This is a genomic window from Pseudomonas sp. TE12234, assembly GCF_054061835.1.
The window spans coordinates 112,783-169,274 of sequence record NZ_JBSSEP010000005.1 but is presented as its reverse complement, the minus strand read 5'-3'; the positions used below and the strand labels follow the sequence as shown (position 1 = coordinate 169,274).

The window sequence follows — 56,492 nt, the reverse complement described above, 5'->3', positions numbered from 1 at the left end:
AGCAGGGCGCGGGTCGGCGACAGCGGGCCGTCGGTCTGGCCCAGGTGCACGCCCACGTTCAGGCGTGCGGCCAGTTCAGCGTCGTCATTGATGATCAACTGCGTCTTGTAGCGATCGCACAAATTGCGCAGGGTTTCGGCCTCGCGCAGGCGGCGGGCCTCATCGCTGCTCTTGTCGCGGTACTGCAAAAGGGCGACGCCGCCTTCCAGCGCCGCCTCCACGTACGAGAGAAATTTACCGGCCAGCAACTGGCTGTCGGTAATGGCGTACAGGCCACGTAGTTTCATCGGACAGGCCTCATGGCGTTACGAACAGAAGTCCAGTGGCAGGCGGCGTGGCACGAACTGCCCTTTGCCCAGCTGCTCCGCGTCACGCAGGGTGCGCCACGTATAGTTAAGTGCAGTCTGTACGGCGCTGGCGAGGTTTTCACCCTGGGCCAGACGGCCGGCGAGGGCGCTGGCCAGGGTGCAGCCGGAACCGTGATAACTGCCGGGCAGGCGCTGACAGGTAAAGGTGTCGCGATGACCGTCGCGGCTGTAGAGGCGATTGTGGATTTCGGTTTCGTCGCCATGGCCACCGGTGATCAGCAGGTGTTTGACGAACGGCAGGAGTTTTTCAGCGCACTCGTCCGCGGTGCCTTCTGGCAGTTCGGCGAGGATGCGGGCTTCGGGAAGGTTGGGGGTGGCGATGATCGACAGGGGAAGCAGGCGTTCGCGCATGGCGTAGCCGACTTCGTCCTTGCCCAGGCGTCCGCCGCCGCCGGCGCGCAGCACCGGGTCGCAGACCACCGGCAAATCCGGGTGCGCCGAAAGCAGTTCGACCACGGTGTCGACCATTTCCAGTGAACCGAGCATGCCCAGTTTGACGGCAGCGACCTCGGAATCGTTGAGCACGGCATTGGCCTGGGCCAACACCCACTCACGGTCGAGGACGCGGAAGTCAGTGACATTGACCGTGTCTTGCACGGTCAGGGCGGTGACGGCCGGAGCCGCATGGCAACCCTGAGCGAGCAGGGCTTCGATATCTGCCTGCAAGCCGGCGCCACCACTTGGGTCGTGGCCGGAGAGACAGAGGACAACGGGGCGAGAGCTATAGATATTCATGGTGCGCGAGCTTACCACCAAACATCTTTTTTCGGGTGCGGCGACATGCTTGTGGCGAGGGCGCTTGCTCCCGCTCGAATGCGAAGCAGTCGTAAAGTCCAATGGCCCGGCGCAACGGACAAACTGTTAGGGCCGCTTCGCTGCCCGGCGGGAGCAAGCGCCCTCGCCACAAGCACGTTGCCCGGCGATTTTTGCTGCCTGATCAGTCAAACAGCTCTATCTCAGTAATCTTCGCTGGAACACCCGTGCTAGAGCCTTTGTAGGAAAAATTTCAGTAGTGCTCAATGGCCATCAACGGCTATGCTAGAGTGGATCCAAATCAATAACAGGTAACACCGGTTTTACGTCTACTCAAAAGGAATGGGGGGCTTCCTGACAGGACCGGACAGGCCACGCTGGGGCACCAATGCGCTATTTGCTGATGTTGATCTTGTGTTTGCCCCTTTTGGCGAACGCCATCGAATTCGATGAGTCCACTCAAAGCCTTCCCCTGGGCCGATCCCTGCAGGTGTTTGAAGACGCAGGGGGGCAGGCAACCATTGCCGATGTGCGCGCCCAGGCAGCGGCCGGCAACTTCAAGCCTCACGATAAAGACACCCTCAATGCCGGATACTCGCGTTCGGTGTTCTGGCTGAAAATCGATCTGCGCTACCGCCCGACCGACCCGACGGTGCAACGAACCTGGCTGCTGGAACTGGCTTATCCACCCCTCGATCACCTTGACCTCTACTTGCCTGATGCAGCCGGTAACTATCAATTGGTTCGCCGGACGGGCGATGCCTTGCCGTTCGCCAGTCGCGAGATCCGTCAGAACAACTACCTGTTCAATCTGAATTTCACCGCCGACCAGACGCAAACCCTGTACCTGCGTCTGCAAAGCGAAGGCTCGATCCAGGCACCGGTGACATTGTGGTCGAGCACCGCATATCTCGAAGAGCAGCCGGTGCGCCTCTATGTGCTGGGGCTGATCTACGGCGTCCTGTTGGGCATGGTGGTCTACAACCTGTTCATCTACCTCAGTGTGCGCGACACCAGTTACCTCTACTACATCGTCTACATTGCCTCGTTCGGCCTCTACCAGCTCTCGGTGAACGGCGCCGCCGTGCAGTATTTCTGGCCGGACAATCCCTGGTGGGCCAACGCCGCGACGCCATTTTTCATCGGTTGCGCGGGACTGTTCGGCAGCCAGTTCGCTCGCAGTTTCTTGCAGACAGCCAACCACAGTCGTTGGCTCGATCGCTTGTTGCTGGCATTGGTGGCGTTCAGCGCGCTGGTGGTCGGGTTGTCCTTGATGACCAGCTACGCCCTGGCCCTGCGCCTGGCCACGGCGCTGGCACTGAGCTTCACCGTGGTGATTTTTTCTGCGGGGATTTTCGCCTGGCTGCGGGGCCTGCGGGTGGCGCGGTATTTCATCATTGCCTGGTCGGCTTTTTTGCTGGGCGGCATCATCAACACACTGATGGTGCTGGGTTACCTGCCGAACGTATTCCTGACCATGTACTCCAGCCAGATCGGTTCGGCCATTGAAGTGGCGCTGCTATCTCTGGCCCTGGCCGACCGCATCAACGCCATGCGCGAGCAGCAGGCGCAGACGTTGCTCGACGCCGGGCAAAAACTGGAAGTGCTCAACCAGCAACTGGCCCGCAGTAACAAGCTCAAGGACGAATTCCTCGCCACCCTGACCCATGAACTGCGCACGCCCATGAACGGGGTGATCGGTTCGCTGGAGCTGATGCAGACCGTCGAGATGGACCCCGAGCTGGAGCAATACCAGCAAACAGCCGCGGGATCGGCGCGGGAAATGATGCGCATGGTCAACGGCATTCTGACCCTGACCGAGTTGCAGGCCGGCAAACTCAAGGTCTACCCCGAGACCTTCAGTTTGCGCGGTGTGATCGAGGCATTGCGTGTGCAATTCGACGGCAATGCGTCGGGCAAGTCGCTGGACTTCAAGGTCGACGTGGCACCCGGCGTGCCGGATCGACTGCATGGCGATAGCACCAAGTTGGCGCAATGCCTTGAATGCCTGCTGGATAACGCGATCAAGTTCACCAAAGTGGGCGGGCTGGCGTTGCGGGTGACGGGGAAGGCTGTGGAGCCTGACCGGTTGGCGCTGTCTTTCGCAGTGATCGACACCGGCATCGGCTTTACCGATCTGGGGGAGGCGACCATGTATCAGCGCTTCTTCCAGCTTGACGGTTCGATGACCCGTGAATACGGCGGTTTGGGCGTGGGGCTGGCCATTTGCCGGCAGTTGGTGGAATTGCTCGGTGGACGCCTGACTCATCGCTCGGAGCCTGGACGTGGGAGTCGCTTCCAGCTCGATGTCGAGTTCGAAGTGCCGGCACTGGAGCGATCGACAGCGCCCTCCATGGCTCGGGATTTCCCGCGCCTGCGCCTGCCGCAGGATTGCTCGGTGCTGCTGGTGGACGAAAACAGTATCAATCAGCTGGTGATGCGCGGCATGTTGCTCAAGCTCGGTTTCCGGGTCCGCACCGCTGACAGCGGCCTCACTGCACTGGAGTTGTTGCAGCGTGAAACCTTCGACGCCGTTTTGCTCGATTGTCAGTTGCCAGCGCTGGACGATGTGTCGGTCTGCTGCCAGATCCGCGCCTTGCCGGGCTGCGCCGACGTGCCGATATTCATGATCGCACTGGGTGTTGACCGGGAGCGCTGCCCGACTGGCGCAATGATCGACTACCTGAGCAAGCCGGTGAAATTCGAAGATTTGCAGGTTGCGCTCTATCGTCGGGTGCTCTGCGCGAAACAGGGTGAAAGCGCCGGAAGTTAGGCGGATATGACACTTTGTTCGGCCGAGGTGCGGTGCTTAACTGGTCTCCTTGGCTAACCAAAGGAGCCCCGTCATGAACCTGCACCAGTTCGCCGAAACCCACGAAGTCACCAATCAGCCGCCGTCCCTCGATGGCGTCAACCTGTATCGCATCGACTTGCCGTTGCAGGAGTGGTCGCGGCGTTTCGGGGCCGGTTGGGCTGAGTCGCGGATCGATGCTTACGGTGCACTGGCCGGGGGGCCGCTGATGGAGGCGGGATTCCTGGCCAATGAGAACAAGCCGGTGTTCAGCAGTCACGACCGCTATGGGCATCGCATCGACCTGGTGGAATTTCATCCGGCCTACCACCAACTGATGCGCACGGCGATCGAACATGGCCTGACCTCGTTGCCCTGGGCGCACCCGCAGGACGGCGCCCATGTCGCCCGGGCTTCCATGACCTACTTGCACAGCCAGGCCGAAGCCGGCAGCGGCTGCCCGCTGACCATGACCTTCGCCAGCGTGCCGGCCCTGCGCCTGCAGCCGGATCTGGCCAGACAATGGCTGCCGAAAGTGCTCGCCACCGAATATGACCCGCGCAACGTCGGCATGGCCCACAAGGCCGGGGTCACCCTCGGCATGGCCATGACCGAGAAACAGGGTGGCACCGACGTTCGCGCGAACACCACCAAGGCTTATCCGGTCGGTGCCAGCGGTCCTGGCCAGGCTTATGAACTGGTGGGGCACAAGTGGTTCTGTTCGGCGCCGATGTGCGATGCCTTCCTGACCCTGGCGCAGACGGACAAAGGCCTGACCTGTTTCCTGCTGCCGCGCCATCGCCCGGATGACACGCGCAATCAGTTCTACATCCAGCGCCTGAAAAACAAACTCGGCAATTGCTCCAACGCTTCCAGCGAAGTGGAGTTTCGTGGCGCCCTGGCCTGGATGGTCGGCGAGGAGGGGCGGGGTGTACCGACCATCATCGAGATGGTGGCCATGACCCGCTTCGATTGCATGGTCGGCTCCAGTTCGCTGATGCGTCAGGCGCTGACCCAGGCCAGCCATCACTGTGCACACCGCTCGGTCGGCGGCAAATTACTGAGCGAACAGCCCTTGATGCAAAACGTGCTGGCGGACCTGGCACTGGAAAGCGAAGCGGCCCTGGCCTTGAGTTTGCGCATGGGCCGGGCGCTGGATCATCTGGGTGACGAACAGGAAGCAAAATTCGCGCGGTTGGTGACGGCGGTGGGCAAGTATTGGATCTGCAAGCGCGCGCCGGCCATGATCAACGAAGCCGCCGAGTGCATGGGCGGGGCCGGTTATGTCGAAGACAGCATCCTGCCGCGGCTGTACCGCGAGGCGCCGGTCAACTCGACGTGGGAAGGCTCCGGCAACGTGCAATGCCTCGACGTGCTGCGAGCGCTGTCGAAAGAGCCGGGCGCCCTCGATGCCTTGTTCACGGAGTTGGGTGATGGCCATGGCGACAAGCGCCTGGCTGCGCATATCAGTCAGTTGCAAAAGGCCTTCAAGGACACCGGCGACATTCAGTACCGTGCCCGGCAATTGACCGAAGACATCGCCCTGGGACTGCAAGCCAAACTGCTGCTGGAGGCGGGCAATGCGGCGGTGAGCGATGCCTTCATTGCCAGCCGCCTCGGCTCCGCAGGACGCGTATATGGCGCGTTGCCACGGGGGCTGGATGTTGAAGCCATCGTCGCCCGATCGACTCCGCAGGGTTTTTGATCACGAACAATAAAAACACTGCACAACCTGTGGGAGCGGGCTTGCCCGCGATTGCGGTATCTCAGTCAACAGATAGGTCGATTGATAGGCCCTCATCGCGGGCAAGCCCACAGGGTTTTCGGTGTGTGCAATATTTTTGTATCAGCATGCCACTGTTCCCGTGAAGCGACGATGCAGGCAAGATGAAGGCCTGCAAGTCAGAACACAGGATGCTGATCGTGACCGAAGCTTTTATTGTCGTTCAAACCGCCGAGCAAGCCGTTGACCGGCTTGCGCTCTTGCACAATCGTGCAACCACCGCATTGAGCCAGGCGCTCAAGCGCTACCTCAAGGATCGCGTCGAGCCCGATGCCGAGCAGCGGGCATTGTTCCGTTATCCCGAATTGCGTCTGACCTACCATTGCCAGGGCGAAGTACCGCAGACCACCCGCGCTTACGCCAAGGTTCAGTTACCGGGCACCTACAGCGTCACCGTGACCCACCCGTCGGCGTTCCGTAAATACCTGCTGGAACAGCTCGTACCTCTGATGCACGACTTCACCGTGACCGTAGAGGTCGGTGTCAGTCAGCAAAACATTCCTTATCCGTACGTAGTCGAGCAGGGCGATGAGCTGGCTGGCTCGGGCGTCACCGCGGCCGTGCTGGCACGGGTGTTCCCGAGTACCGACCTGTCGGCGGCGACCGACGGCATTGCCGATGGCTTGTACGATTGGGAAAACACCGACCCGCTGCCGCTGGCGCTGTTCGATGCCGCGCGGGTGGATTTCTCCCTGCGCCGGCTGGTGCATTACACCGGTAGTGACTGGCGTCATGTGCAGCCGTGGATCCTGCTGACCAACTACCACCGTTACGTTGACCAGTTCATCGTCCACGGCCTGGAACAATTGCGCAAAGACCCGCGTTTCATCCGCATGGTGCTGCCGGGCAACGTGATCATCGAAAAGAGCATGGACCACGGTGAAGCCTCGGCGATTGCCGCCGGCGTGGTCTGGCATCGCTACCAGATGCCGGCCTATCACCTGATCGCCAGCGACGGTCACGGCGTGACCCTGGTGAACATCGGCGTCGGCCCGTCCAACGCCAAGAACATCACCGATCACCTGGCGGTGCTGCGTCCGCACTGCTGGCTGATGATTGGTCACTGCGGCGGCTTGCGTCAGTCGCAGACCATTGGCGACTACGTGCTGGCGCACGCCTACATGCGCCGCGACGGGATTCTCGACCGGGTGGTACCGCCGAACATTCCGATCCCGGCCCTGGCCGAAGTGCAGATGGCCTTGCAACAAGCGGCGGCCAACATCACCGGCGAGCAGGGCGACCAACTGAAAAAGCGTCTGCGCACCGGCACCGTGCTGACCTACGACGACCGCAACTGGGAATTGCGCTGGGCCCAGGAGCGTCCGCTGATCAACTTGTCTCGCGCCGTCGCGGTAGACATGGAAAGCGGCACCATCGCCGCCCAGGGCTATCGCCTGCGTGTGCCTTACGGCACGTTGCTCTGTGTGTCGGACAAGCCGCTGCACAGTGAAATCAAGCTGCCGGGTTCGGCCAACGCTTTCTATGAGCGCGCGGTCAGCCAGCACTTGAAGATCGGCATCGAGGCGGTGGACTTGCTGCGCACCGAACTCAACTCGCTGCACTCGCGCAAACTGCGCAGCTTCGACGAACCGCCGTTCCGCTAAGGGTTAGTCATGGTCATTTAGCGGTCAGCGCACTAGCATTAGCAGCCCTGACCGTTAGATGTCTCTTTTGCCATGTCCCGTCCTCAACGTCCCGTTTCCCGCCGTCCTGGCGCGAAGCCATCCCCTTCGGCCCCGCGCCGTGTCGCCAAGGCACCACCGGCCGAGCCAAAACTGATCCTGTTCAACAAACCGTTCGATGTGCTGACGCAATTCAGCGATGGCGAAGGTCGGGCGACGCTCAAGGACTTTATCGAGATTCCGGGGATTTACCCCGCCGGACGGTTGGACCGTGACAGCGAAGGCTTGCTGCTGCTGACCAACGACGGTCAGCTACAGGCGCGGATCGCCGACCCGAAACACAAACTGGCCAAGACTTATTGGGTGCAAGTGGAAGGCGAGCCGAGCGCCGAGCAGTTGCAGCGTTTGCGTGATGGCGTGGAGTTGAACGACGGCATGACCTTGCCTGCCGAGGCGCGGCAACTCGACGAGCCCGAGTTGTGGCCGCGCAATCCGCCCGTGCGTTTTCGCAAGAGTGTGCCGACCAGTTGGCTGGAGCTGGTGATTCGCGAGGGACGTAACCGTCAGGTAAGGCGCATGACGGCGGCGGTCGGACTGCCGACGTTGCGCCTGGTGCGGGTCAGAATCGGCGACTGGACTCTCGAAGGGCTCGATCAAGGCCAGTGGAAGGAAGTGCCGGCGCGCTTATAAAGTGCCGGACTCGATCAGTCCGATCACCACGCTCTTGATGACGAATGCCGCTACGCCAAGGCCCAGTACGAAGAACAGAATGAACGAGCCGAAACGCCCGGCCTTGGACTTCTTCGCCAGATCCCAGACGATGAAACCCATGAAAATGATCAGGATGGAGACCAGGCCGGTCATCATCCACTCTTCGAAAACTGCAGGATCCATCGAACATCTCCACGCGGGCGAGGCTAAAAGGGCGCGGGGAGTATACGCCTCGCTGGTGGAGGGCAGTATTGACCTGCGGCGGTGTGTCGCAGTCATTCGTCGGCTGTTGAGGACGCCATCGCGAGCATGCTCGCGATGGCGTCCTCAGCTTCGCAGATGAGTCAGCGGCAGCTCAGTGCTGTTCAAAACCTGATTCAACACGAAACTCGACCGCACGCTCGTCACGCCTTCAATCCGCGTCAGGTGCCCCAGCAGCAGTTTCTGGTAGTGATCCATGTCCGGCACCACGACCTTGAGCTGATAGTCGGCATCCATCCCGGTCACCAGGCTGCATTCCAGGACTTGCGGCAAGGTTCGGATGGCCGCTTCGAAGTTCTCGAAGCGCTCCGGCGTATGGCGGTCCATGCCGATCAGCACATAGGCTGTCAGGCTCAGGCCGAGCATTTTGCGGTCGAGCAGGGCGACCTGGCGGGAAATGTAGCCGTCATCCTCCAGTTGCTTGACCCGCCGTGAGCAAGGCGACGGTGACAGGCCGATGCGTTCGGCCAGCTCCTGATTGGAGATGCGTGCGTCACGCTGCAATTCAGCCAGAATGCTCAGGTCGTATCGGTCGAGTTTGCTCATCAATCAGGCCTTTGTCATAACTATTGCGGCAGATTATCTATCCAGGGTTAAAAATTGCGCAAGTAATGTTTATTTGAGCAATCTTCGCAATCTTCTGCCGGCCCTCCGAGCCTATTCTTATCACCAGAATCACTGCTCGGACAAACAGTCCAGTGCGGCTCGCCCAATCAGGCCAGCTGCGGTCGCCACCCCCACAGGGGATGTGCCGGCCCCCGAGCTACACACTGTCCAGAAGACGGCGTGAGGTGAGCCGACGTCAAAAGCGTCGAGCACGGACGAAGTTCTCAAGGGGAGGCCGACGGGTCTCCCCTTTTTCTTGCCCGTCATTTGACGCCCGTCCTCAATAAATAAGTTGCGCGACTGATAACCTGTTGCAGAACCAGCCTGTGCATTTCCAGTCTTACGTACAAGCGCTGTTCGCTTCACTGTAGGAGCGAGCCTGCTCGCGATGGACGTTAACGATGACGCGCGTGCTTTTTGAATAAACGCATTGCGCTTGAGTTCATCGCGAGCAGGCTCGCTCCTACGCAATCCGTACCCCAGCAGTCCCCACAGTGAGGAAAAGCATGAAGTCGCGCATCTGGCGTTTGGCCGGAGTTGGTTTGCTGTGTGTCAGTGTCACTGCGCAATCGCTCGCCGACGAGCCGCAGAACCGGGGGCCCGATGGTGGGCAGCGCTGGGAGGGCGGTCATCAGGGAAACAATCAGGGGCATGGCGGCAACAATCAGCCGCACCCGCAGGAAGGTCAACCACAGAACCTGCCACGTCCGCAGAACAACGACGTCAATCGTGGCGAAAACAGCCGGCAGTTCGAACACAACGACCAGCATCAGAACCAGGGTCAGTGGCAGCGCCATACGCCGCCCGATTACAACAGCCCGGTTCGCCCGCCGCCGCCGTCACCGCAATTGCCGGCCAATGATTTGCCGATCCAGCCCCGGCCCGATGCGGTGCGCCAGACCCAGCCACCGCAGCGCGGGTATTACCAGGACGTTCCGCGTCGCAACGACAACAACCAGCACTGGGGCGGCTACACCGGTTCGCCGTCGAGTAACAATCAGTGGCAGGGCCACCCGAACGGACACGGCAATGGCTGGGGCCCAGGACCGCAGTATCGCCCTGGCCACGTGATCGATCGCTTCCCCGACCGCGAATACCGCGTGCCGTACCGCGGCATGGATTATTTCTACTCCGGCGGCTACTGGTATCGCCCACTGGGCCCACGCTATGTGGTGGTCGAACCGCCGCGCGGAATTCGCGTCAGTTACTTGCCCGATTACGCCGAGCAGGTGTTGATCGGCGGTACGGTGCTATTTTTGGCGGCGGGCGCGTATTACGCCTATCAGGAGAGCACCCAGGACTACGTCGTGGTCGAGCCACCGGTTGGCAGCCTTCAACCGCAGCCACAGCCACAACAGCCGCCACCACCCGTCAACAACAGTTATGACGTGGTGGCGTACCCGGCCAACGGCCAGTCCCAGGAACAGGTCAATCAGGATGGCTACGAGTGCTATCAATACGCGGTGCAGCAGAGCGGTTTCGATCCGCGAACCGCAACCTACCAACCGGACCCTTCGGTGGTGCAGGCCTACCGCCAGTCTCAGGGCAATTGCCTGAGCAGTCGCGGCTATCAGGTGAGTTACTGAGCCCGGGCGGCGTTCACCGCTTCCTGCGGGTCGGCGTGCACCAGCACCTCGGCTCGCGGGTAGGCGGCGTGAATCGCATCGGCGGCCTGATCGCTGATGCCGTGGGCAACTGACAGCGTCAGGTCCCCCGGCAATTCCAGGTGCAGTTGTACGAACCACTGGTTGCCGGACACCCGCGTGCGCAGGTCATGCGCGCCCAGCACCCCCGGAACGCCGCATGCCAGTTCGAGCATGTGCTGGCTGACATCCGGCGGCAGCTCTTCATCCATCAGCACCGTGAAACTTTCCCGGGCGATCTGCACCGCGCTCCAGAGGATGTACGCGGCGATACCCAGACCGAACCAGGCGTCGACCTGATGCCAGCCAAACCCGGCCAGCACCAGCGCCAACAGTATGCTGCCGTTGAGCAGCATGTCCGAGCGGTAATGCAAGGAGTCGGCGTGTACGGCATTGGAGCCCGTGGCCTTGACCACACGATGCTGCAATATCAGCAGTGCCAGGGTCAGGACCAGCGAGAACACAATCACCCCGATGCTGATCCATGGCGCGCCCACCGGCTCTGGATGCTTGATCCGCTCGAATGCCTGCATCGCAATCAGCACCGCACTGCCGCCGATGAACAACGCTTGCGCCATGCCGGCCAGCGATTCGGCCTTGCCATGCCCGTAGCGATGATCGTCGTCGGCGGGGCGCAGGGCGTAGTGCACGGCCAGCAAGTTGAGCATCGAAGTGATGCCGTCGAGTGCCGAGTCGGTCAACCCGGCGAGCATGCTCACCGATCCGCTCAGCCACCAGGCGATGGCTTTGGCGACGACCAGCGTGCAAGCCACCGCCACCGAGGCACGGGTCGCCAGCCGCAGCAGGCGGGCGTGTTCGGAGCTGGAGATCATAAGGGCGGCCTTTCCTTGAAATGCACCGATTACGCGGCGGGTTGCAGGCCGAACATGGCCAGTTGTTGGGCACTGCCCTTGTGCTGGATCAGGCGTGGATCATCCAGCGGGAAGCTGCGGCCCAGTTCACGCTGCAGAATAGCCTGCAACTTGAGGTTATCGACCTTGCCGTCGGCGCCGATGGCTTCCTTGAGTTTTTCCGGGTCGACCTGGGCGGTTTTGCCCGGTTCGAAGTAAATCGCGCCGGTGGCGAAGTCCACGGCAAACGCGATCAGGCCGGGAATGATATAGAACAGCAGGCCAACGGCATCGAGCGCGGCAATGGCCGGGTCGATCTTGCCGTCGATCTGTCCACGGCGATCCGGATAGAAGATCGAACCGCAGGCTGTTACTTGGGTCAGCAGGGTCGCGACCAGAACACCGCCAATCAGGCGAACGGGAATACGCATATGAAATCTCCTGGGTCATTTCAAAACGAAGTGTCATCGGTATGAATTAGGACCGCAACGAACACTGGGCAGTTCGCCGTTATACTCGCCGCTCTGTTTGGGAGCCAGCATGATTTCTTTGCCGATTGATGAAGTTTTACCCGCCCTGCGTGAAGCCTTGGCTACGCGCCACGAAGCCGTGCTTGAAGCACCGCCTGGCGCCGGTAAAACCACCCGCGTGCCCTTGGCCTTGCTCAACGAGTCGTGGCTGGCCGGGCAAACCATCCTCATGCTCGAGCCGCGCCGGTTGGCGGCGCGCGCGGCAGCGGAGCGTCTGGCCAGTGAGTTGGGCGAGAAAGTCGGCGAAACCGTGGGTTATCGCATCCGGCTCGACAGCAAGGTCGGCCCCGACACCCGCATCGAAGTGGTCACCGAAGGCATCCTCACCCGGCGCTTGCAGGACGATCCGGCGCTGGAAGGCGTGGGCCTGCTGATCTTCGACGAATTTCACGAACGCAGCCTCGACGCCGACCTGGCGTTGGCCCTGAGCCTCAATGGCCGGGAGCTGTTCCGCGACGATCAACCGCTGAAAATCCTGCTGATGTCCGCGACCCTGGAGGGCGAACGCCTGGCCGGGCTGCTGGACGATGCGCCGATCCTGCGCAGCGAAGGGCGCATGTACCCGGTGGCGATGCGCTGGGGGCGGCCGTTCCAGGCCGGTGAATTCATCGAGCCACGCCTGGTGCAAACCATTCTCGAAGCCTTGAACGATGAAACCGGCAGCGTGCTGGTGTTCCTGCCGGGGCAGGCGGAAATTCGACGCGTGCATCAACAACTGGCCGATGCGCTGGGCGACAACCCTCAAGTGTTGCTTTGCCCGTTGCACGGCGAGCTGGACCTGGCCGCACAACGGGCGGCGATCGATCCGGCGCCGTCAGGCAAACGCAAAGTGGTGCTGGCCACCAACATCGCCGAGACCAGCCTGACCATCGACGGCGTGCGCGTCGTCATCGATGCCGGATTGGCGCGCGTACCGCGTTTCGACCCCGGCAGCGGCATGACCCGCCTCGACACGCAACGTATCTCCAAGGCCAGTGCTACCCAGCGTGCAGGCCGCGCCGGGCGACTGGAGCCTGGCGTTTGCTATCGCCTGTGGTCGCAGGATCAACACGAACAGTTGGCGGCCTACGGCAGTGCGGAAATTCTCTCGGCGGATCTCGCCGGCCTGGCCTTGCAACTCGGCCGCTGGGGTGTGGCACCCGGGCAATTGGTCTGGCTCGATGTGCCGCCCGCCGCCGCGTACGCCCAGGCGCAGGATCTGCTCGAACGTCTGGGCGCACTGGACGGCGAAACGCTGACCCGTCACGGTCAGGCCATGGCCGAGTTGCCGGCGCATCCGCGCATCGCCCATTTGCTGTTGCGCGGGCAGGCCCTCGGTTTGGCAGACATGGCCTGCGATGTGGCGGCGCTGCTCGGCGAGCGCGACATCTTGCGTGGTGCCGGCGCGGATCTGCACAGCCGACTGGTGTTGTTGTCCGGCGAAGCGCGCGCCGCTCGCGGTGCCCAGGGCGGGGTGCAGCGGGCTCGGCAACTGGCGCGGCAATATCGAGGCTATCTGCGCGGCAAGGCCACGGAGCCGGTCAGCGATCCCGATCACCCGCGCTGGCTCGGTGCGCTGCTGGCACTGGCCTACCCCGACCGCGTCGCCCAGCAGCGCCGCGCGGGTGGCGCCGAGTATCGCCTGGCCAACGGCCGGGCAGCCTTGTTTGCCGAAGCGGACAGCCTGATGAAACAACCCTGGCTGGTGATTGCCGACCTTGGCAGTCGTCAGGGCCAGCGTGAAGAACGGATTTATCTGGCGACGGATTTCGATCCGGCGCTGTTCGACTCGGTGCTGGCCGAGCAGGTGCGGGTGGTCGATCAACTGGATTGGGACGAACGCGAAGGCGTGTTGCGAGCCGAGCGTCAGCGCAAGGTCGGGGAACTGATCCTCAGCCGTGAACCGCTGACCGGCCTTGATGAGTCCGCCCGCAGTCGGGCGCTGGTCAATCTGGTCCGCCGCAAGGGGCTGGAATTGTTGCCGTGGACGCCGGAGCTGCGTCAGTGGCAGGCGCGGGTAGCCTTGTTGCGCCAACTGGATCTGGCTGGCAAGGGCGAGAGTGAGTGGCCGGATGTCAGCGACGCTGCGTTGCTCAAAACCCTGGAACACTGGCTGATGCCTTATCTGGGTAAGGTCTCGCGGCTCAGTCACTTCGCCAACCTGGACCTGTCGAGCATCGTCCATAACCTGTTGCCCTGGCCTTTGCCGCAACGGCTCGACGAGCTGGCGCCGCATCATTTAAGCGTGCCGTCGGGTTCGTCGATCCGTCTGGATTACAGCGAACAGCCGCCGATTCTGGCGGTGCGTCTGCAGGAACTGTTTGGCCTGGCCGAGACCCCGCGCATCGCCGGTGGCCGGCAAGTGGTCAAACTGCATCTGTTGTCCCCGGCGCGTCGACCCGTGCAAGTGACCCAGGACCTGGCGAACTTCTGGCGCAGCACCTACGCCGAGGTAAAGAAAGACTTGAAGGGGCGCTACCCGAAACACTACTGGCCGGATGACCCGTTGGTGGCCGAAGCGACCGCGCGGATCAAGCCGCGCAAGTGATCGCTGATGTCGAGCATAAAATCGTGTGGCGAGGGCGCTTGTCGGAACGCCGCACCGTCCCGCAGGACTGCATCGCAGGCCCTTTTTTCAGGGCCGCTGCGCGACCCAACGGGAGCAAGCTCCCTCGCCACAAGCGGTCACGATGATTGTTCGGATTTTTCGGTGAGCTGCTCGCGACAATAATCGGCAAACATCTGCGCCGGTTTGGTCAATTGGCCACGTTTCAACCACGCCGCCACCAATCCAGACCCCGTGACATCCTCGACAATGTCCACGCACACCACTTTCTGCCCGTCATAGGTGCATTCCGAATGCGGCCGTGTGACCAGGATCGAAAAACCAAACCCTTGCCCGACCATTCCGCGCACCATCTCGATCGACGGTGAGCTGAAAGCGATGTGCGGCGTCAGGCCCAGTTCCTCGAACAGGCTGACGAAGTAGGTCCGGCTCGGCTGTACATCCAGCAGAATCATCGGCTCCAGGCACAGGTCGCGCAGCGACACTTGCTTCAACTGGGCAAAGCGATGATCCGCCGGCAGCAAGGCATAAGGGCGCTGCGCCGGCATCAGGGGTTCGGTCTGGATGGTGGCGTCCAGGTCGTGTTCATACAGGATCGCCAGATCGAAGGTGCCCGAGGTCAGGCCTTGCACCAACTCCTGCTGCTCGCCGTCGCGGATACGGATTTTCACCCCCGGGTACAGCGCCGAAAACCCGGCAATCAGCTGGGGCAAGTACAGCGGCGCGACGGTTTCGAAGCAACCGATGTCGATTTGCCCGGCCACCACATCGTTGTCGGCCAGAGCGTTCTGCTCGAACTCCTTGGCCATGCGCAGCAGCTCCTGGGCCTTGCGATAGAAGCGCGCGCCGCTGGGTGTCAGGGAGACGCCCTGGGCGTGATGGCGGATCAGCAGTTGCACACCGAAGCTGTCTTCCAGGCCTTTGATCGCCGTGGAGATCGCCGGCTGGGCGATGTACAACTTGCGCGAAGCCTCGGCGACGCTGCCGCAATCGACGGTGGTAATGAAGTACTTCAATTGACGCAGGTTGTAGGCAGCCACGACAAACCTCGGGACGGACGGGTAAGGCATCCAAGCAATTTGCGCACCGCCCGCATCCCGTCAGGCGAAGTTTTTGTTGTGTTTGAACAATAACCACATGCAGCGCAACCCGGGAGATTGGCTACCCAGTTTTTTCATCGTCTGCGAAGACATTTTTACTATTTTTCCTCGACACGGGCCTGGGCCACCATCAATGCACAAGAAAAGCCCATGGAGCATCTGAACGTGTTCGAGCTTGCATACTGGCAAAACAAGGCCGCTGCGCTGCGGTTACCCGACCAGGCCGTGATCGACGGCAAATCCCGTGCAGCGCAGTCGGGACAGACATTCGCGGCCATCAACCCCGCTACCGGCCAGCATCTGGCCAACGTGGCGGCCTGCGGCGAGGAGGACGTCGAGGCGGCGGTGCGCAACGCGCGCCAGGTGTTCGAAGCCGGCACCTGGGCGGCGCGTTCCCCAAGCGAGCGCAAGCAAGTGTTGTTGCGCCTGGCGGATCTGATTCTGACCCATCGCGAAGAACTGGCGCTGCTCGATTCGCTGAACATGGGCAAACCCGTCATGGACGCCTACAACATCGACGTGCCGGGCGCCGCCGGGGTGTTCCGCTGGTACGCCGAGAGCCTCGACAAACTCTACGATCAGGTCGCCCCCAGCGCACAGAACGTGCTGGCGACCATCACCCGCGAAGCGTTGGGCGTGGTCGCGGCCGTGGTGCCCTGGAACTTTCCACTGGATATGGCCGCGTGGAAACTCGCGCCAGCGCTGGCGGCGGGCAATTCGGTGATCCTCAAACCGGCCGAACAGTCACCGTTTTCCGCGCTGCGCCTGGCTGAACTGGCGCTGGAAGCCGGACTGCCAGCCGGTGTGCTCAATGTGCTGCCGGGGCTTGGCGAACAGACCGGTAAAGCCCTCGGCCTGCACCCGGACGTTGATTGCCTGGTGTTCACCGGTTCCACCGAAGTCGGCAAATACTTCATGCAGTACTCGGCGCAATCGAACCTGAAACAGGTGTGGCTGGAGTGCGGCGGAAAGAGCGCGAACCTGGTGTTCGCCGACTGTCAGGACCTTGATCTGGCGGCGCAGAAGGCGGCCTTCGGCATCTTCTTCAATCAGGGTGAAGTCTGTTCCGCCAACTCGCGGTTGCTGGTGCAGCGCTCGATTCACGATGAATTCGTCGAGCGCCTCAAGGCCCAGGCCGAGCGCTGGCAGCCAGGTGATCCTCTGGACCCGTCGAGCACCGCCGGCGCCATCGTCGACAGCCGCCAGACAGCCCGCATCATGAAGTTCATCCAGCAGGCCGAGCAGCAGGGCGCGACCCGCGTCTGTGGCGGCCGGCAGTCGATCTTCAACGGCTCGGACAACTTCATCCAGCCGACGATCTTTACCGGCGTGAGCCCGGACATGCCGCTGTTTCGCGACGAAGTGTTCGGCCCGGTGCTGGCGGTCACGGCATTCGATGACGAGGCCCACGCCTTGCAATTGGCCAACGACAGCGTCTACGGTCTGGCGGCATCGCTGTGGACCGACGACCTCAATCGCGCCCACCGCGTGGCGCGACAATTGCGAGCCGGGACCGTGTCGGTCAACAGCGTCGATGCGCTGGACGTGACCGTGCCTTTCGGCGGTGGCAAACAGTCCGGTTTTGGCCGTGACCTGTCGCTGCACTCATTCGATAAATACACCCAGTTGAAGACCACCTGGTTTCAATTGCGCTGATAACAAAAACGGAGAACTGGCGATGACCACCCCACGTGAAACCCGCGACTACCAGGCAGCCGACGCCGCGCACCACATCCACGCGTTCGTCGATCAAAAGGCACTCAACGACGAAGGGCCGCGGGTGATGGTCCGTGGTGAGCGCCTGCACCTGTGGGACAGCGACGGTCGGCGTTACCTCGACGGCATGTCCGGGCTGTGGTGCACCAACCTCGGTTACGGGCGCAAGGACCTGGCGTTGGCGGCGAGCCAGCAACTGGAACAGCTGCCGTACTACAACATGTTTTTCCACACGACCCACCCGCAGGTGATCGAGCTATCCGAGCTGTTGTTCAGCCTGCTGCCGGGTCACTACAGCCACGCGATCTACACCAACTCCGGCTCCGAAGCCAACGAGGTGTTGATCCGTACCGTGCGCCGTTATTGGCAAGTGCTCGGCAAGCCCGAGAAGAAAATCATGATCGGCCGCTGGAACGGCTACCACGGTTCGACCCTGGCCGCGACGGCGCTCGGTGGTATGAAATTCATGCACGAAATGGGCGGCATGATCCCCGACATCGAGCACATCGACGAACCGTACTTCTTCGCCCACGAGGGCAACCTGACGCCGGCCGAATTCGGCCTGCGTGCAGCGCAGCAGCTGGAAGCGAAGATTCTCGAACTGGGTGCGGACAAGGTGGCCGGCTTCATCGCCGAACCCTTCCAGGGCGCGGGCGGCATGATCTTCCCGCCGGAAAGCTACTGGCCGGAAATCCAGCGCATCTGCCGCAAGTACGACGTGCTGCTGTGCGCCGACGAAGTGATTGGCGGCTTCGGTCGTACCGGCGAATGGTTCGCCCACGAGTACTTCGGTTTTGAGCCGGATACGTTGTCCATCGCCAAGGGCCTGACCTCGGGCTACATCCCGATGGGTGGCCTGGTACTGTCGAAAAAAATGGCCCAGGTGCTGGTGGAGCAGGGCGGTGTGTTCGCCCACGGCCTGACCTATTCCGGGCACCCGGTAGCGGCGGCGGTGGCGATCGCCAACCTCAAGGCATTGCGTGATGAAGGGGTGGTGACGCGGGTCAAGGACGACATCGGCCCGTACCTGCAACAGTGTCTGCGCGAGGTGTTCGGCAATCACCCGCTGGTGGGCGATATCCAGGGCACGGGCATGGTGGCGGCACTGCAACTGGCCGAAGACAAAACCAGCCGTAAACGCTTTGCCAACGAGAACGACATCGCCTGGCGCTGCCGCACGATTGGCTTTGAAGAAGGGGTGATCATTCGTTCGACGCTGGGGCGGATGATCATGGCGCCGGCGTTGATTGCCAGCCGTGAAGAGATTGACGAGCTGGTGGGCAAGACCCTGAAAGCGGTCGATCGCACGGCGCAGGAATATGGTCGGCTCTGACACCGTCTGAAGGTCCTGCGGACCTTTTCGCGGGCAAGCCACGCTCCCACAGGTTATGTGTCGTGCTTAAACGTACGACCGACACATGACCTGTGGGAGCGGGCTTGCCCGCGATTGCTTTCGTCCATTCAACACACCTTTCCTTTTTTGCCCCCACCCTGTGCATCCCCGCCAAGTCCGCCCTTTTACCGCGCACGCTACCCAGTTTTTTCATCGTTCCCATCGACATATTTCCTCATTTTCCTAAGCCCTGCCTTGGGCCAACATCGACTTTGCCAGTCAGCCCCATGCTGCCCAACCCAAGGTCCATCAGAGACCGCCGGTGGCAGCTGATATCCGGGGCCGCTGGCCGTACTGCCCATCAAAACTAAATCAACAGCTTTGGGAGTGCTCCATGATCAAGTCCTTGCTTACCCGCGTTACCTATCCACTGGCGGTCACCGCCATCGCCGCGACGGTCGCCACCAGCGCCCAGGCCGGCACCCTGTCCATCGGTCACACCACCTGGGTCGGCTACGGCACCCTCTACCTCGCCCAGGACCTGGGCTACTTCAAGGAAAACGGTCTGACCGTGGAACTGCCGGTCGTCGAAGAAGCTTCGATGTACATGGCGGCGCAAGCGTCGGGCGAGTTGTCGGGCTCGGCCTCGACCATCGACGAAGTGCTGAAATACCGTCCGCAATTTTGCTTCAAGGCGGTGGCCGCGCTGGATGACAGCCATGGTGGCGATGGCGTGCTGGTGGGCAAGGACGTCAAGAGCCTGCAGGAGCTCAAAGGCAAGGCCGTGGCGGTCAACGAAGGGTCGACCTCGCAGTTCTGGTTGTCTTACCTGCTGAAAAAACAGGGCATGACCATGAGCGACATCACCGTGCAGAACATGACGGCTGACGACGCCGCCACCGCGTTCATCGCCGGTCGCGTGCCCGCCGCGGTGACCTGGGAACCGCACCTGTCGATGGTCCGCGACAAGCAACAGGGCAAGGTGCTGATCGACAGCAGCAGCACGCCGGGGGTGATCGTTGACGTGGTGGCACTCAACTGCACCGTCATCGAAAAACAACCGCAAGACGTCAGGGCCCTGGTGGCCGGTCTGTACAAAGCCGTGCAGTACACCAAGGACCATCCGGAGCAGGCCTACAAAATCATGGCCAAAGGCGTCGGCGGCTACCTGGCCGATCCGAAGGAACTGGCCGCAGCTGCCAAAGGCGTGCGCTTCTACGATCAGGCCATGAGCGAACAACTGCTCGGCTCACCGGGCAAGCCGGGTGACAGCGAACCGTTGATCAAACTGGCCAACGAGACCGCCAGCGAGCTGCAGGGCAAGCCGTACAACGTCAGCAATGACGACCTGATCGACAACCGTTTCGTCAGCCCGCTCTAGGAGGTTTGCATGTTCAAGCGCAATTCATGGCTGAGCCGCTGCATCACGCCCAAGACCGGTTTGCCGGTGTCGGTGATCTGGAGTGCGAGCGGCCTGGCCTGGGTCTTGTTGGTCGGCCTCTGGGCCGGGTTGTCCTACGGTGGCGTGGTGCCGGGCATGTTCCTGCCGACACCCGGCGCCGTGGTCGAGGCCGCCGTGCGCCTGAGTCGCGACGGCACCCTCGGCCAGCACGTATGGGCCAGCGTCGAAGTGGTGATGGTCGGTTTCATTGTCTCGTCCCTGGTCGCCGTGCCGCTGGGGTTGCTGATGGGCAGCTTCCGCATCGTCCAGGCGTTCCTCGAGCCGATGGTCAACTTCATCCGCTATCTGCCGGTCACGTCCTTCGTGCCGCTGTTCATTCTGTGGATCGGCATCGGTCTGGAGCAGCGGGTGTCGGTGATCATCTTCGGCGTGTTCTTCCAGCAACTGGTGATGATCGCGGACGTGTCCAAGGGCATCTCCAAGGACCTGATCAACGCCTCTTACACCCTGGGCTCAAACCGCCGCGACGCGGTGCTGCATGTCATTGCCCCGGCGTCATTGCCGGGCGTGCTCGACACCCTGCGCGTGACCATGGGCTGGGCCTGGACTTACCTGGTCGTCGCCGAACTGGTCGCGGCCTCCAGTGGCCTGGGCTACCTGAGCCTCAAAGCCATGCGCGGCTTTCAGGTGGATGTGATTTTCCTGGCCATCGCCATCATCGGCCTGCTGGGCCTCGCTACCGATCAACTGTTCCGTTTCCTTCGTCTGAGGATCACCGCATGGGCTCAGTAACCGCTGCCAATCATCGATTCGCCAACTCCCAGGCCACTGCGGTGCAGGCCGCGCCACGACTGCAAGTGGACAAGGTCAGCCTGCGTTACAAAAAGCCCGATGGCGGCACGTTTACCGCGTTGGAGCAGGTCTCGTTCGAAGTGCCGGATCAGCAATTCGCCGTGCTGGTCGGCCCTTCGGGGTGCGGCAAGTCGAGCCTGCTGTACCTCACCGCCGGCCTGAACGAACCCACGTCGGGCGAGATTTATGTGGGAGGCCAGCAAGTGCAGGGGCCGGGTGCGGATCGCGGCATGGTGTTCCAGAGCTACACGCTGTTTCCGTGGCTGACCGTGCGCCAGAACGTCGAGTTCGGTCTCAAGCGCCGTGGCATGTCGGCGGCGCAACGCAAGGACATTGTCGACTACTACGTCAACGAAGTCGGCTTGAGCAACTTCGCCGACAACTACGCCAAGCAGCTGTCCGGCGGCATGATGCAGCGCGTGGCGATCGCCCGCGCGCTGGCCAACGACCCGCAGATCCTGCTGATGGACGAACCCTTCGGCGCCCTCGACAGCCAGACGCGCCTGCAAATGCAGCAGCTGTTGTTGCGGGTCTGGGGCAACAGCAAGAAGACCGTATTGTTCGTCACCCATGACATCGATGAAGCGATTCTGCTCGGTGACCGGGTCTATGTGATGGGCGCGCGGCCGGGGCGGATCAAGCAGATTCTCGACGTGCCGATCGAGCGCCCGCGCACGCTGGACATGGTCATGGAGCACTCATTCATCGACATGAAACGCAGGATTTTCGGCTTGCTGCATGACGATCTGGAAGAGGTGCATTGAGCCTGTAATGCATCCCCTCTGTAGGCGCTACGGCGCCGCCGGCAACAGGAACCGGGCGATCACCGGCAAGTGGTCGGAGATGCGCAACGTATCGTCCTGTCGCACCCTCGCTTCAACCCGTTTGATGCGCGGGCTGTAGAACAGGTAGTCGACCGTCCGGTCCGGGCCGCTCACGCCCGGATCGTTCGGGTAGTGCGTCAGCCAGCGCGCCCGGTCGATGCCACTGGCCTCGTTGTTGGTGGGGATCATCGGGTATTTGTCCCACAGCGCATGCAAGGCGCTGTCGGCGGAATAGGGTGTGCGTTGCTCGCTGGGCAGGCGCTGGTATTGGCCCAGCGGCAGGAGGTTGAAATCGCCGCCGATCAGCCAGGGCGTGCCACGGCTTTCGAATTTGTCGAGGACCTTGGTCACGGCCGAGATTTGCGTTTGCAGGGTGTCGTCGGGTTGGGTCGCACGGTCCAGGTGGGTGTTGAGGATCGCCATCTGGCCGCCGTCGCTCAACGGCAGGTAGGTGAGCAGCAGGGCGTCTTTCGGCTTGAACTGACGGCTGATCAGGTTGACCTGTGACACCGGTAGTTGCAGGCGCTCGGCGTGTTCGATCTCGTAGCGACTCAAGGTCGCCAATTGCCGGCCAACGCTGCCGAAAATGTGCGGATCAGGGATGAAATCGGCTTTCCAGTCGAATGCGTGGGCACTGCATGGATAGAGATCGGCGACCCGTTCCTGCAAGAGTTTGAGCTGATTCTGGTAATCGCTGGCCTTGGCGCCGTCATCGAGTTCCTGCAACAACACCACGTCCGGTTGCTCGTCGCGAATCACCCGCGCCACTTCATCGAGGCTGAAGGCCATGTCGTCGGCGGTGGGGGCTTCGTCGGTGCCGGCCGCCTGGTCATTCCAGAACACGTAGCGCTTGCCCGCCAGGTACTGGACGTTCCAGGTCATCACCTTCAATGCCTGGCCAGGTGCCAGGAGGGGGGCCTGAGTACTGCAACTGACCGGCAGCACTTCCCTGGCGTCAGGGCGCCAGGTCAGGCTGTAGACCATCGCGCCTGCCAGGCCGGTCACGATCAACAATCCCAGCAGGGCGTAGCGCAGTGGTCGGGTCATGGCTCGGCTTATCAGTGTTACGAAAATTGACCCCGAGCATACCCGAGTGACGAACCGTCGCCCAAGGTCAGCGTGGCCCCTCGATTTTTTCCGGTGCATCGCCGATCAGCATGAACAGGCGGAACAACACCACGCTGGTAAACAGTTGCAGGAAGCTGTGGGCGCTGTCGATCAACAGCGAGATCGCCGGGTTCTGCGGGTCGGGATACACCGCCAGCGTCGCGCCCTTGAGCACCCACAACGGCCCCATCACGCACAGAATGCACACCAGGATGCGTATGAAATGCCCGCGTGTCAGGCGCAGGCTTTCCTTCATCGCCGCCAGCGGGGCCAGGCCACGCAGCACCAGCAGGTACTCGCCGAAGGCCAGGGTCACCATCAGGTAAATGCCGGGCAGGAAATACAGGGACAGGCCGAGCAGAATCAGCACGGTATTGAGGGCGGTCAGCAAGGCAAAGCGCGGCCACAGGTAGGCGGACCTTGCCAGCAGATCGCGGTTACGGGGCGATTCCCCCCGGCTGCGGGCATCGAGAAACAGAATCAGCGCGGCGGTGTACAGCGGATAGACCAGCAAACCGACGATCACGCTCACGCCGGGAAAACTGTCCGGCTCGGTGGAACGGTCGACCACTTGTTGCAGCAGGGCCTCGATGATCACCAGCGGCAGGCACAGTTGCACAATCTGGCCCAGATTGCGTTTGAAGAAATACAGGGAGTCACGCAGTACATCGAACGGATTCATCAGTCGGTATCGCAGGTTGAAAGCAGTGGCCCACTTTAACCGATGATGTGCACAAGGGCACAAACGTAAACGTTCGGTAAAGGTCATTGAAACAAGTTGTTTCAGCCTCCATTAAGGTATTGCACCTTATCCTCTGTGGATACAGGCAACGATTTTCCCGGCAATCTAAGAGGTCGCCATGAACAGCGAAGAACAAACCCTGATCGATGGACTGTTTTCCCGGCTGCAACAGGCCGAAACGAATTCAGCTCCGCGCGACGCCCTGGCCGAGGCGCGGATCAAGGAACACCTGACTCGCCAACCCGCAGCTGGCTACTTCATGACCCAGGCGATTCTGGTGCAAGAGGCGGCAATCAAGAGCCTCGACGAGCAGAACAAGCAATTGACGGCGCAAGTCCAGCAATTACAGGCCGAACTGCAACAGGCCAAGGCGCAGACAGCGGCGCCGGCGCCGACCAGTGGCGGCTTCCTGTCGAGCATCTTTGGCGGCAGCTCCCGCGAGCCGCAGCCGGCGCCGAGCCAAAGCGCACCGGTATCGAGCGGTGGCGGCTGGCGTGAGCCTGGCCGTTCGTCGTTCGGTGGCCAACCGCCACAGCAAAACTACGGTGCCCCGCAACAGAACTATCCACAGCAGGGCTATGCACCGCAGCAACAGGCTCCAGCAGCGGCCGGTAGCAGTTTCCTCGGTGGCGCGCTGAAAACCGCAGCGGGCGTGGCGGGTGGCGTAATGCTGGCAGAAGGCATCAGCAGCCTGTTCCATCACAATCAGCAGCCGCAAGAAATCGTCGAAGTCATCAAGGAAGTGCCGGCCCAGGTCAACGACCAGGGCAACAATGGCTGGGGCGACGATCAGCGCATGGCCGGTAACGATTCCTACGGCAACGACCGGGGCGGCTTTGCCGACGCCGACTACAGCGATGACAGCTCCTCGTTCTTTGGCGGCGACGACGACTCTTTCGTCTGACCCTTCTGTAGCCGCTGACCCGTGGCGAGCAAGCTCGCTCGCCACGGGTGTTACCCCCGGCGTTGCCCATTCCGCAGGTGCCATTCGTCCGGGGTGCCCGGGTGTCTCGGGCCGATTATTCGCGGAACACTCCTTCAGGCTGGCATACTGGGCGACTTTTCGGGCCTGGTGCCTGATCCTGCCTGCGCCCAAGGGGATGTGCGGTGAAAAAAATCGCAGTGTTCGCCGATGTCCAGAACCTCTACTACACCGTTCGTCAGGCTTACGGTTGTCACTTCAATTACGCCGCGCTGTGGGCTGAAATCAGCAAGCAGGGGCAGATTGTCGAGGCCTACGCCTACGCCATCGATCGTGGCGACAGCAAACAGCAGCAGTTTCAGCAGATCCTGCGCAATCTCGGCTTCACCGTGAAGCTCAAGCCCTTCATCCAGCGCAGCGACGGCTCGGCCAAGGGCGACTGGGACGTGGGCATCACCCTCGACATCATGGACGCCGCCGACCATGTCGACGAAGTGGTGCTGGCCTCCGGCGACGGTGATTTCGACATGCTGCTCGAACGCATCATCAGCAAGCACGGCGTGCAGGCGGTGGCCTACGGCGTGCCGGGCCTGACCGCCAACTCGCTGATCCGCGCGGCCAGCCGCTACGTGCCGATCGAAGGCGCGTTGCTGCTCAAGAATTGATTTTTACGGAGTTCAAACAGGTTTGGAACGCATCGCAGTCATCGACTTTGAAACCACCGGGATCTCCCCGAGCAGCAGTTGCCGGGCCACGGAAATTGCCGTGGTGATCCTTGAACAGGGGCGCATCGTCGAGCGTTACCAGAGCCTGATGAATGCCGGCGTGCGCGTCCCGGCCTTCATCGAACAACTCACCGGCATCAGCAACGCCATGCTGCGCACCGCACCATCGGCCGAGCAGGTGATGAATGAGGTCAACGAATTTGTCGGCACCACGCCCTTGCTGGCGCACAACGCCGCGTTCGACCAGAAATTCTGGGACTTCGAGCTGGGGCGAATCAAACGCACGCGCTTGCAGAATTTTGCCTGTTCGCTGCTGTTGGCCCGCCGTCTGATGCCCGCCGCGCCCAACCACAAGCTCGGCACCCTCACCACCTTCGCCAACCTGCCCCACACCGGCAAGGCCCACCGGGCCATGGCCGACGCGGAAATGGCCGCCAACCTCACGGCGCACCTGGCCGAAGAATTGCGCCAGAAACACGGCTTGCGCGAGTTGTCCCACGATCTGCTGTGCAAATTGCAGAAAGTGCCGGCGGCGAAAATCAATGAGCATCTCAAGCGCCATCGCAGCGCCTGACCACCATTCCCTGTAGGCGCGAGCAGGCTCGCTCCTACAGGGAATGTGTTTAACGATGTCTCTGATTCGGCGATTGATCCTACCGAAACTTAGGGATTGTCTGTCTTGCCCGCCCAACCCCGCATCTCTAACCTCTCTGTGTCGCTGAAAACTCAGCGACCGGGACTGCAAGCCCGTAGTAGGAGACAACATACGCACCTATAATCGCGTCGCTATAAATTAGCGTCCGTCGATTTATGGTAGCTGTGTGCGGGAGACCTTCGGGTCTGCCGGGGGTGCCTCCTACTCGGTCTTGCAGACCCGCGCATAGCTGCCACCCATCAACTGCAAGTGATGCTGGCAGCTCCGACTTTTAAGGAGACTAGCCATGATCAAAGTTACCCCCAACCCCCCTGAATCCTCCGATCACTTCACCCCCCAAACCTTCATCCGTCATCACATCCAGTTGCGAGCGCTGTTGCTGCATGCCGAACCGTGGTTTTCAGCCCGGGACATCGGCCGGTTGATGGGTGTGGACATCAACCCAAGGCAAGTGCTCAAGCTCGACGCGGATCAGCGGCGGATGATGGTTGTGTCGGGACACGACGGGTTGCAAGAAACCCTGATGCTCAGCGAGTCCGGCGTGTACGCGATGCTGGTCTATCACTACTGCCCGGAAAATCGCCATTTGCGGCGTTGGTTGACCCACCACGTGATTCCGCTGTTGCGCGAAGAGGCTGGAGCGGTCTCCTATCAAGCCCCCCGCCTGCGTTCGATGGACTGGGCGGGCGGGACGCTGAGGCTGCTGCAATGGCGTAAAGAACCGTGGATTCGCCTGCGGGATATGCCGGGATTGTTGTCAGGCGGTTACAGCGGCATGTGATGTATTGCTCGTAGGAGCGAGCCGGCTCCGGGCGGCGTTCCGACGATGGGCGCCAACGATATCGCGGGGAACCTGACACCCCGCGTTGTTCTCCGGTTCATCGCGAGCTCGCTCCTACAGGTTGTTCACTTGCCATTGCCCTCGATGTGCCCCAGCGGCACGCGCTTTTCGATGGCGCTCGACAACACAATCGACGTTTTGCTGAAGCCGAACGTGGCAATCCGGTTGATCAGCTCTTCCAGCTCCGGCATCGAACCCACCGCCGCCTGCATGATCACGCACGGATCGCCCGTCACGCGGTGGCATTCCGTCAACTGTGGGATTTTGATCAGGTCGTCGTAGGCTTTCTGATTGCCGTGCTGGTTCAGGCGCAGTTCGATCACGCACTGGATCGGCAGGCCCAGCTTGGCCATGTCGACTTTCGCCTGGTAACCGGTGATGACGCCGCTGGCCTCAAGCTTGGCCACGCGTTCGGCGACGGCGGGGGCGGACAGGTTGACCTTGCGCGCCAGGTCCGCGTAGGACGCGCGACCGTTTTCCAGCAAGGCGCTGAGCAGCATGCGGTCGTATTTATCCACGGGCGACTCCTGAAAAGGGATGACTTTCGAAACAACGGTATATAGCGCTGAAGTCCGTGTTTTGAAAAGTGTACCGGCGCTTTAAAAAGGTTTTGTAACTTATTTTCCGCTGTCAGCCTTTCTAGAATAGCGGCTCACTTGTCTTGCCTGTGAGCTGCCCCCATGCCTGGCCTACGTCGTTTTCCCTTACCGCTGATCGCCGCCTTCTTCGCCTTGTATGTGATTTGGGGCTCGACCTACCTGGTGATCCGCATCGGCGTGGAGTATTGGCCGCCGCTGTTGCTGGCCGGAATTCGCTTCGTCATTGCCGGGAGCTTGATGTACGCCTTTTTGCGCTGGCGCGGGGCGCCGGCACCGACCTGGGCGCAATGGAAAGCCGCGGGCATCATCGGCGTGTTGTTGCTGGCGTGCGGCAACGGCGCGGTCAGCGTGGCCGAGCACACAGGCGTGGCCTCAGGTGTCGCGGCATTGGCGGTGGCGACGGTGCCGCTGTTTACGTTGCTCTGTGGCTACTTCTGGGGCGCGCGAAATACCCGCCTCGAATGGGCCGGGATCGTCCTCGGGCTGATCGGTATCGCCATGCTCAACCTCGGTTCCAACCTGCAATCGAGCCCGCTGGGCGCTGCGTTGCTGGTATTTGCCGCGGCCACCTGGGCCTTCGGCTCGGTGTGGAGCAAACACTTGCCATTGCCTCAGGGCGCAATGGCCAGTGCCGTGGAAATGCTGGTGGGCGGGGTGGTGTTGCTGATCGGCAGTGCCGTGAGCGGCGAGCACCTGGAAAAGATGCCACCGATCGAAGGCTGGGCCGCGCTGGCGTACCTGACCGTGTTCGGTTCGATCATCGCCTTCAACGCCTACATGTACCTGTTGAAGCACGTGCGTCCGGCGGCGGCCACCAGTTATGCCTACGTCAACCCGGCGGTGGCGGTGTTGCTGGGGATCGTGTTTGTCGGCGAGACCATTGGCATCGAAGAAGCGCTGGCGATGGCTGTGATCATCAGTGCCGTGGTGTTGATTGGCTTGCCGCAGTGGCGCCGTTCGCCGCAGCTGCCGGTGGTGAAGGCGGTGCCGACAGAATCCCGTGTGAATTAGGGTAAACTGCGCGCCATTGCATCTTGTTTTGCACACTTGTTTTGCACACCCGCGCTGAATTTTCCTACGGTATTCCCATGACTTTCGCCTCCCTTGGCCTGATCGAACCCTTGCTGCGCTCCCTCGAGAAGCTTGGCTACCAGACCCCGACGCCGGTTCAGGCGCAAGCTGTTCCGGCGGTGCTGGCCGGTCGCGACCTGATGGCCGCCGCCCAGACCGGAACCGGCAAGACCGCCGGTTTCGCGCTGCCACTCCTGCAATTGCTGGCCATGGAAGGGCCGAAAGTCACGGCCAACTCGGTGCGCGCGCTGATCCTGGTGCCGACCCGCGAACTGGCCGAGCAAGTTCACGAAGCCGTGCGCCAGTACGCCGAGAACCTGCCGTTGCGCACCTACGCGGTGTACGGCGGGGTCAGCATCAACCCGCAAATGATGAAGCTGCGCAGCGGTGTCGATCTGTTGGTGGCGACCCCGGGCCGTTTGCTCGATCTGTTCCGCCAGAACGCGCTCAAGTTCAACCAGCTGCAAACCCTGGTGCTGGACGAAGCCGACCGCATGCTCGACCTGGGCTTTTCCGAGGAGCTGGCGAACATTTACCGCGCGCTGCCGAAGAAACGTCAGACGCTGCTGTTCTCCGCCACCTTCTCCGACGACATCCGCCTGCTGGCCGGGCAAATGCTCAACGACCCGCTGACCATTGAAGTCAGCCCGCGCAATGTGGCCGCCAACACCGTCAAGCAATGGGTGGTGACGGTGGACAAGAAGCGCAAGCCCGAGCTGTTCGTGCACTTGATGCGCAAGGGCAAGTGGAAGCAGGTGCTGGTGTTCGCCAAAACCCGTAATGGCGTGGATGCGTTGGTCGAGAAGCTGCAGGGCCTGGGCATCAATGCCGACGGCATCCATGGCGACAAACCCCAGGCGACCCGTCAGCGTGCACTGGACCGTTTCAAGCTCAGTGAAGTGCAGATCCTGGTCGCCACCGACGTCGCGGCTCGTGGTCTGGATATCGAAGACTTGCCGCTGGTGGTCAATTTCGACTTGCCGATCGTCGCCGAGGACTACATCCACCGCATCGGCCGTACCGGCCGCGCGGGTTCGACCGGCGAGGCGATTTCCCTGGTGTGTGCCGATGAAGTGAACCTGCTGTCGGCCATCGAGATGCTCACCCGTCAGACCTTGAAGCGTCAGAACGAGCCGGACTTCGAGCCTGAGCACCGGGTGCCGGACACCGATGCCAGTGGTCAGGTGATCAAGAAGCCGAAAAAGCCGAAGAAACCGAAAACGTCGGGTGGTGGCGGCAAGCGTAACCTCGGCAAGTGGGTCGACAGCGGTGAAGTCGCGCCAGCGGAACCTTCGGTCAAGCCTGTGCGCAAGGTGCCGGTGTTCAATACCGGGCCGCGTAAGCGTAAGCCTTAGTAGTTACGGCGCCGGCCAAATCGCTATCGCGAGCAGGCTCGCTCCCACAGGGGATTTGTGAACGACACAGGTCCAATGTGTGCGAGCCTGCTCGCGATGGGCGCGCCACGGTACTCAGCCCTTGTGCTGCAACCACTGAATGATCCCCAACCCCGCCGCTCGCCCACTGGCGAAACACGCGGTCAGCAGATAACCGCCCGTCGGTGCCTCCCAATCCAGCATTTCCCCCGCGCAGAACACGCCAGGCAACTGCTTGAGCATCAAGCGTTCATCCATCGCTTCGAACAACACGCCGCCCGCACTGCTGATGGCTTCGTCCAATGGCCGGGTTTTCACCAGGGTCAGTGGCAATGCCTTGATCGCTTGGGCCAGCAATGCCATGTCCGCGAAGGTTTCGGCAGACGTCAGTTCGCGCAGCAGCGCAGCTTTCACCCCGTCGATGCCCAACTGGCTGTGCAGGTGTTTGGCCATCGAGCGTGAGCCGCGCGGCTTGCTCAATGCTGCCTGCACTTTATCCACAGGCCGGCCGGGCAGGAGGTCGAGATGAAGGGTTGCCGAGCCGTGCCGGTTGATCGCTTCGCGGATCGGCGCCGACAGGGCGTAGATCAGGCTGCCTTCGATGCCGGTGGCGGTTATCACACATTCGCCGAGGCGCGGCACGTCATCATTGAGGCCGATGGCGATGTTTTTCAGCGGGCTGCCGGCGAATTTGCTGACCATCAATTCGCTCCAGGCCTGCACCTCGAAGCCACAATTGCTCGGTTGCAGCGGTGCGAGTCCTACGCCGCGTTGCGCCAGTGGCTGCATCCAGGCGCCATCCGAGCCCAGGCGCGCCCAACTGCCGCCACCGAGGGCCAGCAGCGTGGCGTCGGCCTGAACGGTTTTTTCGCCGTCGGGGCTGTCGATGCGCAAACCGCCGTTTTCATTCCAGCCGAGCCAGCGATGGCGGGTGTGGATAACCACGCCGCTGTCACGCAGACGCTTGAGCCAGGCACGGAGCAGCGGCGCGGCTTTCATGTCGGTCGGAAAGACCCGGCCCGAGCTGCCGACAAAGGTGTCGATGCCCAGGTCGTGAATCCATTGGCACAGGGCTTCGGCGCCAAAGCCGCGCAGTAGCGGGGCGATCTGTGGCGCCCGTTCGGCGTAGCGCGAAAGGAATGCCGGGTAGGCTTCGGAGTGGGTGATGTTCATGCCGCCAACACCGGCCAGGAGGAATTTTCGACCAACCGAAGGCATGCCGTCGTACAGATCGACCTTGATCCCTGCCTGACTCAACACTTCGGCCGCCATCAAGCCGGCGGGACCGCCACCGATGATGGCGACGTGAGGGGCGGAGAGTGTCGAGGGCTGGGTCATGGGCTGCGCTGCGGTCTGGCGGAATGAAGGCAGGCATTCTAGCAGTCAAAATCCCTGTGGGAGCGGGCTTGCCCGCGATAGCGGAGTGTCAGTCACCGAAGAGGTTGAGGGTGCCAGCCTCATCGCGGGCAAGCCCGCTCCCACAGGGACTGTGTGAGGTTGGAAAAGGGTGGTTAAAAAATGATCACCGGTCTGTAGCCTGCATTCCATATGGCCTGTAGTCCCTTTCACTCAGGTTATCCACAGGCGGCTCCACAGGCATTGTGGGTAAAGCATCCACAAATCAGTGACAACCTGATGACTGCCAGACCCGTTGCGCGCTGTGGTGGAGAATGCCGTGGCGGCGGGCCAGGGCTTTGCGGTCCTTGCTGTAGCCGCCGCCGATCACCCCGACCACCGGGATATCGCGGCCCAGGCAATGGCGCATCACGGCTTCATCGCGGGCGGCGAGGCCTTCGTCTGTCAGCTTCAGATAACCGAGGGCGTCGTCCTTGTGTACATCGACGCCGGCGTCATACAGCACCAGGTCCGGCTGGTAGAGCGGCAACAGGTAGTTGAGCGCGTCATCCACCACCTTCAGGTAATCGACATCGCCCATGCCGTTGGGCAATGGAATGTCCCAGTCGCTTTCGGCTTTGCGTGCAGGAAAATTCTTCTCGCAATGCAGGGAAACGGTAATGGCTTCCGGGGTGTTCTGCAGGATGCGTGCAGTCCCGTCGCCCTGGTGCACATCGCAATCGAAGATCAGTACCCGGTTCACCCGGCCACTTTCCAGCATGAAATGGCTGATCACCGCCAGGTCGTTGAAGATGCAGAAGCCGGCCGGGTGATCATAGTGGGCGTGGTGAGTGCCGCCGGCCAAGTGACAGGCCAGGCCATGTTCGAGCGCCTGGTCGGCCGCCAGCAACGAGCCGCCGACCGCCCGCACCGTGCGCCGGGCCAGGGCTTCGCTCCAGGGCAGGCCAAGGCGACGTTGATCTTCTCGGGACAACTCGCCGCCCATGTAGCGTTCGATATACGAAGGGTCATGGGCGAGGGCGAGAATCTCTGCAGGGCAGAGTTCCGGGCGCAGCAGGTCGGCGTCGCGAGTCAGGCCGCTGTCCACCAGGTGATCGCGCAGCAGGCGGAACTTGTCCATGGGGAAGCGGTGATCCGCCGGGAATTCGGGACTGTAGTCTTCGTGATAAATCAGCGGCAGCGGCATGATGCTTTCGTACAGGAATGAGTGAATGATCCTACCAGCGTTGTAGACTCGCGGCATGGAAATGGGGGGAGGAGCACGATGGAGCCGATACTGGAACTGACGAGCGCGCGGCTGCTGTTGCGGCAGTGGAGCGACGAAGACTTGCCGGAATTTGCGGCGATGTGTGCCGATCCACAGGTCATGCGTTATTTTCCGGCGCCCTTGAGCCGGCTGGAAAGTGCTTCATTGATCGGGCGAATCCGTGGTCATTTCGCTGAGCATGGTTTCGGTCTGTGGGCGCTGGAGCGCAAGGACACCGGGCAGTTCATCGGATTTACCGGGCTCGGGGTGGTGGGTTTCGATGCGCCGTTCACCCCCGCCATCGAGATCGGCTGGCGCCTGGCGCGTGAGCATTGGGGCCTGGGCTATGCCAGCGAGGCGGCGTGGACCGCTCTGCGCTGCGGGTTTGACCGTTTGGCGTTGAACGAAGTCGTGTCCTTCACCGCTGACAGCAACCTGCCGTCGCAGAAGGTCATGCAGGCGATCGGCATGCAGCATGACCCTGCCGATGACTTTGAACACCCCAGGCTTGCCGTCGATCATCCCTTGCGCCACCACGTGCTGTATCGCATCAGCCGTGAACAATGGCTGCAAACCTTGCATGGATAAGCCGGCGCGGATGTTTACAATGACCCCATCGGCTTTGGCCAGAAACTGAATCGACCGCCGCAGCCCAGACTGCGCGGCATTGCGTTGTGTGAGGAGAGTCTGAATGAGCCAAGTGTTGGATGATCTGGTCGACCTGCTGACCCTGGAGCCGATTGAAGAAAACCTGTTCCGTGGCCGTAGCCAGGACTTGGGTTTTCGGCAGTTGTTCGGCGGCCAGGTACTCGGCCAGTCGCTGTCGGCGGCCAGTCAGACCGTCGAAGAGGCGCGCCACGTGCATTCGATGCATGGCTATTTCCTGCGTCCGGGCGACGCCGGGTTGCCGGTGGTGTATCAGGTTGACCGGGTGCGCGACGGCGGCAGTTTCAGCACGCGTCGGGTGACGGCGATCCAGAAGGGCCACCCGATTTTCACCTGCAGCGCCTCGTTCCAGTACGACGAAGAAGGTTTTCAGCACCAAAGCGAAATGCCGCAAGTGGTGGGGCCGGAAAACCTGCCATCGGAACTTGAGATCACCCAACAGCGCGCGCACCTGATCCCCGAGAAAATGCGCGAAAAGCTACTGTGCCCCAAGCCGATCGAGTTTCGACCCATCACCGAAAAAGACCCCTACAACCCGCTGCCTTCCGACCCGATCAAGTACGTCTGGTTTCGTGCCGATGGTGCCCTGGCCGACGCTCCGGCGTTGCACAAGTACTTGCTGGCCTATGCCTCGGATTTCGGTCTGCTGACCACCTCGATGCAGCCCCACGGCAAAACGGTCTGGCACAAGGACATGCAGGTCGCGAGCCTCGATCACGCGTTGTGGTTCCACGCCGATCTGCGCGCCGATGACTGGTTGCTTTACGCGATGGACAGTCCCTGGGCCGGCAACTCCCGTGGTTTTTCCCGTGGCAGCGTGTTCAATCGCGCCGGGCAACTGGTGGCCTCGGTCACGCAGGAAGGCCTGATTCGCCACCGCAAGGACTGGGCATGAGCCTGGCTGAAGTGCGTCACTGGGTGTTCGACATGGACGGCACCCTGACGGTGGCGGTGCATGATTTCGCGGCGATTCGCGTGGCGCTGGCGATTCCGGCGGAAGACGACATTCTGACCCACCTCGCTGCGCTGCCGCCCGATGAAGCCGCCGCCAAACATGCGTGGCTGCTGGAGCACGAGCGTGACCTGGCGCTCGGGTCGAAACCGGCACCCGGCGCCGTAGAGCTGGTGCGTGACCTGGCCGGGCGTGGTTATCGCCTGGGCATTCTCACGCGCAATGCCCGGGAGCTGGCGCACGTTACGCTGGAGGCGATTGGCCTGGCTGACTGCTTCGCGGTGGAGGACGTGCTCGGTCGGGATGAAGCACCGCCAAAACCGCATCCAGGTGGCTTGCTGAAACTGGCCGAGGCCTGGAAGGTGCCGGCGAGCGAGATGGTAATGGTCGGTGATTACCGCTTTGATCTCGATTGCGGACGGGCGGCGGGGGCGCGGACGGTGTTGGTGAACCTGCCGGAAAATCCATGGCCGGAATTGACCGATTGGCATGCGGCCGATTGCATTGAGTTGCGGCAGATGTTGTCGGCTTGAGCGCATGGTTGCCTGATCTGACGCCATCGTCGGAATGCCGCCCGGAGCAGGCTCGCTCCCACAGTGGTATGCGATTAATTGTGGGAGCGAGCCTGCTCGCGATGGCGCCGGCCCGGCCAGCGCAAAACCTACAGCCCGAACAACGCCTTCTGCCCCTCGGGCGAAGTAAACATCCCGTCCCCGTTATGCCCGACGCCGGGCACTTCGATCAGTTGCTGATTGAGCCCTTGCGGTTGCAGCCGCTTCAGATACTCAAAGTAATTGCGCCCGCGGGCCAATCGATAGGGGCCTTGGGCCTGGGCTTCACAACCCTTGTCCAGCGCCGGGTGATTGGGGTCGATGTCCTGCTGCCCCAGCAGATAAACGATGTTGCGCTTGACGTACTTTTCCTGCAGTTGCGCAGGCGTTTTTCCTTCGGCGTAGGCGGGTAGATCCGTCAGCCCGTACTTCCAGCGATTGAAGTCCGGGCAGCGGGCATGACTGAACGCCACGGGCCGGCGTTCGTCGAAGTAGGCGTAGGAAGATGGATTGGCGATCACATAGCGCACCTGCACGCCAGCGGCGTCGAGGGCCGGCTGATCGTGCCCGAGCATGGCGTATCGCTGAACCACTTGAGCACCACCGGAGTGGCCGGCAATGACGATTTGCTTCACATCCGGAAACTGCTCGCGATCACCCAGGCGGGCGATGATTTCGTCCAGTGCCTCATACGAGCTGAGACGGAACGGCGCTGTGGATTCGCCCCCCGCCATCCACTCATTGCCTTGCCAGCGCAGAACCGTTTCGGCGACGGGATGCATCGCAACGTCGGTTTCATTGAGAAATTGCGGGGCGATGACCAGCGTCGTCGCGCTTTGCCCGGCCAGTTCCGCCGCGTGTTCTGCGCTGTGCAGGTAGGTCTGTGCATTGCGCAGGCGACCATGGACGATGATCAGCACACGTTCGATCTTTGTCGGGGCCGGGCTGATGCCTACCGCCATCTCGCCTGATTTCAACAGCAGGCGTCCGGGACTGATCTCCTCGACGCCATGCTCGGCAGCCCAAGTACTTGCGCAGTGACTCGCGCAAGTGATCAACAACGCCAACAGCCACTTCTTCATTTACAGATTTTTCGCCGCAAAGGTATCGCACTGGCCAACCTGGCCTTGGGCGAATCCGGTTTTGAACCAGCGCACTCGTTGCGCCGACGTACCATGGGTAAACGAGTCGGGTACCACACGCCCCTGACCCTGTTGCTGCAAACGATCATCGCCAATGGCATTGGCCGCGTTGAGCGCTTCTTCGACATCGCCCGGCTCCAGCCAGTTCAGTCGTCGTTGTGCATGGTTGGCCCAGACGCCGGCCAGGCAATCGGCTTGCAGTTCCTGACGCACCAGCAAGCCGCCATCGCCTTCCATCTGCCGGCCTTGCTGGCGCGCTGCCTGAATTTTCGCGGAAACGCCGAGCAAGGTCTGCACGTGGTGTCCGACTTCGTGAGCGATCACGTAGGCTTGGGCGAAGTCCCCCGCCGCGGAAAAGCGTTGAGACATTTCCTGGAAGAACGCCATGTCCAGATAGACCTTCTGGTCCGCCGGGCAATAGAACGGACCGGTCGCCGAGGTGGCCAGGCCGCACGCCGAGTTAACGCGATTGCTGAACAACACCAGCGTCGGGTCTTTGTATTGCTTGCCGGCCTGCTGGAAAATCTGCTGCCAGGTGTCCTCGGTATCACCCAGAATCGATCGGACGAATTCGGCCCCTTCGTCATTGGCCGGTGGTGCCTTGCGCGTCTGATTAGTGGTCGGTGCCGATTGCTGGCTCATCTGCCCGGTCAGTTGGCCGAGGATCTGCAGCGGGTCCTGGCCGGTGATCCAGCCGATCCCGACGATCAGAATGATGGCCGTCAGGCTCAGCCCCTTGCCACCGCCAAAACGCATTCCGCCACCGCCGACATCATCGCCACGGGCATCGACCACGTTGTCACTGCGTCGGCCTTTTTTCCATAGCATGTGGGATTCCTCTTTTGTTCCGGGTAAAGAACCGTGGGATGAGTGTTGCTGCTGTGTGGGGGAGGCGCCAGTCCGGTCGTCCGGCTTTTGTCGCGCGCGCCCGTAAGCCCGGCAACCCCTGATGGATTGCCGGGCACGTTTCAGGTTTGTATTGAACGCGGGCACCCCGACGAATTCCGTCGGGCGCCGTTTTTTTATCGGGGGAACATCAAGCGTGCAGGAGCCGGTCTATGCGGTTACTCGTCGAACGCGTCCCACACAGGGGCAAAGGGCGGGCTGACCTGACGCTCGCGCTTGGAAAGGCTGGCGATCAAGGCGCGGTCCTGATCGTCCAGTTGAACGTCCAGCGCCGCCAGGTTGGCCCGTTGATTGGCCTCGCTACTGGCCTTGGGAATGGCGGCGACGTTCGCCTGATCCAGCAGCCATTTGAGCGCGACCTGGGTGGGCAACACACCCTGTTTGGCGGCGATCTGCCGGATCTGGGGGATGTCTGACACCTTGTTGCGAGCCAGGGGCGTGTAGGCCGTCAGTGCAAGGTCATGCTGACGGGCGTAGTTCAGCAGGGCGTTTTGGCCGAGCAGCACGTGGTATTCGACCTGAATGGCTGACAGCGGAGCGCCCAGTTCCTCGACGACGTTGCGCAACAGCGGCAGCGGAAAATTCGCCACGCCGATGTTGCGTGCCAGACCTTGTTCCTTGAATGACACCAGGGTTTCGATCGTGCTCGGCAGGTCCCAGTCGGTGGTGGGCCAATGGATCATGAACAGGTCGACGTAATCGCTGCGCAAGGCCTTGAGGCTGCGGTCCATGGAGTGGCGCATGGCGTCGGGTTGCAGTTGGTCCCACCAGACCTTGGTGGTGACGTGGATCTGCTCGCGGGGTGTCGGACTGTTCGCCAGCGCCTGACCGACAGCGTCTTCGTTGTTGTAGCCCGCGGCCGTATCGATGTGCCGATAACCCAGCGCCAGGGCCTGTTCCACGGCGCGGGTGCATTCCTCGCCCAGCATCGGCCAGGTGCCGAGGCCCAGTTTTGGCATGTTCAACCCTTGGGCGTTAACGATGTGCTGCATGGTCGATCTCCTTTTCAAAAGCGGTGATACCTGCGATATGGCGCGCGGCGATGTAGCCGAAGGTCAGCGCCGGACCCAGATTGATGCCGCCGGCGGGGTAGTGCCCGCCCATGATGCTGGCCATGTCGCCGCCTGCGGCATATAGCCCGGCGATGGCCTGACCCGCGTCGTCGAGGGCCTGGGCGTGTGCGTTGACCTTGAGCCCGGCAAAGGTGCCGAAGCAGCCGGGCTGGACCTTCACCGCATAGAACGGGCCTTGTTCGATCGGTGCGACGCACGGGTTGGGTTGCTGCAGCGCATCGCCCTGCTTGCGGTTATAGGGGGTAGAACCGCGTCCAAACTGCGGGTCTTCGCCGTTGCGCGCATGGCGGTTGTAGTCGTCCACCGTGCGGCGTAGACCGTTCGGATCGATGCCGCAGGCCGATGCCAATTCTTCAAGGGTAGTGCCGGTTTTCAGATAGCCGCTGCGGATAAAGGATGACAGTGGCACCGGAAACGGCCGAGAGATGCCCAGCCCGTAGCGACGCTGGAAGCCATGGCTGCAAATCAGCCACGAAGCGACCTCTTCGCCTGGCGGGGCGGCGCTGACCATGGCCTTGACGTAGTCGTAGTAACCGTTGGCTTCGTTGACGAAACGCTGGCCGTTGCTCAGGACGCCGATGATCCCCGGCTTGCCGCGTTCAATGATGTGCGGGAAATGACCGACGCTGCCGTCGCTGTGTCGCACCTGCGAGACCGGTGCCCAGGCGACTGGCGACGCCACATCGGTATTGACTCGAGCACCGACGCTTTCGCCCAGTCGCAGCCCGTCGCCGGACACCGCCAGCGGCGGCAAGGCCAGGTGTTCACGCCCGGTTGGTGTACGTGGAAACAATGCCTTGCGCCGTTCGATGTCATTGGCAAAACCGCCCGCCGCGAGCACGACGGCCTTGCGCGCGCGGATGCACACCGAGCCCTTGGCGGTGCTGACCACCGCGCCACGGACCTGATTGCGCTCGTACAGTAACTCGGTCACGGGCGCCGACTCCCACAGCAATACGCCGAGGTCCTCGGCGGATTTTGCCAGGCGTGCGACCAACGCCACACCGTTGACCAGTTGCATCGCGCGGCCATGCACGGCGAGGTCGAGCAGGTGGCGGGTGAAACGTCGAGTGACGTGCCAGGCGGCGGACAGCGAGCGGGTCAGGTTGAGGAACGCCGTGAGGTCAGCGCCCGCCATGATCGGCATGCCCATGAACGATGTTTCGCGCATGGTCTTGCGCAGACGCTTGAGCAGCGTGCCGACGTTTCGTGCGTCATAGGGGGCGGCGATCACCGAGCGCCCACCGGTGCCTGCGCCTGGCGTGTCGCCATGAATGTCGGCAATGGCATTGCCGTCGGCGAATTGCAGCGAGGTGTGCTGTTCGAAAAACGCGACCATCTGCGGGCCGGCTTCGAGGAAGGCATCAATCATTGCCGGGTCGAAGTGCTCGCCCAATTCGTGTTTCAAGTAGGTGCGCGGCAACGCCACGTCTTCGACGATACCGGCGCGCCGGGCCAGGGGATTGCAAGGCACCCACGCCCAGCCGCCGGACCAGGCCGTGGCCCCACCGAAAACCGCATCCTTTTCCACCACAATGACTTTCAGGCCATGCCACGCCGCCGTGACTGCGGCCGATAGCCCGGCCGCACCGGAGCCGACGATCAGCACATCGCAGTCGATGTCGGGAAGAAAGTGCGGTTCGGCAGGCATTGTGAACACTCCAGCGATTTATTGTTTTGGAATTAGATTCCAGAAAATAAAAGAGGCATGCCGTGCCGGGCAAGTTCCAGGCGCACAAAACGGGCGGTAATCGGACATTGAGTTCCAGATTTCGCATTCAGTCGGTTGTCTTCTAGAATCGAGCAAATTTTTCGTGGAAGCTCCCATGGCCGGCAGTCAGATCGAACGTGTTTTCAGTGTGCTTGAAAGCCTCACCAGCGACCCCCGTGGCCTGCCGATGCAGACACTGGCGGAGCAACTGGACATCCCCAAGAGCGCAACCCATCGCTTGCTCGCCGAGCTGATCCGCCTCGGGTATGTGCGACAGAATCCAGAGAACCTGCGCTACCACCTGTCAACCAAACTGGTGGCGATGGGTTTCCGCTATCTGTCGAGCAGTGGCGCCGATATCGTGCAGCCGGTGCTCGATCGTCTGGCCCAGGAAACCGGTGAACTGGTGCGCCTTGGCGTTATAGATGGCGAGCGGCAGACCTGGATCGCCAAGTCCCAGGGGGCGCGATCCGGCTTGCGCTACGACCCCGATATGGGCCGTGATGCACCGCTGTTTTACACGGCCTCGGGGCATGCCTGGCTGGCGTGCATGAGTGATGCCGAAGCCTTGTCGCTGGTCGAGCGCCAGGCGGTGGATCGGCCATTGGATCTGGGGCCGAATGCGCCGCGTTCCAACATTGAATTGCTCGAGCGCCTGCGCCTGGCGCGGGAGCAGGGCTACGCCTGTGTCGAGGAAAGTTCGGCGGTCGGCACCTCGGCGATTGCTGCTGTGGTGCGTCACCCCGGCGATGGTCGGGTGATCGGCGTACTCAGCATTGCCGGGCCGAGTGCGCGGATGCCGGGTGCGCGGCTGCACGAACTGGCGCCGTTGCTGTTGAGGTTTACTGAGGAATTGTCGGCGGCGAGTCTGGCGTCGGAGTTGTTTAACTGAGGCCTGGATAAGCCCTGTGTGCGAGCCTGCTCGCGATTACGGTTTGTCAGTCAGCACGATGATTGGATGAACTGCCCTCATCGCGAGCGCGCTCGCTCCCACAGTTTGATCGCCATCAATCTTGAAACCGTGCGCTGTTCGAACACTTTCATTGCACGCTTGTGTAAGAATCTGGAACCAGGTTCTAAATTGTTGGAAATCTTCCTTCCAACAATAAGCACAAGAGGACCGCGCCTTGAATTCGCCCCTTCGAATTGCCCTGATCGGCGCTGGCATCATGGGTCAGCAACATTACCGGCATCTGAAAACCCTGACTGACGCGACGCTGTGTGCGGTGGCCGATCCCGGCCCGCAAGCGGCAACGCTCGCCGCTGAATGGGGAGTGGGGTATTTCGCCGATCACCGCCAGATGCTGGAGCAGGCGAAGCCGGACGCCGTCATCGTCGCCAATCCGAATAACCTGCACGTCAGCACCGCCCTCGATTGCCTCGCCGCTGGGGTCGCGGTGTTACTGGAGAAGCCGGTCGGCGTGCACCTGGATGAGGTGCGCGGCTTGGTGGAGGCTTCAAAGGCCACTGGCGTACCGGTGCTGGTGGGCCATCATCGGCGGCACAATCCCTTGATCGTGCGTGCCCATGAACTGGTCAAGGGCGGCGCCCTGGGTCGGTTGACCACGGTCACGGCGCTCTGGCAGTTGCGCAAGCCCGACAGTTATTTCGAGACGCCCTGGCGCCGCGAGGCGGGTGCGGGGATGTTGTTGACCAACCTGATCCATGACCTCGATTTACTGCGCCACTTGTGCGGTGAAGTGCGTCAGGTGCAGGCCATCACCAGCAACGCCATCCGCGGTTTCGCCAACGAAGATTGCGCGGCTGTGTTGCTGCAGTTCGACAGCGGTGCCCTGGGCAGCCTGACCGGGTCCGACGCGGTGGCGGCGCCCTGGAGTTGGGAGCTGGATTCCGGGGAGAACCCGGTGTATCCGCGTCAGGCTGACCAGCCCTGCTACTTGCTGGCCGGGACCGGTGGGGCGCTGAGTATTCCACAACTCAAACGCTGGCATTACACCGAAGCCGATGGCGGGTGGCATCAGTCTCTGGTGCAGATGCAGGAAAGCTTCAGCGCCGATGAGGCGTTGCGCTTGCAGTTGCAGCACTTCGTGCGCGTCGTGCGCCGGGAAGTCGAGCCGCTGGTGAGCGCCGCCGATGCCGCCCGCACCCTGGCGCTGATCGAGGCCATCCGCGAAGCGGCCGAAACCGGTCGCGCTTGCACGCCTTCCCTGATTGAGGCCTGACCATGAGTGAACGAATTTTTTCCCTGGCCAGTCTGACCGTGCTGGAGCTTTCGCCACCCGACATGGTCGAAGTCGCGGCACGGGCCGGGTACAGCCATGTCGGCTTGCGCCTGGTGCCAGCGACGCCGGAGGAACACCACTTTGCCCTGGTGGCGGATGAAGGTTTGCGCCGTCAGACCCTGGCGCGTCTGCGCGATACCGGCGTACGTGTACTGGATGTTGAAATCCTGCGGTTGAAGCCGGATACCGTCGTCGCCGAGTTCGAGAAGGTGCTGGCGGTCGGTGCCGAATTCGGTGCGACTGAATTGCTGGTGGCCGGTAATGATTTCGATGAGCAACGCATGACCGAAAACTTTGCCCGGCTGTGTGATCTGGCCGCGCCTTATGGACTGCATCCGCACCTGGAGTTCATGCCCTGGACCGATGCGCGCAACCTTGAGCAAGCCGTGCGCATCGTCGAGGCGGCCGGGCGCGAAAATGGTGCGGTGCTGGTGGATGCGTTCCATTTCGATCGTTCCGGGTCACGGCTGGAAGATCTGGCCAGGGTGGCGCCCTCGCGGTTACGGTATGCGCAGTTGTGCGATGTGGCCGGGCCGCGTCCGGCCGACATGGCCGAGATCTTGCGTCAGGCCCGTAACGAGCGACGGTTTCCCGGCGAAGGCGATTGTGACCTGCCGGGTCTGTTGCGCGGTTTGCCGGCTAACATTCCATTGAGCCTGGAGATTCCTACCGTGCAGCTGCTGGAGCAGGGCGTGAGTGGGTTGGACCGGGCGCAGATGGCGTTGGATAAAACCCGGGAATTGTTGGCGCGGGTTTGACCTGCCGTTGTGGCGAGGTAGCTTGCTCCCGTTCGACCGCGAAGCGGTCGCGGATGTTGATTTGGGACTGCTGCGCAGTCCAGCGGGAGCAAGCTCCCTCGCCACATACCGATTTCACTCAGAGGCTTTCATGACAGTCAGCACCCCGCTTTCCGGCGTCAATCAGCCCTTCAAGGGCATCTTGCTGATCGTCGTTGCCACCTTCCTGTTTTCCAGTCATGACGCGATATCCAAATACCTTTCGGGGTTCTATCCGATTGTCATGGTGGTGTGGGCGCGTTATGTGGTGCACACCTTGTTGATGGCCGGGATTTTCCTGCCGCAATCCGGGTTGCGGGTGCTGCGCACCAAGCGCCCGTTGTTGCAGGTGGTCCGGGCGTTGTGCCTGCTGGGCACCAGCCTGTTTTTCACCACGGGGTTGATGTACATCCCGCTGGCGGAGGCGACCTCGGTCAACTTCCTCGCGCCCGTGCTGGTCACGGCGTTGTCGGTGCCGTTGCTCAAGGAGCGTGTGACGCGCGGGCAATGGTTGGCGGTGATTTTCGGTTTCAGCGGCGTGCTGATCATCGTTCACCCTGGCGGCGAGTTGTTCACTCCGGCGGTGTTGCTGCCGTTCTGCTCGGCACTGTTTTTCTGCTTCTATCAACTGCTGACCCGCAAGCTCAGCGAGATCGACAGCCCGACCACCAGCAACTTCTTCGCCGGGCTGTGCAACACCTTGGTGATGAGTGCGTTGGTGCCGTTCTTCTGGCAGGTGCCGAGCCTGCCGCATGGCGCGCTGATGCTGGCGCTGGGCGCCTGCGGCATGACGGCGCATCTGTTTCTGACCCAGGCCTTCCGCCATGCCGCGCCGGCACTGCTGGCGCCCTTCAGTTACTGCCAGATTGTGTTTGCCGGCCTGCTGGGCTGGTTGCTCTTTTCCCACACGCCGACCCTGACCACGGTGCTCGGGATCGCGGTGATTTGCTGCAGTGGTCTGGCGGCAGCCTGGCAGCAAAGCCGCCGTTGAGGCCGCTCAGAACCTGAAACGCACCACCAGGTTTTGCAGGCCCGCCGCCAGTTGCGACAGTTCCTGGCTGGTGGCGCTGGTGCGGGTCGAGGCGTCGGCGCTTTGCAGTGACAGGTCGCGGATGTTCAGCAGATTCCTGTCCACCTCGCGCGCCACCGCCGCTTGCTCTTCCGACGCGCTGGCAATCACCAGGTTGCGCTCATGGATCTGTTCCATGGCCCGGGTAATTTCTGCCAGCGCGATGCCAGCCTGTTCCGCGAGTGACAGGGTCTGCGCAACGCGCTGGCTGTTGCTGTGCATCGACTGCACCACACCTTCGGTGTCGCCCTGAACCCGGCCGATCATCTGTTCGATTTCCCGGGTCGACTGTTGGGTGCGATGGGCCAGTGCGCGGACTTCATCGGCCACTACCGCAAAGCCGCGCCCGGCTTCCCCGGCCCGGGCGGCTTCGATGGCCGCATTGAGCGCCAGCAGGTTGGTCTGTTCGGCGATGGCGCGAATCACATCCAGCACCTTGCCGATTTCCCGGGATTGCTCGGCCAGGGTCTGCACCTGTTGCAGGGCGCCGCCGGCGTCGGCGCTCATGGCCTGGATCGAGTCGAGTGTTTCAATCACCCGTGCCTGACCCTGGCTTGCCTGTTGTGTCGACTGGCGCGTGCTGTCTGACGTCGATACGGCATTGCGTGCGACTTCTTCCACGGCCACCGTCATCTCATTCACCGCCGTGGCGGCTTGTTCGATTTCGTTGTGCTGCTGTTGCAGGCGGCCGGAATCCTGATGGGTGCTCTGTTTCATCTGGTTGGCGGCAGCGGCCAGTTGCGTGGACGCCGCGCTGATCCGTTGCAGGGGCTCGCGCAGGCTGCTTTGCATGATCGACAACGCGGTCAGCAAACGCCCGGTTTCATCCGCGCCATGGCTGCGGATCGGCGTACTCAGATCGCCAGCGGCTACTTGCTCGGCCACGTCCACGGCCTGACGGATGGGCGCCACGATGCTGCGAATCAACAACCAGGCGAGCAGCACCGTCAGCAGCGAGACTGCAATCAAGGCCCCGATCACCGTGACTTTTACCTGGTTGTAGAGGGCGTCGGCCTGTTGCGCCGATTGACTGACTTCGTTGGTGGTGAGGGCCACCAGCTCGGCGAACTGGTCACCGCTGAGGGTCGAGTAATCCTGGATCTTGCCGTTGAGCAGCGCGGTCATTTCTTCCAGGCGGTTTTCCTGCGACAGGGTTTCGTATTGCGCCAGGGCCTGACGGTAAGAGGTGACAGTCGCGACGAATTTTTCGTACGGCTCCCTGTTGTAATCGCCTACGAGGGGCGTGAACTTGTTGAGGGCTTGTTCCAGCCAGCCCTGCACTTGATGCAGGCGGCTCACCGTGGCGTCGAGCACCTTGGGATCGCGGTTGAGCGCCATGCGCAGGCTGAGTACGCGAATGCTCAGGGCGTAGTCGCGGATTTCCCCCAGGTAGCGGGTGCTGGGCAGGGAAATGTTTTCGGTGTGCTGACCGGTGGCACGCACTTGGGCGACTTGCTTGAGGGCGAACAAGCCCTGCAACAGCACCAGCAGGGCGATGAGACCGAAGCTGATCACAGCGCGTTGGGCGATGCTCAGGCGACCTGGCGACATGGATTGACCTCCTTGGCGATGAACAAAAAATCGTGGATTCATGAAACGCAGGCACAAAAAAAGCGCAGGCCCGAAATCGGGCCTGCGCCGAGGCAACATCAGTCTTCTACTTTCGGAATCTTGCGCGGTGCCATGAAGTACATCCAGATCAGTGCGATGAAGTACATCGCCGGAATCAGGGTGAACAGCACGGTGTAGTTGTTGTTGGTGGCGGTCAGGATGTGGCCGACCAACTGGGTCATGAACATCCCGCCAATGGCGGCGCACATGCCACCGAAACCGAACACCGTACTCATCATGTGCTTGGGCGTGTAGTCCATCACCAGGCTCCAGATGTTCGCGGTCCAGGCCTGGTGCGCACCGATGGCCAGGGAGATGGCGAACACCGCGACCCACAGGTTGCTGGAGCCGGCGGCCATGATCACGCCGATGATGCAGCAGGCGAACAGGAACATGGACATCAGTCGCGCCTTGATCGGGTTGACGCCGCGGCCGATCAGGAACGAGGAGAGAATCCCGCCACCGACGCTACCGAAGTCGGCAGTGAGGTAGATGATGATCAGCGGGATACCCATCTGGGTGACGTTGATGCCCAGGTTGTATTGCTGATTGAGGAACGGTGGCAGCCAGTACAGGTAGAACCAGAACACCGGCGCGGTGATCGAGTAGGCGAGGGCGAAGGCCCAGGTGCCTCGCATGCGCAGGATTTTCGAGAACGGTACGCGCGCTTGTTCGGGTTCGACTTCCTGCTGGATGTAGTCCAGTTCCGACTGTTTGACGCGCGGGTGATCTTCCGGGTTGAAGTATTTCAGGCCCCAGCACACCAGCCAGATACCGCCCAGTGACGACATGCACAGGAACGCACCTTGCCAGCCCCAGGCGTGCAAAATCAGTGGCAGCAGCATCGGGGTGAACATCGCGCCGACGTTGGTCCCGGCGTTGAAAATGCCGGTCGCCACGGCCCGTTCACCCGCCGGGAACCAAAGGCGCGTGGTTTTCACGCAAGCCGGGTAGTTGGCGGCTTCGGTCAGCCCGAGGATGAAGCGACAGACCATGAAGCCGACCGCTGAAGTGGCCAGGCCGTGGGCGCCGGTCGCCAGGCTCCAGAGCAGTACGGCGCAGAAGAACACGCGCTTGACGCCGACCCGGTCGATCAAGCGGCCTTGCAGCACGAAACCGATGGCATAACCGACCTGGAACCAGAAGTTGATGTTGGCGTAGTCCATCGCCGTCCAGCTCATTTCCTTGGCCAGGATGGGCTGCATGACGCCAAGGGCGGCACGGTCGATGTAGTTCAGGGTGGTGGCGAAAAACACCAGCGCCAGCATGCCCCAACGGGTTTTGCCAACGGCCATGGCGCCGCGGATCTTGTCGCCGATGCCAGCAGTGGCAGCGCTCATGGCCGGGGCCATGCGTGAGCTTTGTGTAGGATTCATGTGTGCCATCCGTTCAATGACTGACAAGCTAAGCTCGTCGGGACTTCAAGGGCGCGTGATCAATCGCTGGCGGCGTGCGCGTGAGGACTGATCGGCTGTTTCGTCGACTGACGAGTTATTCAGCGAGCGGCACGGGCGTGCCAGCGGTGCGCAGTGTTCGGATGGACGCCGGGCAAGGCGTAATGACGGTGGTTCGAGGGAGCAGGGCGATGAATGAGCGCATGAGCGTATACCCGTTTTTTGAAATTTTTATGTGGTGTTCTGGGTCGTTGTTAACTGGCCCCGATGATTTGTGATCGGGACCAATGTGGTGTTGATGTTGCGCAGTGGACGAAAAATCGTCAATTCGCCAATCGCCATTGTGTTCGATAATCGCACGCAAAACTAACTGGGTAGTACACTTTAAATTGCTGTGCGGGATCGCGCAGCCAATAATTCACTCAAAGCTAAACGTGATCCTTGCAGGAGCCAGCCAGCCGGCTCCTGCAAACAGCGTGCGATGTCCCTAACAAGATTGCCTCCACCACCGGGAGTCGAAGATATGCAGCGTTCCATTGCCACCGTTTCCTTGAGCGGTACCCTGCCAGAAAAGCTCGAAGCCATTGCCGCCGCCGGTTTTGACGGCGTCGAGATTTTCGAGAACGACCTTCTCTACTACGACGGCAGTCCCCGGGAAATCAAACAGATGTGCGCCGATCTCGGGATCGCCATCACCCTGTTTCAACCGTTCCGGGATTTCGAAGGCTGCCGCCGTGACCGTCTGTCGCGCAATCTGGAGCGCGCCGAGCGCAAGTTCGATCTGATGCAGGAACTGGGCACCGACCTGGTGCTGGTGTGCAGCAACGCCTCGGCCGATTCCGTCGGTGATGAACAGATTCTGGTCGATGACTTGCGGCTGCTGGCCGAACGCGCCGGCGCGCGAGGCTTGCGTATCGGTTATGAAGCCCTGGCCTGGGGCCGGCATGTGAACACGTATCAACAGGTGTGGAGCATCGTGCGTCAGGCCGATCATCCAAGCCTCGGCGTGTTGCTCGACAGCTTTCATACGCTGTCGCTCAAGGGCGACCCCAGCGCTATCGCCGACATCCCGGGCGACAAGATCTTCTTCGTGCAAATGGCCGACGCGCCCATCCTGGCCATGGATGTGCTGGAGTGGAGCCGGCATTTCCGCTGCTTCCCGGGCCAGGGCGAGTTTGACTTGCCGGGCTTTCTCGCACCGATCATCAAGAGCGGTTACACCGGGCCGCTGTCGCTGGAGATCTTCAACGACGGCTTTCGCGCCGCGCCGCCACGGGCCAATGCCGCCGACGGTTTGCGCTCGTTGCTGTACCTCGAAGAGAAAACCCGTCAGCGCCTGGAGCAGGAATCCCGACCTGCGGCCAACCTCGACATTCTGTTCGAGACGCCCAAGGCCAGCGAATACAACGGCATCGAGTTTCTTGAGTTCGCCGTGGATGAAAGCCTCGGTGCCAAACTCTCGAATTGGCTGGAGCGGCTGGGCTTCGTCAAGGCCGGCCAGCATCGTTCCAAGAGCGTCAGCCTGTTGCGCCAGGGCGATATCAACCTGATCCTCAACTCCGAGCCGTACTCGTTCGGCCATAGTTTTTTCGAGGCGCACGGTCCATCGCTGTGTGCCACCGCCGTACGGGTCAAGGACAGTGCCAGTGCACTGGCCCGCGCCGTGGCTTACAAGGGCCAGCCTTATCGCGGGCTGGTCGGCCCCAATGAACTGGAACTGGCTGCGGTGCGAGCGCCGGACGGCAGCCTGATTTACCTGGTGGATCAGGACGCCGACGTCTACGGAACCGACTTCAACTTGCAGCCCAATATGGTGGCCAGCGGTGGCCTCAAGCGTATCGATCACATGGCGATGGCCCTGCCGGCCGACAGCCTCGACAGTTGGGTGCTGTTCTATAAGAGCTTGCTCGATTTCGAGGCCGACGACGAAGTGGTGCTGCCTGACCCTTACGGCCTGGTGAAGAGCCGCGCGCTGCGCAGTCGGGACAGCTCGATTCGTCTGCCGCTGAACATTTCCGAGAACCGCAACACCGCGATCTCACACGCGCTGTCGAGTTATCGCGGCTCCGGCGTGCATCACATCGCGTTCGATTGCGACGATATCTTTGCCGAAGTCAGTCGGGCGAAAGCGGCGGGCGTTCCGCTGCTGGATATCCCGCTCAACTACTACGATGACCTGGCCGCGCGTTTCGACTTTGATGACGAGTTCCTCAGCGAACTGGCCTACTACAATGTGTTGTACGACCGCGATGCCCAGGGCGGCGAGCTGTTCCATGTGTACACCGAGCCGTTCGAAGGGCGGTTTTTCTTCGAAATCATCCAGCGCAAGAACGGTTATGCCGGTTATGGCGCGGCCAACGTGGCGGTGCGACTGGCGGCCATGGCCAAGTCTCGCAGTGGTGCCGTCCGTCAGGCGAAGTTGTAGGAAATTCGTAACCGCGGGAGTAATCCGTTGCCGCACGGCTTCCTTCAGTGTGCGGCTCAGCCCATAATCGCCCGCCTGTGCAGTGATGGCCGTGAGCCCGCAATGACAATGACTTCAGAACTCTCCTTAGCGTCCGACGAACCGGCTGCCGAGCCGCGCAAGAGTCGCAAAAACAATCCGGAAAAAACCCGCGAGAACATTCTTCAAGAAGCCATTGTCGAGTTCGTTCAACAGGGGCTTTCCGGGGCTCGCGTCGATGCGATCGCCGAGCGCATCCACACTTCAAAGCGCATGATCTATTACTACTTCGGCAGTAAGGAGCAGCTCTACGTCGAAGTGCTGGAAAAGCTTTACGGCGATATTCGCAGCACCGAAAACCGACTGCACCTGACCGAACTGGCCCCGGTGGAGGCGATTCGGCGGCTGGTGGAATTCACCTTCGATCACCATGACCGCAACGTCGACTTCGTGCGCATCGTCAGCATTGAAAACATTCACAACGCCGAATACGTGAAGCGTTCCGATGCGATCAAGGCGATGAACAACACCATCCTCGACTCATTGGGCGAGATTTTGCGTCGCGGTGCCGAGGAAGGGCTGTTTCGCAAGGGGCTCGATCCGCTGGATGTGCATTTGCTGATCAGCTCGTTCTGCTTCTATCGCGTGTCGAACCGTCACACCTTTGGTGAGATTTTCCAGATTGACCTGCCGGACGAGCGCATCAAGCAGCGTCATCGGGAGATGATTTGCGAGTCGGTTCTGCGCTATTTGCAGGCCTGAATCGTGGCGAGCGAGCTCGCTCGCCACAAAAGACCTTCAGCCATTCATGCTTTGAAAGTGCGCCAGCATTCGCTGGGCATCGGGCACCACACCGCTGAACAATTCGAACGCCTTCACCGCCTGAAACACCGCCATGTTGCCGCCATCCAGGGTCCGGCAGCCCAGGGCGCGGGCGTTGCGCAGCAGTTCGGTTTCCAGCGGGAAGTAAACAATCTCCGCGACCCACAGTTGCGCGCGCAGCAACTCGACCGGCACGGGCATGCCCGGCAGTTTTTTCATGCCCATGGGCGTGGTGTTCACCAGGCCGTCGGCCTCGGCCAGGCTCCGCGCCAGATCGAGACCCGCCACGGCGCGGCCGCTGCCGAACGTTTGATTGAGGTTGTCCGCCAGGCTTTGGGCGCGGCTGATTTCCACATCGAAAATGCTCAGTTGCTGTACGCCTTCGCTCAACAGCGCGTGGGCAACGGCGGCACCCGCGCCTCCGGCACCCATTTGTACGACGCGATCAACGGCAACGCCAGGCAAGCCACGGCGAAAGCCTTCGGCAAATCCCAGGCAATCGGTGTTGTGACCGATGCGTTTGCCATCCTTGAGCACCACGGTGTTCACCGCACCAATGCCGCGAGCTTCCGGCGACAATTCGTCGAGCAGCGGGATGATTGCCTGCTTACACGGGAAGGTAATGTTCAGCCCGGTGAAGTTCATGCGCTCGGCGGCACTGAGCAGGTCGGGCAGGGCATTGCTGTCGAGTTGCAGCTGATCGAGGTCGATCAGGCGATAGAGGTAACGCAGCCCCTGGGCATCGCCTTCATGCTCGTGCAGTGCCGGGGTGCGGGACGCCTGGATGCCGGCGCCGATCAGGCCGGCCAATACTGTGTGGTTCTGACTCATGATGTTCACCCCTTCAAACGCAGGCTGAAATGCTCCAGCGCCAGGCGATAGCCGTGGCTGCCGAACCCGGCCATCACCGCAGTGGCAATGGCCGAGACGAAGGAGTGGTGGCGGAAAGGCTCACGGGCGTGGACATTGGACAAGTGCACTTCAATCACGGGCAATTCGCTGGCAACCAGCGCATCGCGGATTGCCACTGAGGTGTGGGTCCACGCGGCCGGGTTGATCACGATGCCGGCACAACGGTTGCGGGCGTTGTGAATCCAGTCGAGCAGTTCGCCTTCGTGGTTGGTCTGGCGAAACTCCACCGCCAGGCCGAATTCTTCGGCGGTACGACCGCACAACGCGGAAATGTCAGCGAGGGTTTCGTGGCCGTAAGTCTCCGGTTCACGGGTGCCGAGCAGGTTCAGATTCGGGCCGTTGAGCACCAGAATAATGGGGGGCATCGAAGTTTCTCCACTTATTATTTTTGGCATTGGCCGAGGTTTCAGCCTGTGGAGATAAATTGTACTAACTGGTTAATTCGGTCAATTGAAGAGCGAGTCACCGGACTGTTTGTGTGCGGTGATCGGACGGTTTCGTGTTCAACGTGGCAGATGCTCAAGCAGAAAATCGATAAACGCCCGCAATCTCAGGGGGACATGGCGACTTTGCGGATAGAGCAAGGTGAACGGTCGCGAGCGCCCGCCGTATGGCTTGAGTACTTCCAGCAGCGAGCCATCGGCCAGTTCCTTTTCGACAATGAAGCGATAGGTCTGAAACAGGCCGGCACCGTGTTTGGCCAGGGTCACGCCACCCAATACGTCGTCGGAACAGCTGAAGTTGCCCTCGGCCAGAATTTCCCGCTGCACGCCTTGGTCGTTGAACAGCCAGGCGATACGACGGCCGCTGCTGGGCAGTTCGTACTGGATGCATTCGTGGTGTTGGAGGTCGTCGAGGGTTTGCGGCGTGCCGGCATGCTGGAGGTAATCGGGGCTCGCAACCATCACCAGTTCGGCGTCCTCGAGCGGCCTGGCGATCAGGCCGGAGTCCGGAATGGCGCGCACACGAATGGCCATGTCATAGCCTTCGCCGACGAAATCGATATTGCGATTGCTGATGTGCGACTCGACCTTCACCGCCGGGAAACGCGCGCGAAAGGCCGGCAGCAACGGCAGGATTCGATGGTGGGCGTAGGTGGTGGGAATACTGATGCGCAAGGTCCCGGAGGGTACTTGCTGCTGGCCCATGACTTCGCGCTGGGCTTCAACCAGTTGGGCCAGCGCCTGGCGGCATTCTTCGTAGTAGCGCCGACCACTGTCGGTCAGCTTGACGCTGCGGGTGGTGCGCGCGAACAGCCGTACACCCAGGCGCTCTTCCATGCGTGACACCGAGCGACTCACGGCGGCCGGGGTGACGCCCGCCACCAGTGCGGCCGATGTAAAGCTGCCGGCCTCGGCGGCCAGGCAAAACAGCTCGATACTGCCTAGCTGAAGATCGTCGAATTGTCGCTGCATGATTGATTACACCGGGGATCAAATGAAGTGTGTGAATCAGTATTTATCAGATGCTTGCACACGGATACAGTGAGTTCCTTGTGCCGAGCCTTTCTTGATCAGCGAGCAGGAGATATAGCATGCCTTTTGTCAGCGTTCGTATTACCCGTGACGGCGTGACCCGGGAGCAGAAAGCCCAGGTCATCGCGGAGATCACCGAAACCTTGCAGCGCGTCCTCGGCAAACCGCCTGAACTGACGCACATCGTGATCGAGGAAATTGACACCGATAACTGGGGGTATAAGGGCATCACCACCACGGAATATCGAAAGAATTTGCCGGGGTGAGTCAGACATGAAAAAGCCGTCGCGGAGACGGCTTTTTCATGTCTGGCACCTGCACTCAGCGCCGGGTCAGTAACACGCCGGATTCCATGTGGTGGGTCCAGGGGAACTGGTCGAACAGCGCGCATTGGGTGATGCGGTGGGTGTCGTGCAGTTGGGCGATGTTGGCCGCCAGGGTTTCCGGATTGCAGGAAATGTAGAGGATGTTGTCGAAGCGTCGGGTCAGTTCGCAGGTGTCCGGGTCCATGCCGGCGCGCGGCGGGTCGACGAATACGCTGCCGAACTCGTAGCTCTTGAGGTCGATACCGTGCAGGCGACGGAACGGCCGCACTTCATTCAAGGCTTCGGTCAGCTCTTCGGCGGACAGACGCACCAGCGTGACGTTATCCACAGCGTTTTCGCTGAGGTTGCTCAGCGCGGCATTGACCGAGGTCTTGCTGATTTCGGTGGCCAGTACTTTACGCACGCGAGTGGCCAGCGGCAGGGTGAAGTTGCCGTTGCCGCAATACAGTTCCAGCAAGTCGTCCGGGCGATCGCCCAGTGCCTCGTACGCCCAGTTGAGCATCTTCTGGTTCACGGTGCCGTTGGGCTGCGTGAAGGCGCCTTCGGGCTGGCGATAGCTGAAGGTACGGCCGCCGACTTCCAGCTTCTCCACCACGTAATCGTGACCGATGACTTCGCGTTTGCCCTTGGAGCGGCCAATCACGCTGACGTTCAGTTGCTCCGCCAGCTGCGAGGCCGCCGCGTGCCAGTGTTCGTCCAGCGGGCGGTGGTAGCACAGGGTGATCATGGCGTCGCCGGCCAGGGTGGTCAGGAATTCCACCTGAAACAGCTTGTGGCTCAGGGCGGAACTGGCTTGCCAGGCGGCCTTGAGCTGCGGCATCAACTGGTTGATGCGCTGGCTGGCGATCGGGAATTCTTCGATCAGGATCGGCGTGCGCTTGTCTTCCTGGGAAAACATCGCGTAGTGGCGCTCGCCGGCTTCGCGCCACAGGCGGAATTCGGCGCGCAGGCGGAAGTTCTGCAGCGGCGAGTCGAACACGGTCGGCTGCGGCGCATCGAAAGGCGCCAGCAGGTCACGCAGACGCGTGACCTTTTCTTCGAGCTGAGCGGCGTAGGCCTGGGAATCAAAAGTCATGCGTTGAACCAACCCAGCTTGATCACGAACAGAATCGACAGAATCACCAGCGCCGGGTTCAGCTCACGGCCACGACCGGAGAGCAGTTTGATCGCGGTCCACGAGATGAAGCCGAAAGCGATACCGTTGGCGATGGAGTAAGTGAATGGCATCGCCAGGGCGGTGATCACCACCGGTGCGGCAACGGTGATGTCGTCCCAGTCTATTTCGGCCAGGCCGGATGTCATCAGTACGGCGACGAACAGCAGCGCCGGGGCAGTGGCGTAAGCCGGAATGCTGGAGGCCAGTGGCGAGAAGAACAGCGCCAGCAGGAACAGGATCGCCACCACGACGGCGGTGAGGCCTGTGCGGCCACCGGCACTCACGCCGGCGGCGGATTCGATGTAGCTGGTGGTGGTCGAGGTGCCCAGCAGGGAACCGGCCATGGCGGCGGTACTGTCGGCGATCAGGGCGCGGCCCATTTTCGGCATGTGGCCATCCTTGCCCATCAGGCCGGCGCGCTTGGCGACGCCGATCAGGGTGCCGGAGTTGTCGAACAGGTCGACGAACAGGAAGGCGAAGATCACGCTGAACAGACCGATGTCCAATGCACCCTTGATGTCCAGTTGCAGGAAGGTCGGAGCCAGCGAAGGCGGCATCGACATCACGCCGCCGAACGGGCTGAAACCCATCGCGATCGAAACAATGGTCACCACCAGAATGCCGATCAGCACGGCGCCACGCACAGCCAGCGCTTCGAGGGCGACGATCAGGGCAAAGCCGAGGGTGGCGAGGATCGGTGCCGGTTGTTTCAGGTCACCGAGGCCGACCATGGTCGCCGGGTTGCTGACCACGATGCCGGCTTTGTTCAGGGCGATCAGCGCCAGGAACAGGCCGATACCGGCGGCAATCGCCGAGCGCAATGGCAACGGGATGCTGTTGATGATCCATTCACGGATGCGGAAGATCGACAGCAGGAAGAAGCACACCGCCGAAATGAACACCGCGCCCAGCGCCACTTGCCAGGTGTGACCCATGTGCAGGACCACGGTGTAGGTGAAGAACGCGTTCAGGCCCATGCCCGGTGCGAGGGCGATCGGGTAGTTGGCGATCAGCCCCATTACCGTGGAGCCGATGGCGGCAGCCAGACAGGTCGCGACAAACACCGCACCCTTGTCCATGCCGGTCTCGCCGAGGATGCTCGGGTTGACGAACAGGATGTAGGCCATGGCCAAAAAGGTGGTGACGCCCGCCAGTATCTCGGTCCGTACGTTGGTGTTGTGTGCCTTGAGTTGAAACAGCCTTTCCAGCATGTCTGCTCCCCGTGGCGCGCCCGGCGCCGTGAATGTATCGACCTCAACAGCAAAGCACAGGCCGTTGCAGGCGCCCGAGAATTTTCGCTGGGTCGGAAAAAGCCGCGCATCATACCAGTAGCGTGGGGTTATGGCTGCTTATGGCGGTGATCGTCGTCGATGTTTTGCCTTTGGCCCAAGTCAGCCATACTGCGCGCTGTTTTTTGGGAAGGGTATTGCATGAAAAAGCGTCTGTTTATCGGCATTGGCATGTTGCTGGCCCTGACCCTGGGGGCACAAAGTGCCTCGGCGGCCTCGGCGCCACCCTTGACTCAATTGAAAGTGCTCAAAGTCGAGTCACCGGCCTGCGGTTTTGAAAGCATTGCCGAAGGGCAAGTGGAGACGCGTTGCAATCACGCCGGGCCGAACATTCGGGTTTTCGTGCTGGAAGTCGGTTATGGGCGTGAGGCGCATGTCGCCCTGGACGGTTTTGAGGTGAACGGTACCCGCACCCCGGTCTGCGCTTTTGATAACGGCAACCTGACGGAATGCACCGTCGGCAGGAAAACCGTCGGCTATCTATACATCTTCGATATGGCGGGCAAGCAGCAAGGCACGTTCACCTTCAGCGACACCTCGATCAATCCCCCGGGCAACACCCTGTCGACGCAGCTCTACATCAAGTAAGACGGGGTTCGAACATGAGGCGGGAAAGCTGACTACGCTTTAAGGATCACTCCGTGGATTGCCCTTATGACCTTTAGAGCCTTGATTACCCTCGCCGAGGGCATCGATGACCTGCAAGCCGTGACCCTGGTCGACGTGCTGCGCCGCGCCAAAGTGGAAGTGGTGGTGGCCAGCATCGAGGGGCGACGCATGCTCACCTGCGCCCGCGGCACCCGCCTGACTTGCGATGCCATGCTGGTGGACCTGCTGGCCCAGCCATTCGACCTGATCGTCCTGCCCGGCGGCGCGGTGGGGGCGCAGCACCTGGCGAACCATCAACCCTTGCAACAGTTGATCAAGGACCAGGCCGCGGCCGGTCGCTGGTTCGCGGGCATCGCCGAGGCCCCCGCGCTGGCGCTGCAGGCTTTCGGCGTGTTGCGCCAGCGGCGCATGACCTGCCTGCCTTCGGCCAGCCATCAACTGTCAGGCTGCACCTTCGTCGATCAACCGGTGGTGGTCGATGGCAACTGCATCACGGCCCAGGGTTCGGGCGCCGCGCTGCCGTTCGCCCTGGCGCTGGTGGAGCAACTCTGCGGCAAGGCCACGCGAACGGTGGTGGCCGGGGAGTTGCTGGCTTAGCGTCAGACCTTCGCTTCTTCCTTCGGCACATGCATGCGATCGCGGCCGGCCAGGCTCGGGAACAGCTTGATCCAGACACCGGTCACCACCAGCGTGCCGATACCGCCCATGACCACCGCCGGCACCGTGCCAAACCAGTGGGCGGTCAGACCGGATTCGAATTCTCCCAATTGGTTCGAAGCGCCAATGAACAACCCGTTCACGGCGCTGACCCGGCCGCGCATTTCGTCCGGGGTTTCCAGTTGCACGAACGAGGCGCGGATCACCATGCTGATCATGTCGGCCGCGCCAAGGATCACCAGCACGCCCAGCGAGAACCAGAACGAGGTGGACAGGCCGAAGGCGATGGTCGCCACCCCGAATACGCCCACGGCGGTGAACATCACTCGCCCGACGTTGCGTTCCACGGCAAATCGCGCCAGGAACAATGACATCAACAGC

The 56,492-nt window shown here is 61.7% G+C and carries 53 protein-coding genes (2 of these 53 only partly in view); 29 read left to right on the top strand and 24 right to left on the bottom strand.

The genetic code is table 11. From position 1 onward, the window contains the following. Positions 1-287 carry the 5' portion of a thiamine phosphate synthase gene (thiE, locus tag ACVWYU_RS10650; RefSeq protein WP_090325444.1) on the bottom strand. 337 nt of this gene lie to the left of the window's left edge, so the window shows 287 of its 624 coding nt (coding positions 1-287); it begins with the start codon at positions 285-287; its stop codon lies beyond the left edge, outside the window. 18 nt (positions 288-305) lie between these two features. Further along, positions 306-1,103 (bottom strand): hydroxymethylpyrimidine/phosphomethylpyrimidine kinase, encoded by a 798-nt coding sequence (locus tag ACVWYU_RS10645; protein ID WP_457372672.1) that lies wholly within the window; start codon positions 1,101-1,103, stop codon positions 306-308. A gap of 406 nt (positions 1,104-1,509) precedes the next feature. On the opposite strand from ACVWYU_RS10645, the gene ACVWYU_RS10640 reads away from it, so the two are divergent. The 4 genes from ACVWYU_RS10640 (at position 1,510) to ACVWYU_RS10625 (ending at position 8,007) form a co-directional block, all read left to right on the top strand. Further along, positions 1,510-3,894: a 7TM diverse intracellular signaling domain-containing protein gene (locus ACVWYU_RS10640; protein WP_457372671.1), complete on the top strand. Its 2,385-nt coding sequence runs from the start codon at positions 1,510-1,512 to the stop codon at positions 3,892-3,894. Between the two features lie 73 nt (positions 3,895-3,967). Next, positions 3,968-5,617, top strand: a complete 1,650-nt coding sequence (locus ACVWYU_RS10635; RefSeq protein ID WP_457372670.1) for an acyl-CoA dehydrogenase family protein — start codon at positions 3,968-3,970, stop codon at positions 5,615-5,617. A gap of 182 nt (positions 5,618-5,799) precedes the next feature. Continuing rightward, entirely contained in the window at positions 5,800-7,299 is a 1,500-nt protein-coding gene (gene amn / locus ACVWYU_RS10630; protein WP_174552488.1) for an AMP nucleosidase, read from the top strand. A gap of 72 nt (positions 7,300-7,371) precedes the next feature. Then, positions 7,372-8,007, top strand: coding sequence for a pseudouridine synthase (locus ACVWYU_RS10625; RefSeq protein ID WP_090325438.1), 636 nt, complete (start codon positions 7,372-7,374; stop codon positions 8,005-8,007). Here the strand turns inward: ACVWYU_RS10625 and ACVWYU_RS10620 are convergent. Together ACVWYU_RS10620 and ACVWYU_RS10615 are read right to left on the bottom strand one after the other, a co-directional pair. Continuing rightward, entirely contained in the window at positions 8,002-8,211 is a 210-nt protein-coding gene (locus tag ACVWYU_RS10620; protein WP_007937369.1) for a DUF2788 domain-containing protein, read from the bottom strand. The two genes, ACVWYU_RS10625 and ACVWYU_RS10620, sit on opposite strands and share 6 nt — an antisense overlap. A gap of 144 nt (positions 8,212-8,355) precedes the next feature. Continuing rightward, complete coding sequence (locus tag ACVWYU_RS10615; RefSeq protein WP_007937367.1) at positions 8,356-8,835, bottom strand: Lrp/AsnC family transcriptional regulator; 480 nt, start codon at positions 8,833-8,835, stop codon at positions 8,356-8,358. 566 nt (positions 8,836-9,401) lie between these two features. Here ACVWYU_RS10615 and ACVWYU_RS10610 point away from each other — a divergent pair. After that, on the top strand, positions 9,402-10,481 hold the full coding sequence (locus ACVWYU_RS10610; protein ID WP_457372669.1) for a DUF6515 family protein: 1,080 nt from the start codon (positions 9,402-9,404) through the stop codon (positions 10,479-10,481). Here the strand turns inward: ACVWYU_RS10610 and ACVWYU_RS10605 are convergent. Together ACVWYU_RS10605 and ACVWYU_RS10600 are read right to left on the bottom strand one after the other, a co-directional pair. Beyond that, a complete protein-coding gene (locus tag ACVWYU_RS10605) occupies positions 10,475-11,371 on the bottom strand; it encodes a cation diffusion facilitator family transporter (protein ID WP_390957343.1) in 897 nt (298 codons plus the stop codon). The genes ACVWYU_RS10610 and ACVWYU_RS10605 overlap by 7 nt on opposite strands. Positions 11,372-11,400: 29 nt before the next feature. Further along, positions 11,401-11,820: a polyribonucleotide nucleotidyltransferase gene (locus ACVWYU_RS10600; protein WP_390957342.1), complete on the bottom strand. Its 420-nt coding sequence runs from the start codon at positions 11,818-11,820 to the stop codon at positions 11,401-11,403. A gap of 109 nt (positions 11,821-11,929) precedes the next feature. Between ACVWYU_RS10600 and hrpB the strand changes: the two genes are divergently transcribed. Further along, positions 11,930-14,446, top strand: coding sequence for an ATP-dependent helicase HrpB (gene hrpB, locus ACVWYU_RS10595; RefSeq protein ID WP_457372668.1), 2,517 nt, complete (start codon positions 11,930-11,932; stop codon positions 14,444-14,446). A 137-nt stretch (positions 14,447-14,583) separates the two neighbouring features. Here hrpB and ACVWYU_RS10590 read toward each other — a convergent pair whose 3' ends face one another. Next, positions 14,584-15,504, bottom strand: a complete 921-nt coding sequence (locus ACVWYU_RS10590) for a LysR substrate-binding domain-containing protein (protein WP_247254631.1) — start codon at positions 15,502-15,504, stop codon at positions 14,584-14,586. 225 nt (positions 15,505-15,729) lie between these two features. Here ACVWYU_RS10590 and ACVWYU_RS10585 point away from each other — a divergent pair, with 225 nt between their 5' ends. From ACVWYU_RS10585 to ACVWYU_RS10565, 5 genes are all read left to right on the top strand, one after another. Continuing rightward, the gene (locus tag ACVWYU_RS10585; RefSeq protein ID WP_457372712.1) at positions 15,730-17,220 is read left to right on the top strand and encodes an aldehyde dehydrogenase; all 1,491 of its coding nucleotides are present in this window, start codon (positions 15,730-15,732) and stop codon (positions 17,218-17,220) included. 22 nt (positions 17,221-17,242) lie between these two features. Beyond that, positions 17,243-18,613, top strand: coding sequence for an aspartate aminotransferase family protein (locus tag ACVWYU_RS10580; RefSeq protein WP_457372667.1), 1,371 nt, complete (start codon positions 17,243-17,245; stop codon positions 18,611-18,613). Positions 18,614-19,007: 394 nt separating this feature from the next. After that, positions 19,008-19,994 carry an ABC transporter substrate-binding protein gene (locus ACVWYU_RS10575; RefSeq protein ID WP_457372666.1) on the top strand — a complete coding sequence of 329 codons (987 nt, stop codon included), beginning with the start codon at positions 19,008-19,010 and terminating at the stop codon, positions 19,992-19,994. Between the two features lie 9 nt (positions 19,995-20,003). Then, the gene (locus ACVWYU_RS10570) at positions 20,004-20,807 is read left to right on the top strand and encodes an ABC transporter permease (RefSeq protein WP_090325420.1); all 804 of its coding nucleotides are present in this window, start codon (positions 20,004-20,006) and stop codon (positions 20,805-20,807) included. After that, positions 20,795-21,631 carry an ABC transporter ATP-binding protein gene (locus tag ACVWYU_RS10565; protein WP_457372665.1) on the top strand — a complete coding sequence of 279 codons (837 nt, stop codon included), beginning with the start codon at positions 20,795-20,797 and terminating at the stop codon, positions 21,629-21,631. Before ACVWYU_RS10570 ends, ACVWYU_RS10565 begins: the two co-directional genes overlap by 13 nt. A gap of 27 nt (positions 21,632-21,658) precedes the next feature. Here ACVWYU_RS10565 and ACVWYU_RS10560 read toward each other — a convergent pair whose 3' ends face one another. Together ACVWYU_RS10560 and ACVWYU_RS10555 are read right to left on the bottom strand one after the other, a co-directional pair. Beyond that, entirely contained in the window at positions 21,659-22,738 is a 1,080-nt protein-coding gene (locus ACVWYU_RS10560; RefSeq protein WP_457372664.1) for an endonuclease/exonuclease/phosphatase family protein, read from the bottom strand. 67 nt (positions 22,739-22,805) lie between these two features. After that, a complete protein-coding gene (locus ACVWYU_RS10555; RefSeq protein ID WP_090325414.1) occupies positions 22,806-23,480 on the bottom strand; it encodes a YciC family protein in 675 nt (224 codons plus the stop codon). A 178-nt stretch (positions 23,481-23,658) separates the two neighbouring features. Between ACVWYU_RS10555 and ACVWYU_RS10550 the strand changes: the two genes are divergently transcribed. The 4 genes from ACVWYU_RS10550 to ACVWYU_RS10535 all read left to right on the top strand — a co-directional run bounded on the left by ACVWYU_RS10550 (position 23,659) and on the right by ACVWYU_RS10535 (position 26,623). After that, positions 23,659-24,444, top strand: coding sequence for a DUF2076 domain-containing protein (locus tag ACVWYU_RS10550; protein WP_457372663.1), 786 nt, complete (start codon positions 23,659-23,661; stop codon positions 24,442-24,444). 203 nt (positions 24,445-24,647) lie between these two features. Beyond that, entirely contained in the window at positions 24,648-25,127 is a 480-nt protein-coding gene (locus ACVWYU_RS10545; RefSeq protein ID WP_047533625.1) for an NYN domain-containing protein, read from the top strand. Positions 25,128-25,149: 22 nt separating this feature from the next. Continuing rightward, positions 25,150-25,761: a 3'-5' exonuclease gene (locus ACVWYU_RS10540; protein ID WP_457372662.1), complete on the top strand. Its 612-nt coding sequence runs from the start codon at positions 25,150-25,152 to the stop codon at positions 25,759-25,761. A 367-nt stretch (positions 25,762-26,128) separates the two neighbouring features. Further along, positions 26,129-26,623, top strand: a complete 495-nt coding sequence (locus ACVWYU_RS10535; protein WP_457372661.1) for a BRO-N domain-containing protein — start codon at positions 26,129-26,131, stop codon at positions 26,621-26,623. A gap of 125 nt (positions 26,624-26,748) precedes the next feature. On the opposite strand, the gene ACVWYU_RS10530 is transcribed toward ACVWYU_RS10535, so the two are convergent. Further along, entirely contained in the window at positions 26,749-27,201 is a 453-nt protein-coding gene (locus ACVWYU_RS10530; RefSeq protein ID WP_007990688.1) for an Lrp/AsnC family transcriptional regulator, read from the bottom strand. Between the two features lie 162 nt (positions 27,202-27,363). On the opposite strand from ACVWYU_RS10530, the gene yedA reads away from it, so the two are divergent. Together yedA and ACVWYU_RS10520 are read left to right on the top strand one after the other, a co-directional pair. Further along, positions 27,364-28,293, top strand: a complete 930-nt coding sequence (yedA, locus tag ACVWYU_RS10525) for a drug/metabolite exporter YedA (protein WP_090325408.1) — start codon at positions 27,364-27,366, stop codon at positions 28,291-28,293. Between the two features lie 77 nt (positions 28,294-28,370). Next, the gene (locus tag ACVWYU_RS10520; protein WP_247254638.1) at positions 28,371-29,708 is read left to right on the top strand and encodes a DEAD/DEAH box helicase; all 1,338 of its coding nucleotides are present in this window, start codon (positions 28,371-28,373) and stop codon (positions 29,706-29,708) included. Positions 29,709-29,822: 114 nt separating this feature from the next. Here ACVWYU_RS10520 and ACVWYU_RS10515 read toward each other — a convergent pair whose 3' ends face one another. Then, positions 29,823-31,064, bottom strand: a complete 1,242-nt coding sequence (locus ACVWYU_RS10515; protein WP_457372660.1) for a TIGR03862 family flavoprotein — start codon at positions 31,062-31,064, stop codon at positions 29,823-29,825. Positions 31,065-31,347: 283 nt separating this feature from the next. Further along, positions 31,348-32,268, bottom strand: coding sequence for a histone deacetylase family protein (locus ACVWYU_RS10510; protein WP_457372659.1), 921 nt, complete (start codon positions 32,266-32,268; stop codon positions 31,348-31,350). Positions 32,269-32,346: 78 nt separating this feature from the next. Between ACVWYU_RS10510 and ACVWYU_RS10505 the strand changes: the two genes are divergently transcribed. The 3 genes from ACVWYU_RS10505 (at position 32,347) to ACVWYU_RS10495 (ending at position 34,479) form a co-directional block, all read left to right on the top strand. Further along, positions 32,347-32,916, top strand: a complete 570-nt coding sequence (locus tag ACVWYU_RS10505) for a GNAT family N-acetyltransferase (RefSeq protein ID WP_247254641.1) — start codon at positions 32,347-32,349, stop codon at positions 32,914-32,916. Positions 32,917-33,019: 103 nt separating this feature from the next. Further along, on the top strand, positions 33,020-33,889 hold the full coding sequence (tesB, locus tag ACVWYU_RS10500; RefSeq protein WP_457372658.1) for an acyl-CoA thioesterase II: 870 nt from the start codon (positions 33,020-33,022) through the stop codon (positions 33,887-33,889). Further along, complete coding sequence (locus ACVWYU_RS10495) at positions 33,886-34,479, top strand: HAD family hydrolase (RefSeq protein WP_457372657.1); 594 nt, start codon at positions 33,886-33,888, stop codon at positions 34,477-34,479. The genes tesB and ACVWYU_RS10495 overlap by 4 nt, the downstream gene beginning before the upstream one ends. 128 nt (positions 34,480-34,607) lie before the next feature. On the opposite strand, the gene ACVWYU_RS10490 is transcribed toward ACVWYU_RS10495, so the two are convergent. The 4 genes from ACVWYU_RS10490 to ACVWYU_RS10475 form a co-directional block, all read right to left on the bottom strand. After that, positions 34,608-35,579 carry an alpha/beta fold hydrolase gene (locus ACVWYU_RS10490; RefSeq protein ID WP_457372656.1) on the bottom strand — a complete coding sequence of 324 codons (972 nt, stop codon included), beginning with the start codon at positions 35,577-35,579 and terminating at the stop codon, positions 34,608-34,610. Further along, positions 35,580-36,467: a KPN_02809 family neutral zinc metallopeptidase gene (ypfJ, locus tag ACVWYU_RS10485; protein ID WP_457372655.1), complete on the bottom strand. Its 888-nt coding sequence runs from the start codon at positions 36,465-36,467 to the stop codon at positions 35,580-35,582. Positions 36,468-36,703: 236 nt separating this feature from the next. Continuing rightward, entirely contained in the window at positions 36,704-37,537 is an 834-nt protein-coding gene (locus ACVWYU_RS10480) for an aldo/keto reductase (protein WP_457372654.1), read from the bottom strand. Continuing rightward, entirely contained in the window at positions 37,521-39,269 is a 1,749-nt protein-coding gene (locus ACVWYU_RS10475) for an FAD-dependent oxidoreductase (RefSeq protein ID WP_457372653.1), read from the bottom strand. Before ACVWYU_RS10475 ends, ACVWYU_RS10480 begins: the two co-directional genes overlap by 17 nt. A 175-nt stretch (positions 39,270-39,444) precedes the next feature. Between ACVWYU_RS10475 and ACVWYU_RS10470 the strand changes: the two genes are divergently transcribed. From ACVWYU_RS10470 to ACVWYU_RS10455, 4 genes are all read left to right on the top strand, one after another. After that, positions 39,445-40,221, top strand: a complete 777-nt coding sequence (locus ACVWYU_RS10470) for an IclR family transcriptional regulator (protein WP_457372652.1) — start codon at positions 39,445-39,447, stop codon at positions 40,219-40,221. A gap of 235 nt (positions 40,222-40,456) precedes the next feature. Next, entirely contained in the window at positions 40,457-41,512 is a 1,056-nt protein-coding gene (locus ACVWYU_RS10465) for a Gfo/Idh/MocA family protein (RefSeq protein ID WP_457372651.1), read from the top strand. A gap of 2 nt (positions 41,513-41,514) precedes the next feature. After that, the gene (locus ACVWYU_RS10460) at positions 41,515-42,330 is read left to right on the top strand and encodes a sugar phosphate isomerase/epimerase family protein (protein WP_457372650.1); all 816 of its coding nucleotides are present in this window, start codon (positions 41,515-41,517) and stop codon (positions 42,328-42,330) included. A 130-nt stretch (positions 42,331-42,460) separates the two neighbouring features. Continuing rightward, positions 42,461-43,339 (top strand): DMT family transporter, encoded by an 879-nt coding sequence (locus ACVWYU_RS10455; RefSeq protein ID WP_090325378.1) that lies wholly within the window; start codon positions 42,461-42,463, stop codon positions 43,337-43,339. Between the two features lie 6 nt (positions 43,340-43,345). Here ACVWYU_RS10455 and ACVWYU_RS10450 read toward each other — a convergent pair whose 3' ends face one another. Together ACVWYU_RS10450 and ACVWYU_RS10445 are read right to left on the bottom strand one after the other, a co-directional pair. Beyond that, positions 43,346-44,968, bottom strand: a complete 1,623-nt coding sequence (locus tag ACVWYU_RS10450; protein ID WP_457372649.1) for a methyl-accepting chemotaxis protein — start codon at positions 44,966-44,968, stop codon at positions 43,346-43,348. A gap of 98 nt (positions 44,969-45,066) precedes the next feature. Beyond that, positions 45,067-46,404, bottom strand: coding sequence for an MFS transporter (locus ACVWYU_RS10445; RefSeq protein ID WP_425524288.1), 1,338 nt, complete (start codon positions 46,402-46,404; stop codon positions 45,067-45,069). A 541-nt stretch (positions 46,405-46,945) separates the two neighbouring features. On the opposite strand from ACVWYU_RS10445, the gene quiC reads away from it, so the two are divergent. Together quiC and ACVWYU_RS10435 are read left to right on the top strand one after the other, a co-directional pair. Then, positions 46,946-48,847 carry a 3-dehydroshikimate dehydratase QuiC gene (gene quiC / locus ACVWYU_RS10440; RefSeq protein WP_457372648.1) on the top strand — a complete coding sequence of 634 codons (1,902 nt, stop codon included), beginning with the start codon at positions 46,946-46,948 and terminating at the stop codon, positions 48,845-48,847. 102 nt (positions 48,848-48,949) lie between these two features. Further along, positions 48,950-49,627, top strand: coding sequence for a TetR/AcrR family transcriptional regulator (locus ACVWYU_RS10435; protein ID WP_247254654.1), 678 nt, complete (start codon positions 48,950-48,952; stop codon positions 49,625-49,627). A gap of 36 nt (positions 49,628-49,663) precedes the next feature. Here the strand turns inward: ACVWYU_RS10435 and ACVWYU_RS10430 are convergent, their stop codons facing one another. The 3 genes from ACVWYU_RS10430 to ACVWYU_RS10420 form a co-directional block, all read right to left on the bottom strand. Further along, a complete protein-coding gene (locus ACVWYU_RS10430) occupies positions 49,664-50,518 on the bottom strand; it encodes a shikimate dehydrogenase (RefSeq protein WP_247254655.1) in 855 nt (284 codons plus the stop codon). Positions 50,519-50,523: 5 nt separating this feature from the next. Continuing rightward, positions 50,524-50,964, bottom strand: coding sequence for a type II 3-dehydroquinate dehydratase (gene aroQ, locus ACVWYU_RS10425; RefSeq protein WP_090325369.1), 441 nt, complete (start codon positions 50,962-50,964; stop codon positions 50,524-50,526). 138 nt (positions 50,965-51,102) lie between these two features. Then, positions 51,103-52,014 (bottom strand): LysR family transcriptional regulator, encoded by a 912-nt coding sequence (locus ACVWYU_RS10420; RefSeq protein ID WP_248915587.1) that lies wholly within the window; start codon positions 52,012-52,014, stop codon positions 51,103-51,105. 119 nt (positions 52,015-52,133) lie between these two features. Between ACVWYU_RS10420 and ACVWYU_RS10415 the strand changes: the two genes are divergently transcribed. After that, the gene (locus tag ACVWYU_RS10415; RefSeq protein WP_047533558.1) at positions 52,134-52,340 is read left to right on the top strand and encodes a tautomerase family protein; all 207 of its coding nucleotides are present in this window, start codon (positions 52,134-52,136) and stop codon (positions 52,338-52,340) included. 55 nt (positions 52,341-52,395) lie between these two features. Here the strand turns inward: ACVWYU_RS10415 and trmA are convergent, their stop codons facing one another. Both trmA and ACVWYU_RS10405 read right to left on the bottom strand, forming a co-directional pair. Beyond that, positions 52,396-53,475, bottom strand: coding sequence for a tRNA (uridine(54)-C5)-methyltransferase TrmA (trmA, locus tag ACVWYU_RS10410; protein WP_457372647.1), 1,080 nt, complete (start codon positions 53,473-53,475; stop codon positions 52,396-52,398). Further along, positions 53,472-54,767, bottom strand: a complete 1,296-nt coding sequence (locus ACVWYU_RS10405; protein WP_248915583.1) for an NCS2 family permease — start codon at positions 54,765-54,767, stop codon at positions 53,472-53,474. Before ACVWYU_RS10405 ends, trmA begins: the two co-directional genes overlap by 4 nt. Positions 54,768-54,986: 219 nt before the next feature. On the opposite strand from ACVWYU_RS10405, the gene ACVWYU_RS10400 reads away from it, so the two are divergent. Both ACVWYU_RS10400 and ACVWYU_RS10395 read left to right on the top strand, forming a co-directional pair. Continuing rightward, positions 54,987-55,433 (top strand): DUF4879 domain-containing protein, encoded by a 447-nt coding sequence (locus ACVWYU_RS10400; protein WP_457372646.1) that lies wholly within the window; start codon positions 54,987-54,989, stop codon positions 55,431-55,433. Between the two features lie 66 nt (positions 55,434-55,499). Further along, positions 55,500-56,051 (top strand): DJ-1 family glyoxalase III, encoded by a 552-nt coding sequence (locus ACVWYU_RS10395; protein WP_457372645.1) that lies wholly within the window; start codon positions 55,500-55,502, stop codon positions 56,049-56,051. A 2-nt stretch (positions 56,052-56,053) separates the two neighbouring features. Here ACVWYU_RS10395 and ACVWYU_RS10390 read toward each other — a convergent pair whose 3' ends face one another. Further along, positions 56,054-56,492: the end of an MFS transporter gene (locus tag ACVWYU_RS10390; RefSeq protein ID WP_457372644.1), read on the bottom strand. 800 nt of this gene lie beyond the right edge of the window; the window shows 439 of its 1,239 coding nt (coding positions 801-1,239); its start codon lies beyond the right edge, outside the window — the gene reads right to left on this strand; its stop codon occupies positions 56,054-56,056.

Coding starts and splice junctions, on each gene's coding strand:
- ACVWYU_RS10495 (WP_457372657.1), top strand. CDS start 33,886: ATGAGCCTGGCTGAAGTGCGTCACTGGGTGTTCGACATGGACGGCACC.
- quiC (WP_457372648.1), top strand. CDS start 46,946: ATGCAGCGTTCCATTGCCACCGTTTCCTTGAGCGGTACCCTGCCAGAA.
- ACVWYU_RS10635 (WP_457372670.1), top strand. CDS start 3,968: ATGAACCTGCACCAGTTCGCCGAAACCCACGAAGTCACCAATCAGCCG.
- trmA (WP_457372647.1), bottom strand. CDS start 53,475: ATGACTTTTGATTCCCAGGCCTACGCCGCTCAGCTCGAAGAAAAGGTC.
- yedA (WP_090325408.1), top strand. CDS start 27,364: ATGCCTGGCCTACGTCGTTTTCCCTTACCGCTGATCGCCGCCTTCTTC.
- ACVWYU_RS10450 (WP_457372649.1), bottom strand. CDS start 44,968: ATGTCGCCAGGTCGCCTGAGCATCGCCCAACGCGCTGTGATCAGCTTC.
- ACVWYU_RS10570 (WP_090325420.1), top strand. CDS start 20,004: ATGTTCAAGCGCAATTCATGGCTGAGCCGCTGCATCACGCCCAAGACC.
- ACVWYU_RS10515 (WP_457372660.1), bottom strand. CDS start 31,064: ATGACCCAGCCCTCGACACTCTCCGCCCCTCACGTCGCCATCATCGGT.
- ACVWYU_RS10535 (WP_457372661.1), top strand. CDS start 26,129: ATGATCAAAGTTACCCCCAACCCCCCTGAATCCTCCGATCACTTCACC.
- ACVWYU_RS10605 (WP_390957343.1), bottom strand. CDS start 11,371: ATGATCTCCAGCTCCGAACACGCCCGCCTGCTGCGGCTGGCGACCCGT.
- ACVWYU_RS10510 (WP_457372659.1), bottom strand. CDS start 32,268: ATGCCGCTGCCGCTGATTTATCACGAAGACTACAGTCCCGAATTCCCG.
- ACVWYU_RS10435 (WP_247254654.1), top strand. CDS start 48,950: ATGACAATGACTTCAGAACTCTCCTTAGCGTCCGACGAACCGGCTGCC.
- ACVWYU_RS10620 (WP_007937369.1), bottom strand. CDS start 8,211: ATGGATCCTGCAGTTTTCGAAGAGTGGATGATGACCGGCCTGGTCTCC.
- ACVWYU_RS10470 (WP_457372652.1), top strand. CDS start 39,445: ATGGCCGGCAGTCAGATCGAACGTGTTTTCAGTGTGCTTGAAAGCCTC.
- ACVWYU_RS10480 (WP_457372654.1), bottom strand. CDS start 37,537: ATGCAGCACATCGTTAACGCCCAAGGGTTGAACATGCCAAAACTGGGC.
- ACVWYU_RS10560 (WP_457372664.1), bottom strand. CDS start 22,738: ATGACCCGACCACTGCGCTACGCCCTGCTGGGATTGTTGATCGTGACC.
- ACVWYU_RS10505 (WP_247254641.1), top strand. CDS start 32,347: ATGGAGCCGATACTGGAACTGACGAGCGCGCGGCTGCTGTTGCGGCAG.
- ACVWYU_RS10625 (WP_090325438.1), top strand. CDS start 7,372: ATGTCCCGTCCTCAACGTCCCGTTTCCCGCCGTCCTGGCGCGAAGCCA.
- ACVWYU_RS10645 (WP_457372672.1), bottom strand. CDS start 1,103: ATGAATATCTATAGCTCTCGCCCCGTTGTCCTCTGTCTCTCCGGCCAC.
- hrpB (WP_457372668.1), top strand. CDS start 11,930: ATGATTTCTTTGCCGATTGATGAAGTTTTACCCGCCCTGCGTGAAGCC.
- ACVWYU_RS10490 (WP_457372656.1), bottom strand. CDS start 35,579: ATGAAGAAGTGGCTGTTGGCGTTGTTGATCACTTGCGCGAGTCACTGC.
- ACVWYU_RS10430 (WP_247254655.1), bottom strand. CDS start 50,518: ATGAGTCAGAACCACACAGTATTGGCCGGCCTGATCGGCGCCGGCATC.
- ACVWYU_RS10445 (WP_425524288.1), bottom strand. CDS start 46,404: ATGAATCCTACACAAAGCTCACGCATGGCCCCGGCCATGAGCGCTGCC.
- tesB (WP_457372658.1), top strand. CDS start 33,020: ATGAGCCAAGTGTTGGATGATCTGGTCGACCTGCTGACCCTGGAGCCG.
- ACVWYU_RS10395 (WP_457372645.1), top strand. CDS start 55,500: ATGACCTTTAGAGCCTTGATTACCCTCGCCGAGGGCATCGATGACCTG.
- ACVWYU_RS10550 (WP_457372663.1), top strand. CDS start 23,659: ATGAACAGCGAAGAACAAACCCTGATCGATGGACTGTTTTCCCGGCTG.
- ACVWYU_RS10400 (WP_457372646.1), top strand. CDS start 54,987: ATGAAAAAGCGTCTGTTTATCGGCATTGGCATGTTGCTGGCCCTGACC.
- ACVWYU_RS10575 (WP_457372666.1), top strand. CDS start 19,008: ATGATCAAGTCCTTGCTTACCCGCGTTACCTATCCACTGGCGGTCACC.
- aroQ (WP_090325369.1), bottom strand. CDS start 50,964: ATGCCCCCCATTATTCTGGTGCTCAACGGCCCGAATCTGAACCTGCTC.
- amn (WP_174552488.1), top strand. CDS start 5,800: ATGAAGGCCTGCAAGTCAGAACACAGGATGCTGATCGTGACCGAAGCT.
- ypfJ (WP_457372655.1), bottom strand. CDS start 36,467: ATGCTATGGAAAAAAGGCCGACGCAGTGACAACGTGGTCGATGCCCGT.
- ACVWYU_RS10420 (WP_248915587.1), bottom strand. CDS start 52,014: ATGCAGCGACAATTCGACGATCTTCAGCTAGGCAGTATCGAGCTGTTT.
- ACVWYU_RS10615 (WP_007937367.1), bottom strand. CDS start 8,835: ATGAGCAAACTCGACCGATACGACCTGAGCATTCTGGCTGAATTGCAG.
- ACVWYU_RS10610 (WP_457372669.1), top strand. CDS start 9,402: ATGAAGTCGCGCATCTGGCGTTTGGCCGGAGTTGGTTTGCTGTGTGTC.
- ACVWYU_RS10460 (WP_457372650.1), top strand. CDS start 41,515: ATGAGTGAACGAATTTTTTCCCTGGCCAGTCTGACCGTGCTGGAGCTT.
- ACVWYU_RS10580 (WP_457372667.1), top strand. CDS start 17,243: ATGACCACCCCACGTGAAACCCGCGACTACCAGGCAGCCGACGCCGCG.
- ACVWYU_RS10565 (WP_457372665.1), top strand. CDS start 20,795: ATGGGCTCAGTAACCGCTGCCAATCATCGATTCGCCAACTCCCAGGCC.
- ACVWYU_RS10405 (WP_248915583.1), bottom strand. CDS start 54,767: ATGCTGGAAAGGCTGTTTCAACTCAAGGCACACAACACCAACGTACGG.
- ACVWYU_RS10520 (WP_247254638.1), top strand. CDS start 28,371: ATGACTTTCGCCTCCCTTGGCCTGATCGAACCCTTGCTGCGCTCCCTC.
- ACVWYU_RS10415 (WP_047533558.1), top strand. CDS start 52,134: ATGCCTTTTGTCAGCGTTCGTATTACCCGTGACGGCGTGACCCGGGAG.
- ACVWYU_RS10600 (WP_390957342.1), bottom strand. CDS start 11,820: ATGCGTATTCCCGTTCGCCTGATTGGCGGTGTTCTGGTCGCGACCCTG.
- ACVWYU_RS10555 (WP_090325414.1), bottom strand. CDS start 23,480: ATGAATCCGTTCGATGTACTGCGTGACTCCCTGTATTTCTTCAAACGC.
- ACVWYU_RS10475 (WP_457372653.1), bottom strand. CDS start 39,269: ATGCCTGCCGAACCGCACTTTCTTCCCGACATCGACTGCGATGTGCTG.
- ACVWYU_RS10455 (WP_090325378.1), top strand. CDS start 42,461: ATGACAGTCAGCACCCCGCTTTCCGGCGTCAATCAGCCCTTCAAGGGC.
- ACVWYU_RS10640 (WP_457372671.1), top strand. CDS start 1,510: ATGCGCTATTTGCTGATGTTGATCTTGTGTTTGCCCCTTTTGGCGAAC.